The sequence below is a fragment of the Nonomuraea roseoviolacea subsp. carminata genome (assembly GCF_024172185.1).
Lineage (GTDB): Bacteria > Actinomycetota > Actinomycetes > Streptosporangiales > Streptosporangiaceae > Nonomuraea > Nonomuraea roseoviolacea.
In genome coordinates, this window is the sequence record NZ_JAMZEC010000001.1 from 8607393 (window position 1) to 8662712 (window position 55320).

At 71.6% G+C, this 55320-nt stretch carries 55 protein-coding genes and 3 pseudogenes (1 of these 58 cut by a window edge); 28 read left to right on the plus strand and 30 right to left on the minus strand.

The genetic code is table 11. From position 1 onward, the window contains the following. The 3 genes from HD595_RS39960 to HD595_RS39970 form a co-directional block, all read left to right on the plus strand. Positions 1 to 1130, plus strand: the 3' portion of a protein-coding gene (locus HD595_RS39960) for a COG4705 family protein (protein ID WP_253778591.1). The gene continues 100 nt to the left of window position 1, outside the view; only the last 1130 of its 1230 coding nucleotides appear in the window; its start codon lies off the left edge, out of view; it ends in the stop codon at positions 1128 to 1130. Between the two features lie 80 nt (positions 1131 to 1210). Next, entirely contained in the window at positions 1211 to 1702 is a 492-nt protein-coding gene (locus tag HD595_RS39965) for a BlaI/MecI/CopY family transcriptional regulator (RefSeq protein ID WP_253778594.1), read from the plus strand. Positions 1703 to 1705: 3 nt separating this feature from the next. After that, positions 1706 to 2704, plus strand: coding sequence for a M48 family metalloprotease (locus HD595_RS39970; RefSeq protein WP_253778597.1), 999 nt, complete (start codon positions 1706 to 1708; stop codon positions 2702 to 2704). Between the two features lie 290 nt (positions 2705 to 2994). Here the strand turns inward: HD595_RS39970 and HD595_RS39975 are convergent, their stop codons facing one another. Further along, on the minus strand, positions 2995 to 3300 hold the full coding sequence (locus HD595_RS39975) for a hypothetical protein (RefSeq protein WP_253778600.1): 306 nt from the start codon (positions 3298 to 3300) through the stop codon (positions 2995 to 2997). 141 nt (positions 3301 to 3441) lie between these two features. On the opposite strand from HD595_RS39975, the gene HD595_RS39980 reads away from it, so the two are divergent. Both HD595_RS39980 and HD595_RS39985 read left to right on the plus strand, forming a co-directional pair. Next, positions 3442 to 4122 carry a response regulator transcription factor gene (locus HD595_RS39980; protein WP_253778602.1) on the plus strand — a complete coding sequence of 227 codons (681 nt, stop codon included), beginning with the start codon at positions 3442 to 3444 and terminating at the stop codon, positions 4120 to 4122. A gap of 13 nt (positions 4123 to 4135) precedes the next feature. Beyond that, positions 4136 to 5491, plus strand: coding sequence for a sensor histidine kinase (locus HD595_RS39985; RefSeq protein ID WP_253778604.1), 1356 nt, complete (start codon positions 4136 to 4138; stop codon positions 5489 to 5491). Positions 5492 to 5757: 266 nt separating this feature from the next. Here the strand turns inward: HD595_RS39985 and HD595_RS39990 are convergent, their stop codons facing one another. Both HD595_RS39990 and HD595_RS39995 read right to left on the minus strand, forming a co-directional pair. Then, the gene (locus HD595_RS39990; protein ID WP_253778605.1) at positions 5758 to 6912 is read right to left on the minus strand and encodes a YncE family protein; all 1155 of its coding nucleotides are present in this window, start codon (positions 6910 to 6912) and stop codon (positions 5758 to 5760) included. 202 nt (positions 6913 to 7114) lie between these two features. Next, on the minus strand, positions 7115 to 8092 hold the full coding sequence (locus HD595_RS39995; protein ID WP_253778607.1) for a hypothetical protein: 978 nt from the start codon (positions 8090 to 8092) through the stop codon (positions 7115 to 7117). Positions 8093 to 9265: 1173 nt separating this feature from the next. Between HD595_RS39995 and HD595_RS40000 the strand changes: the two are divergent. Then, a pseudogene (locus HD595_RS40000) lies at positions 9266 to 9496 on the plus strand (transposase family protein); the annotation flags it as partial. Positions 9497 to 9905: 409 nt separating this feature from the next. Beyond that, the gene (locus HD595_RS40005; RefSeq protein ID WP_253778610.1) at positions 9906 to 11060 is read left to right on the plus strand and encodes a hypothetical protein; all 1155 of its coding nucleotides are present in this window, start codon (positions 9906 to 9908) and stop codon (positions 11058 to 11060) included. 66 nt (positions 11061 to 11126) lie between these two features. Here the strand turns inward: HD595_RS40005 and HD595_RS40010 are convergent. The 7 genes and pseudogenes from HD595_RS40010 to HD595_RS40040 form a co-directional block, all read right to left on the minus strand. Next, a pseudogene (locus tag HD595_RS40010) lies at positions 11127 to 12089 on the minus strand (DUF4158 domain-containing protein); the annotation flags it as partial. A gap of 143 nt (positions 12090 to 12232) precedes the next feature. Beyond that, positions 12233 to 13090 carry a hypothetical protein gene (locus HD595_RS40015; RefSeq protein ID WP_253778616.1) on the minus strand — a complete coding sequence of 286 codons (858 nt, stop codon included), beginning with the start codon at positions 13088 to 13090 and terminating at the stop codon, positions 12233 to 12235. 177 nt (positions 13091 to 13267) lie between these two features. Continuing rightward, positions 13268 to 13594 carry a helix-turn-helix domain-containing protein gene (locus HD595_RS40020; protein ID WP_253778619.1) on the minus strand — a complete coding sequence of 109 codons (327 nt, stop codon included), beginning with the start codon at positions 13592 to 13594 and terminating at the stop codon, positions 13268 to 13270. After that, complete coding sequence (locus tag HD595_RS40025) at positions 13591 to 14013, minus strand: hypothetical protein (protein WP_253778622.1); 423 nt, start codon at positions 14011 to 14013, stop codon at positions 13591 to 13593. Before HD595_RS40025 ends, HD595_RS40020 begins: the two co-directional genes overlap by 4 nt. Further along, complete coding sequence (locus HD595_RS40030) at positions 14010 to 14576, minus strand: site-specific integrase (protein WP_253778625.1); 567 nt, start codon at positions 14574 to 14576, stop codon at positions 14010 to 14012. Before HD595_RS40030 ends, HD595_RS40025 begins: the two co-directional genes overlap by 4 nt. Continuing rightward, positions 14576 to 14776, minus strand: coding sequence for a hypothetical protein (locus HD595_RS40035; protein WP_253778627.1), 201 nt, complete (start codon positions 14774 to 14776; stop codon positions 14576 to 14578). Before HD595_RS40035 ends, HD595_RS40030 begins: the two co-directional genes overlap by 1 nt. After that, positions 14758 to 14952, minus strand: a complete 195-nt coding sequence (locus HD595_RS40040; protein WP_253778630.1) for a hypothetical protein — start codon at positions 14950 to 14952, stop codon at positions 14758 to 14760. The genes HD595_RS40035 and HD595_RS40040 overlap by 19 nt, the downstream gene beginning before the upstream one ends. A gap of 528 nt (positions 14953 to 15480) precedes the next feature. On the opposite strand from HD595_RS40040, the gene HD595_RS40045 reads away from it, so the two are divergent. Further along, complete coding sequence (locus HD595_RS40045; protein ID WP_308211385.1) at positions 15481 to 16182, plus strand: alpha/beta fold hydrolase; 702 nt, start codon at positions 15481 to 15483, stop codon at positions 16180 to 16182. 210 nt (positions 16183 to 16392) lie between these two features. Here the strand turns inward: HD595_RS40045 and istB are convergent, their stop codons facing one another. Together istB and istA are read right to left on the minus strand one after the other, a co-directional pair. After that, positions 16393 to 17196, minus strand: coding sequence for an IS21-like element helper ATPase IstB (gene istB, locus HD595_RS40050; RefSeq protein ID WP_253778636.1), 804 nt, complete (start codon positions 17194 to 17196; stop codon positions 16393 to 16395). After that, positions 17193 to 18843, minus strand: a pseudogene (gene istA, locus HD595_RS40055) (IS21 family transposase). Before istA ends, istB begins: the two are co-directional and overlap by 4 nt. A 150-nt stretch (positions 18844 to 18993) precedes the next feature. On the opposite strand from istA, the gene HD595_RS40060 reads away from it, so the two are divergent. The 7 genes from HD595_RS40060 to HD595_RS40095 all read left to right on the plus strand — a co-directional run bounded on the left by HD595_RS40060 (position 18994) and on the right by HD595_RS40095 (position 25277). Then, the gene (locus tag HD595_RS40060) at positions 18994 to 19377 is read left to right on the plus strand and encodes an erythromycin esterase family protein (RefSeq protein WP_253778639.1); all 384 of its coding nucleotides are present in this window, start codon (positions 18994 to 18996) and stop codon (positions 19375 to 19377) included. A gap of 193 nt (positions 19378 to 19570) precedes the next feature. Further along, entirely contained in the window at positions 19571 to 20167 is a 597-nt protein-coding gene (locus HD595_RS40065; RefSeq protein WP_253778642.1) for a dihydrofolate reductase family protein, read from the plus strand. Between the two features lie 37 nt (positions 20168 to 20204). Continuing rightward, the gene (locus HD595_RS40070; RefSeq protein ID WP_253778646.1) at positions 20205 to 20528 is read left to right on the plus strand and encodes a YciI family protein; all 324 of its coding nucleotides are present in this window, start codon (positions 20205 to 20207) and stop codon (positions 20526 to 20528) included. Then, positions 20525 to 21760: an RNA polymerase sigma factor gene (locus tag HD595_RS40075; protein WP_253778649.1), complete on the plus strand. Its 1236-nt coding sequence runs from the start codon at positions 20525 to 20527 to the stop codon at positions 21758 to 21760. The genes HD595_RS40070 and HD595_RS40075 overlap by 4 nt, the downstream gene beginning before the upstream one ends. A gap of 454 nt (positions 21761 to 22214) precedes the next feature. Continuing rightward, a complete protein-coding gene (locus HD595_RS40080; RefSeq protein ID WP_253778652.1) occupies positions 22215 to 23564 on the plus strand; it encodes an MFS transporter in 1350 nt (449 codons plus the stop codon). A gap of 73 nt (positions 23565 to 23637) precedes the next feature. Continuing rightward, positions 23638 to 24486, plus strand: a complete 849-nt coding sequence (locus tag HD595_RS40085) for an SDR family oxidoreductase (RefSeq protein ID WP_253778655.1) — start codon at positions 23638 to 23640, stop codon at positions 24484 to 24486. Positions 24487 to 25115: 629 nt separating this feature from the next. Beyond that, a complete protein-coding gene (locus HD595_RS40095; RefSeq protein WP_253778658.1) occupies positions 25116 to 25277 on the plus strand; it encodes a hypothetical protein in 162 nt (53 codons plus the stop codon). Between the two features lie 2 nt (positions 25278 to 25279). On the opposite strand, the gene HD595_RS40100 is transcribed toward HD595_RS40095, so the two are convergent. Then, positions 25280 to 25855, minus strand: a complete 576-nt coding sequence (locus HD595_RS40100) for a TetR/AcrR family transcriptional regulator (protein ID WP_253778661.1) — start codon at positions 25853 to 25855, stop codon at positions 25280 to 25282. A gap of 119 nt (positions 25856 to 25974) precedes the next feature. Between HD595_RS40100 and HD595_RS40105 the strand changes: the two genes are divergently transcribed. Beyond that, a complete protein-coding gene (locus HD595_RS40105) occupies positions 25975 to 26415 on the plus strand; it encodes a DoxX family protein (protein WP_253778663.1) in 441 nt (146 codons plus the stop codon). A gap of 5 nt (positions 26416 to 26420) precedes the next feature. On the opposite strand, the gene HD595_RS40115 is transcribed toward HD595_RS40105, so the two are convergent. Next, on the minus strand, positions 26421 to 29234 hold the full coding sequence (locus tag HD595_RS40115) for an AfsR/SARP family transcriptional regulator (protein WP_301309723.1): 2814 nt from the start codon (positions 29232 to 29234) through the stop codon (positions 26421 to 26423). 136 nt (positions 29235 to 29370) lie between these two features. On the opposite strand from HD595_RS40115, the gene HD595_RS40120 reads away from it, so the two are divergent. The 4 genes from HD595_RS40120 to HD595_RS40135 are packed head-to-tail and all read left to right on the plus strand — an operon-like array spanning position 29371 to position 33078. Continuing rightward, the gene (locus HD595_RS40120) at positions 29371 to 29823 is read left to right on the plus strand and encodes a carboxymuconolactone decarboxylase family protein (protein ID WP_253778666.1); all 453 of its coding nucleotides are present in this window, start codon (positions 29371 to 29373) and stop codon (positions 29821 to 29823) included. After that, on the plus strand, positions 29817 to 30521 hold the full coding sequence (locus HD595_RS40125; protein ID WP_253778669.1) for an SDR family oxidoreductase: 705 nt from the start codon (positions 29817 to 29819) through the stop codon (positions 30519 to 30521). Before HD595_RS40120 ends, HD595_RS40125 begins: the two co-directional genes overlap by 7 nt. Positions 30522 to 30553: 32 nt before the next feature. Further along, entirely contained in the window at positions 30554 to 31858 is a 1305-nt protein-coding gene (locus tag HD595_RS40130) for an FAD-binding oxidoreductase (RefSeq protein WP_253778674.1), read from the plus strand. A gap of 14 nt (positions 31859 to 31872) precedes the next feature. After that, a complete protein-coding gene (locus HD595_RS40135; protein WP_253778677.1) occupies positions 31873 to 33078 on the plus strand; it encodes an SGNH/GDSL hydrolase family protein in 1206 nt (401 codons plus the stop codon). 10 nt (positions 33079 to 33088) lie between these two features. On the opposite strand, the gene HD595_RS40140 is transcribed toward HD595_RS40135, so the two are convergent. Next, complete coding sequence (locus HD595_RS40140; RefSeq protein ID WP_253778680.1) at positions 33089 to 34012, minus strand: RNA polymerase sigma-70 factor; 924 nt, start codon at positions 34010 to 34012, stop codon at positions 33089 to 33091. 182 nt (positions 34013 to 34194) lie between these two features. Between HD595_RS40140 and HD595_RS40145 the strand changes: the two genes are divergently transcribed. Beyond that, a complete protein-coding gene (locus HD595_RS40145) occupies positions 34195 to 34680 on the plus strand; it encodes a carboxymuconolactone decarboxylase family protein (protein WP_253778681.1) in 486 nt (161 codons plus the stop codon). A gap of 33 nt (positions 34681 to 34713) precedes the next feature. On the opposite strand, the gene sigJ is transcribed toward HD595_RS40145, so the two are convergent. Further along, on the minus strand, positions 34714 to 35649 hold the full coding sequence (sigJ, locus tag HD595_RS40150) for an RNA polymerase sigma factor SigJ (protein ID WP_253778683.1): 936 nt from the start codon (positions 35647 to 35649) through the stop codon (positions 34714 to 34716). A gap of 148 nt (positions 35650 to 35797) precedes the next feature. Here sigJ and HD595_RS40155 point away from each other — a divergent pair, with 148 nt between their 5' ends. After that, on the plus strand, positions 35798 to 36331 hold the full coding sequence (locus HD595_RS40155) for a YceI family protein (protein ID WP_253778685.1): 534 nt from the start codon (positions 35798 to 35800) through the stop codon (positions 36329 to 36331). 27 nt (positions 36332 to 36358) lie between these two features. Here HD595_RS40155 and HD595_RS40160 read toward each other — a convergent pair whose 3' ends face one another. The 7 genes from HD595_RS40160 to HD595_RS40190 form a co-directional block, all read right to left on the minus strand. Further along, positions 36359 to 37015 (minus strand): maleylpyruvate isomerase N-terminal domain-containing protein, encoded by a 657-nt coding sequence (locus HD595_RS40160; protein WP_253778687.1) that lies wholly within the window; start codon positions 37013 to 37015, stop codon positions 36359 to 36361. A 235-nt stretch (positions 37016 to 37250) separates the two neighbouring features. Then, on the minus strand, positions 37251 to 38465 hold the full coding sequence (locus HD595_RS40165) for a cytochrome P450 (RefSeq protein WP_253778689.1): 1215 nt from the start codon (positions 38463 to 38465) through the stop codon (positions 37251 to 37253). Positions 38466 to 38540: 75 nt separating this feature from the next. Then, positions 38541 to 39437: an RNA polymerase sigma-70 factor gene (locus tag HD595_RS40170; RefSeq protein ID WP_253778691.1), complete on the minus strand. Its 897-nt coding sequence runs from the start codon at positions 39435 to 39437 to the stop codon at positions 38541 to 38543. A gap of 171 nt (positions 39438 to 39608) precedes the next feature. Continuing rightward, complete coding sequence (locus tag HD595_RS40175; protein ID WP_253778693.1) at positions 39609 to 40361, minus strand: SDR family NAD(P)-dependent oxidoreductase; 753 nt, start codon at positions 40359 to 40361, stop codon at positions 39609 to 39611. Positions 40362 to 40447: 86 nt separating this feature from the next. Further along, positions 40448 to 41062 (minus strand): TetR/AcrR family transcriptional regulator, encoded by a 615-nt coding sequence (locus HD595_RS40180; protein ID WP_253778695.1) that lies wholly within the window; start codon positions 41060 to 41062, stop codon positions 40448 to 40450. Positions 41063 to 41196: 134 nt separating this feature from the next. Next, entirely contained in the window at positions 41197 to 42876 is a 1680-nt protein-coding gene (locus HD595_RS40185; protein ID WP_253778697.1) for a CDGSH iron-sulfur domain-containing protein, read from the minus strand. Beyond that, positions 42873 to 43172, minus strand: a complete 300-nt coding sequence (locus HD595_RS40190; protein WP_253778700.1) for an antibiotic biosynthesis monooxygenase family protein — start codon at positions 43170 to 43172, stop codon at positions 42873 to 42875. Before HD595_RS40190 ends, HD595_RS40185 begins: the two co-directional genes overlap by 4 nt. A gap of 76 nt (positions 43173 to 43248) precedes the next feature. Here HD595_RS40190 and HD595_RS40195 point away from each other — a divergent pair, with 76 nt between their 5' ends. Both HD595_RS40195 and HD595_RS40200 read left to right on the plus strand, forming a co-directional pair. Continuing rightward, a complete protein-coding gene (locus tag HD595_RS40195) occupies positions 43249 to 43821 on the plus strand; it encodes a TetR/AcrR family transcriptional regulator (RefSeq protein ID WP_253778702.1) in 573 nt (190 codons plus the stop codon). A 130-nt stretch (positions 43822 to 43951) separates the two neighbouring features. Beyond that, on the plus strand, positions 43952 to 45292 hold the full coding sequence (locus HD595_RS40200; RefSeq protein ID WP_253778704.1) for an FAD-binding oxidoreductase: 1341 nt from the start codon (positions 43952 to 43954) through the stop codon (positions 45290 to 45292). 30 nt (positions 45293 to 45322) lie between these two features. Here HD595_RS40200 and HD595_RS40205 read toward each other — a convergent pair whose 3' ends face one another. The 4 genes from HD595_RS40205 to HD595_RS40220 form a co-directional block, all read right to left on the minus strand. Next, the gene (locus HD595_RS40205; RefSeq protein ID WP_253778707.1) at positions 45323 to 46498 is read right to left on the minus strand and encodes a MalY/PatB family protein; all 1176 of its coding nucleotides are present in this window, start codon (positions 46496 to 46498) and stop codon (positions 45323 to 45325) included. Positions 46499 to 46574: 76 nt separating this feature from the next. After that, complete coding sequence (locus tag HD595_RS40210; protein WP_253778709.1) at positions 46575 to 47342, minus strand: alpha/beta fold hydrolase; 768 nt, start codon at positions 47340 to 47342, stop codon at positions 46575 to 46577. A 10-nt stretch (positions 47343 to 47352) separates the two neighbouring features. Then, positions 47353 to 48384 carry an alpha/beta fold hydrolase gene (locus HD595_RS40215; protein ID WP_253778711.1) on the minus strand — a complete coding sequence of 344 codons (1032 nt, stop codon included), beginning with the start codon at positions 48382 to 48384 and terminating at the stop codon, positions 47353 to 47355. Positions 48385 to 48464: 80 nt separating this feature from the next. Beyond that, positions 48465 to 49349: an SDR family oxidoreductase gene (locus HD595_RS40220; RefSeq protein ID WP_253778713.1), complete on the minus strand. Its 885-nt coding sequence runs from the start codon at positions 49347 to 49349 to the stop codon at positions 48465 to 48467. Positions 49350 to 49464: 115 nt separating this feature from the next. On the opposite strand from HD595_RS40220, the gene HD595_RS40225 reads away from it, so the two are divergent. Together HD595_RS40225 and HD595_RS40230 are read left to right on the plus strand one after the other, a co-directional pair. Continuing rightward, positions 49465 to 50400 (plus strand): LysR family transcriptional regulator, encoded by a 936-nt coding sequence (locus tag HD595_RS40225; protein ID WP_253778715.1) that lies wholly within the window; start codon positions 49465 to 49467, stop codon positions 50398 to 50400. Between the two features lie 78 nt (positions 50401 to 50478). Beyond that, entirely contained in the window at positions 50479 to 51375 is an 897-nt protein-coding gene (locus tag HD595_RS40230; RefSeq protein ID WP_253778718.1) for a LysR family transcriptional regulator, read from the plus strand. 51 nt (positions 51376 to 51426) lie between these two features. Here HD595_RS40230 and HD595_RS40235 read toward each other — a convergent pair whose 3' ends face one another. Beyond that, on the minus strand, positions 51427 to 51912 hold the full coding sequence (locus HD595_RS40235; protein ID WP_253778721.1) for a YybH family protein: 486 nt from the start codon (positions 51910 to 51912) through the stop codon (positions 51427 to 51429). A 208-nt stretch (positions 51913 to 52120) separates the two neighbouring features. Here HD595_RS40235 and HD595_RS40240 point away from each other — a divergent pair, with 208 nt between their 5' ends. Both HD595_RS40240 and HD595_RS40245 read left to right on the plus strand, forming a co-directional pair. Further along, complete coding sequence (locus tag HD595_RS40240; protein ID WP_253778723.1) at positions 52121 to 53389, plus strand: cytochrome ubiquinol oxidase subunit I; 1269 nt, start codon at positions 52121 to 52123, stop codon at positions 53387 to 53389. Positions 53390 to 53434: 45 nt separating this feature from the next. Further along, positions 53435 to 54409 (plus strand): cytochrome d ubiquinol oxidase subunit II, encoded by a 975-nt coding sequence (locus tag HD595_RS40245; protein ID WP_253778725.1) that lies wholly within the window; start codon positions 53435 to 53437, stop codon positions 54407 to 54409. A gap of 9 nt (positions 54410 to 54418) precedes the next feature. On the opposite strand, the gene HD595_RS40250 is transcribed toward HD595_RS40245, so the two are convergent. Both HD595_RS40250 and HD595_RS40255 read right to left on the minus strand, forming a co-directional pair. Next, on the minus strand, positions 54419 to 54859 hold the full coding sequence (locus tag HD595_RS40250; protein WP_253778727.1) for a cupin domain-containing protein: 441 nt from the start codon (positions 54857 to 54859) through the stop codon (positions 54419 to 54421). A gap of 175 nt (positions 54860 to 55034) precedes the next feature. Next, on the minus strand, positions 55035 to 55220 hold the full coding sequence (locus HD595_RS40255) for a hypothetical protein (RefSeq protein WP_253778729.1): 186 nt from the start codon (positions 55218 to 55220) through the stop codon (positions 55035 to 55037). Positions 55221 to 55320 lie beyond the last annotated feature (100 nt).

The following is a 55320-nucleotide window of genomic DNA, read 5'->3' on the forward strand; positions in this document are numbered from 1 at the left end:
CGGTGGTCACCGATGGTCTGGTGTTCGTCGTGCTGGCAGCGGCCCTGGCGCTGCAGCTGTCCTCCCGCCGCTACACCCCGTGGATCTACTGGCTGAGCGTGGTCCTGGTGAGCATCTCGGGGACGCAGATCACCGACTTCCTCACCGACACCCTCGGGATCAGCCTGTACGTCAGTACGACGCTGTTCGCGGTGCTGCTGGCCGTGGTGTTCGCCATCTGGTACCGGCAGGAGATGACCCTGTCGATCACCGCGATCAACACGCCCCGGCGAGAGGCGTTCTACTGGGGCGCCATCCTGACCACCTTCGCTCTGGGCACCGCGGCCGGCGATCTGGCCACCGAGGCGTTGAGCATCGGGTTCCGCAACGGCGCACTGCTGTTCGGCGGCGCCTTCCTCCTCACGCTGCTGCTGTGGCGGGTCGAGGCCTGGCAGGTGCCGGCGTTCTGGGCCGCCTACATCCTGACCCGCCCGCTGGGCGCCGCCGTCGGTGACCTGCTGACCCAGGACGACGGGCTCGGCGGTCTCGGCTTGGGCGCGACCCGGACCAGCGTGCTGTTCTTCGCCACCATCGTCGTGCTCGCCGCCCGCGAGCAGGTGGTCGCGACCAGAGCCCGCCGTACGGACGCGCACGCCGAAGGCAAGTCGGGCCGGGCGAGCCTTGGCCGCCCGGCGGACCTGATGTGGGCGGCCGCCGGCATCGCCGCCGTCGTCGGGATCGGCGGCTGGATGTCGGCCGGCGCCGCCGACCAGCCTCCCGCCTCAACGGCGTCCGCCGACTCGCCGGGGACGGCGGCGAAGGGCCGGACGTCGGCGAAGACTCCGCAGGCACGGCATGTGGTGTCGGCCAAGCTCGGGGACCTGTCCTCCTTCGCGGTCATCGTCGACGACGTCAACGCGCTGACCGCCAAGGGTGATCTCGCCGGTGCGAAGACTCGGATCAAGGATCTCGAGGTGGCCTGGGACTCCGCGGAGGCCGGCCTCAAGCCCCGCTCCCCCAGTGAGTGGCACGCCCTGGACGACGCGATCGACGGAGCGCTGACCGCGCTGCGAGCTGACCACCCGGCCCAGGCACAATGCACCACAGCGCTGCAAACCCTCGAGAAGACCCTGAATCACCAGCAGGGCTGACCCGCTCATGGCTCGACGTCACCCGCGCGGGTGAGGCATCCTACGATTGAGGCCTGTAGTAGATGCCTGGGGTGATGGACATGACCACGTCGCAACCGCGGCAGCCGGGGGAAGAACCTCGGCGACGGATGTCGGGGCGGCGTCCGCCTGGCGTCCTCGAGCAGGCGATCCTCGACTGCCTGACCGCGGCCGATAGGCCGCTGACCCCCGGTGAGGTTCTGACCCGGCTGGGCACAGAACTCGCCTACACCACGGTCATGACGACTCTCGCGCGGCTGCACAAGAGAGGGCTGGCCGAGCGAGAGCCCGCCGGCCGCGCGTACGCCTACCGAGTGGCGTCCGATGCCGGGATGGCGCAAACGATCGCCGTGGCCGCGCAGATGCGCCGGGTTTTCAGCACGGGTGACGACCGTGCCGGCGTCTTGGCCCATTTCATCGCCGATCTCGGTTCCGAGGATGAGCAGTTGCTCACCGAGCTGCTGCGCGATCTCGAAGCCAGCCGCCACGGGAAGCCTGCCCGCTCCGATGACAGCGGTGGGCCGGACGACAACCCGACGTCGGCCGGCGAGTAAGCGATGGCGTGGCTGGTGTGGTCACCGCTGGTGGCGAATCTCGTGCTCGGCCTTCTCGGCCCATGGATGGCCCGAACCCTGCCACCGGGGGCCACCGTCCGGTTGGTACCGGCCGTGATGGTGGTCGTGGCCCTGGGCGCCGGGATCGTGCTGACCACGCTGGGTTTCTGGTCGTTCGCGCAGGTCCCGCAGGTGGCGCTGCTCGGGAGCTGGTCGGCGGGACGGCTCGGCCACGAGCAGCCGTGGCCCGTGGAAGCCGAGGCGGCGGCCGGAATCTGCGCCGCGTCCCTGCTCGCCGCAGCTGTGACCACGACCGTGCGTATCGTTCGTGACCTGTTCAGAGCAGCGCGGGCGTCCCGGCGACTGATGCCGGGGCCCGACGGGGTCGTCGTCGTGCCTGACAGCCTGCCGGAGGCATATAGCGTGCCGGCGCTGCCCAGAGCCCCCGCACGCGTCGTCGTGACAACCGCTCTGCTGCGCGCTCTGGACGATGACGAACGCCGCGTCGTGTTCGCCCACGAGGCGGCTCACGTGTCCGGTCGGCACCACGTCCACATCCAGCTGGCGCAACTCGCCTGCGCGGCCAACCCCCTCCTGCGCCCCACTGCTCGCGCTGTGCGATTCGCGGTCGAGCGTGCCGCCGACGAGGCCGCAGCACGTCAGGTCGGCAGCCGTCACCTGGTTGCCCAGGCGCTGGCCCGCGCCGCCCTCGCCAAGGCGGCCGCGCTGCGAGCCGCGGGCGATGCCGGCGGCCGTGGCCTCGGGTCCACCGGCATGTCACCCGTCAGCCTGTCGGCCACCGACGGGCAGGTCGCCAAGCGCGCGACCGCCCTGCTGACTCCGGCGCCGCGCCCGCGCCGCGCTGTCGCCGTCGGGTTGCTCCTGCTCACCACGGTCACGCTCGTGGGTGCCTTGGCGGCCATGGACCAGCTGGACGATCGGCTTGACCAAGCCGCGATGCCGTTGGCGTGTCCGGCGGCGAAATTTGCGCACGGTTGCTGACAGGCCTGCCCGTCGCCTTTGCCGCTCCGTCAGGTGTTCTGCAGGAGAGCGGCGGTGTGGCCGTGGCGCAGGAGGCGGCCGCGCACCCGCCTGGTGCCGGACGCCGGCCGGGCGAAACCGCTGTGCTCCTGCGGTCTCGCCCGGCCTGTCCAGGGCGGCACGAACGTGCCGGTGCCGGTGGTGGCGGCGCCCCATGAGCGCCCGAATGCCCCGGCTGGAGCTTGCACACGTAGACCGGCTGGCGCGCATGAGCGCCCTCCTGCAACGGCGCCCACTCGGCGTCGCAGTGATCAGGGCGTTTCTCCGTGCGCGGTGTCACAGTTTGGCGGGCACTGGTGCTCGACGCCCTGCCCCTTGGCATCCTCGTGGGTGTCGCCTTCGGCCTTGGCGTTGTTGCCCTCGTGCTCGCCCGACTTCTCGTCGGGGTCGGGCGGCTGTGTGGTGGCCGTCAGCGGGGTCGGGTGGACCTGTGTGATGGACGCGGTGCCCGCGATGTCCGAGCGCACCGTGGCGGAGGACGCGGCATTCGAGCCGAGTCCCAGCATGGTGATCGTGGCGACGGCAAGCGCGGCCAGGGTCATCAGAAATGTTCGCATCGTCCAGTCATCTCCTTTCGACATCGTGTCGACGAGTTACGACCGTAGCTCCGCGTTGATGTAAGGACGGTGAAGCGTCACGGCCGGGCTGACGCAGGGGCGTACACGGGCTCTACATGTGCGGGGCCTAGCATCGGTTATATGCGGGTGCTGGTGGTCGAGGACGACATCCGGATGGGTGTCCTGCTCCGGCGTGGCCTGGCGGAGGAGGGCTACGCCGTCGATCTCGCCACGGATGGCCAGAACGCCATCTGGCAGGTGTCCGAATGCGCCTACGACGTCATCGTGCTGGATGTGATGATTCCGGGCTATGACGGATTCGAGGTCTGCCGCCGGATGCGTGCCGCCGGGCGCTGGGCACCGGTGCTGATGCTGACCGCCCGTGACGCCGTGGCCGACCGGGTCCGAGGTTTGGACGCCGGCGCCGATGACTACCTGGTGAAACCGTTCTCCTTCAGCGAGTTGACGGCGCGGCTGCGGGCGGTGGTGCGGCGTGGCGCGCATGAGCGTCCCGCCGTGCTGCAGGTGGGCGATCTGCGGCTGGATCCGGCGTCTCGGCAGGCGTGGCGCGCCTTTGCGGAAATCGAGCTCACCGCGAAGGAGTTCGCGGTGCTGGAGCTGTTCCTGCGGCATCCCGGCGAGGTGCTGACCCGGACGCAGATCCTTGACCATGTGTGGGACTTCGCCTACGACGGCGTGTCCAATGTGGTTGACCAGTACGTCGGGCTGCTGCGCAGGAAGATCGACCAGCCTTTCGGGCGGAGCGATCTGCAGACCGTGCGCGGCTTCGGCTACCGGTTGCGAGAACCGCGCGGAGGCTGACATGCCGATAAGGGTGCGGCTGCTCGTCGTGTACCTCGTCGCCTCGACGGTGTTGGCCGTGTCCGGGGGGATCGTGTTCGAGCGGCAGCTGCGCGATGGTCTGATCACGTCGATGGACACTGCGCTGCAGGCGCGCGCGGGGGAGATCGCGCAGGTGGTGCCCGAGGCCGGCACCGAGTTGAACTTCCAGGACGAACCGGAACGTCTTACCTCCTCAAGGGCGACCTTCGCCCAGATCTTCGCCCCTTCTGGAGAGCTGGTTGAGGCATCGGAGGCGACCGGCCGGCGACCGCTGCTGAACGCCGCCGAGTTGGCCACCGCACGGCGCTCGGCCGGCTATCTCACCCGCCGTCTGAACGGCGAAGTGTTGCGGCTGCGGGCTGAGCCCGTGGCCCGCCCTACGGGAAAGTGGACCATTGTCGTCGGCGGGTCGCTGGAACCGTCGCAGAGCGCCATCGCCCGGGTACGCCGGGACTTGCTGGCGGCCGTCGCTGGCCTCGTCCTGCTCGGCACTGCCGGGGTGTGGCTACTGGCCGGCACGGCTCTGCGACCGGTGGAACGGATGCGGCTGGCGGCGGAGGACATGCATGTCCGAGACCCCGCGTCCCGTCTGGAAGTGCCGGCTACGCGTGATGAGATCGCTCGGCTGGGCCATACGTTCAACGATCTCCTTGCCCGCCTGCAGGAGGCCATGCGACGACAACGCCGGTTCGTCGCCGAGGCCGGGCATGAGCTGCGCAGCCCCTTGGCCGTCCTGCAGGCGGAGCTGGAACTCGCCGCCAAGCCGGGCCGTAGCCGGGCCGAGCTGGCCGCGGCGGTGGACAACGCCGCGGAGGAAAGCCGGCGCCTCAGCCGGCTCGCCGACAATCTGCTGTTCCTGGCGCAGAGCGATGAGGGTGTCCCGCTCGCCCGGCCGCAGCGGCTGCCGCTCGCTCCCATCCTGAGCAGGGCGGTGGACGCCGTCACCAAGCGCGCATGCCGGCGCGCTGTCGGCCTGCGAGTCGACGCCCCAGCCGGTATCACCGCCGACATCGACCCGGACCGGCTACGCCAGGCCCTGGACAATCTCCTGGACAACGCGCTCCGCGCCACGCCGCCGGGTGGTGACATCATCGTCCGCGCGCGTCGCCAGGACGGCCGGATCCTTATCGAGGTGATCGATTCCGGGCCCGGTTTCCTTGAGGGCTTCCTTCCTTCCGCGTTCGAACGGTTTCGCCGTGCCGATAACACCCGCACCCGCGACGGCGAGGGCGCGGGGCTGGGCCTGGCGATCGTGCAAGCCGTGGCCGAAGCTCACGAAGGGAGCGCCGAGGCGGCGAATCAGCCGGCGAGCGCAGGGGCCGTGGTTCGCATCATCCTGCCGCGGTGACCGGCAGAGGCAACCATCGCCTTCCCAGAGCGCAAGACCCGCGTCTGACGCTCAGCCTTCGACCATGGGTGCGGTCCGGTACGCGCGCCATCCGCGCCGCCACGATCAACCGCCCGCTTCGCCCCTTTTCGACTGGGCACGCGACCTGCATGTTCGTTCGGCACGCGGCATCATCGCGCGCCCGGCTCTGTGGCCACGCGACGAACTCCTAAAAGATCTTCCTGTGCGTCCAGGTTTCCGCAGAGCCGGTGAGCCTCGGCGGCCGGTCATCGGAACACGCCGGTGTGGCCGAGGGAGTAGCGTCCGGGCTGGGGGTAGAAGCAGAGGCCGTGCGGCCCCTGGCCGACTTTGATCTTGTGGAGGAGTTTGCCGGTTTCGGTGGAGAAGACGTAGACGACTCCGTGGTACCTCCCGGAGAGCCAGAGCTGCTTGCCGTCCGCCGACACCCCGCCCATGTCGGGTGAGCCGCCGCCTGGGATCCGCCATCGTTCGACCACCTTGCGACGGGTGAACGAGACGACGGAGACCGTCCCCTCGCCCCGGTTGGAGACGTAGAGCAGCCGCGAGTCCCTGCTGACGTACAGGCCGTGCGCGCCCTTGCCGGTGCGCAGGAAGCCCACCTGCCGGAAGGTGGTGGCGTTGATGATCCACACGCCGCCCGCCATCATGTCGGCGACGTAGAAGCGGCGGCCGTCGGGCGAGAGCTTGACGTCCTGCGGCATGTTCCCCGCCCGCACGCTGATCACCTTCTTCACGCGGTGGCGCCGCCAGTCGATCGCCACGAGCTGGCCGGAGAACTCGCAGCTGGCCAGGAAGACGGATCCGTCGGCGGTGAAGTCGCCGTGGTTGACGCCCCTGCACGGCAGGTCGAGGGAGCGGATCAGGCGCATCGTGTGCGGGTCGCGGAAGTCGAGGCGGTTGTTGCGTTCGGCCATGACCAGGGCGTACGAGCCGTCGGGGGTGAAGTACAGGTTGTACGGATCGCCCACGGGCACCGGCTTGCCAGGGCGGCCCGTGACCGGGTTGATGGGGGTGAGCCGGTTGCCCTTGTTCTCGTTGACCCACAGCGTCTTCAGGTCCCAGGAGGGCACGACGTGCTGGGGCAGGGCGCCGACCCGGTAGCGGTGCACAACGCGGAAGGTTCGCGGGTTGATGACGTCCACCGTGTTCGACTCGCTGTTGGGGACGTACACGCGAGGGGTCAGGTTCTTGACCCGCGGGCTGAGCATTCCTGGCCTGTCATGGGCGTAGACGTCAGTGGGTGTTTCGCGCGCGGGTGCCTGGACGTGCTGCTGCCGCGGTGGCGACCGCAGCGGCGACGCGGACTCGGGGACCGCCCCCATGGGGGCGGGCGGCGCACCGCAGGAGGCCGCGGCGATGGCGGTCGCAACCACCATGCTCGTCATCCACCGCAGTCGCATGCCCCTCAGCCTAGAAAGGCGCGCGGCAACGCTGGCCGATACTGAGGTCAACGTCACGATCGCACAAGGCCAACGTATGGCATCTCTCTTTTGCTGCGGCTAAAACCTTGGCCGAAGGAGGACTGCAGCGCATGGCCGCGCGCACCCTGGTCGTGAGTCGCGATCTCGACACTGATGCCGCCACCCGTCCGTACAACGAGGTCTACGCCATCGTCGGTGCTCTGGTGCAGGGTGCGAAGCGGGCCTTCCAGCGGCCGGGCAGGTCGGTCTGCCTCCAGGCTCTGGCATACGGCGGCAGGGGCACGCTGGTGTGGACCATGACCAGCCGGTTTCCGCGTTCCATGGCCTGGCGGATGCCGGCCGGAAGGCGGTCGGGGAACCGCTGGGCGATGGCCAGCGCGTCGCAGCCGAGCAGGTATCCCATCTGCGCGCCAGCCTGGCCGTAGATCACGCAGGGCGGGCGCACCCCCAGGCGGCGCAGCTCCTCCACAGCCAGGCCCATCCGCGCCCTGTCCCGGAGGGTGTGGGCCGCTATCCGATGCGCGTACGTGCCTTGGAGCGTCAGGTGGGCGAGCACCCCGACGGCCAGCAGCACGATGACCGGAACCCACCACCGGCCGCGCGGTCGCAGCGCCGTTACGGCCCCCGCGACCGGCAGCGACAGCAGGGCATATGCCGGCATCAGGAAGCGCGGAGCGACGTAACCGACATAAAACAGGTACGGTAGAGCGATCGTGACACCGGTGATCGTGGCCAGCAAGACGGGGCCGAGACGGTGAGCACGCCGGGCCAACCACAGGCCGAGGACGGTCATCGCGGGGATGGCCAGCGCCCATGCCAGCGCGACCGGCGAGACGTCACCGCATTTCACGCCGAACCGGCACAAAGACGGGCCGTCCAACGCCCGCGCATGCTCCACAAGGGACACGGTCAGGCCGGTCACGTTGGCCTTGCTCGCCTCGCGCAGCCGGGCGGCGATGCCACCGTAACTCAGTTCCGCCTCCACCAGCCACTGCCCCCAGCCGACGGCCAGTCCCACCACGATGGCGGCGAGCGGTACGAGCGCGCGCCGCCCGAGCACAACGAGTGCCGCGCAGGCGAGCGGCAGCGACAGGAACAGCGCATCCGAGGGCCGCATCAACGACACGACGGCCAGCGATCCGGCCAGCCCGGCCGGCACCCCCCCAGGAACGGGTGACCGGCTCGGCGGGGCCGATCACCGCGTGTCCAGAGCGGCCGATGGTGATCCCGGCGACCGAGCGGGAGCGGACGGCCAGCACGACCAAGCCGGTGACCGCGACCCCGCCAAGCGCGACGTACAAATTCGGCATGGCCTCGTTACCATAGAACAGCGACAACCAGCACCCGCCGAACAGCAGCGCCGCGAGCGGAACGGACCGCTCAGCGCGCACGCGCACCCAGACGAGGAACGCGCCGAACAGGGCAAGGGAGGACACCGCGGTCAGAAAAAGGCGCAACGCGAACACCGAGTCGGTCACCGCCACCACCGGGGCGACCAGCAGCGGAACCTCCCGCGCGCGGGGCGCGCTGAAGGGCGCAGGCGGCGCGTGGGCCGCGTACTGGCTCGCGTAGATGGCCTCGTCCCAGCCGATGCCCATCCGAGGTGAGACCACCACGAGCTGCGCCACACCGTACAGGACGCTGACCAACGCGAGGAGCACGGTCGGATGTCGCCACGGAACGCCACATCAAGGCGACGGCCGCTGGCGCACGCGGGCGAGTGGCCGTCATGCTGAACTCCGAGCTAGGCAGACGAACGTCGCCTACCCGAGCCCACCTACCGCGACACAGCGGGGACCGTTGCGCCTGTCCACCTTTGTTCGGATATGACGGGTGCGCTGACCAGGTATTTCGCCATCTTTTACCCCCGAGTGGCCATCCCTGCCAATCGGCGCCGATGGTGCGCCTTCCGTATGTCCGGTCTGTGGTCTGGGGAGCCGGCCAGCATCAAGCTGTCGGACCTGAACATCATCTGCGTCGTGCTCGCTGCGGCGTCGAGGAACTCTTCATCCCCGACTCCGGCAAGGTCCAGCGTCCCACCGAGGAAACACCCGACCAGCCCGCTGCAGCGTCATCGTCGTCCGGTGGGCCGGCGGTGACGCCCAAACGCCGAGATGGCAGGCCGCTCCCACCGCCGTGACCGAAGCCCGGATCAAACCAGGTAAGCCGGGCGTCCTCGATACATCACCCGGATCGCTTCAGCCACCTGCGGCGACAGCTCCGGCCACGGACGCGGCTGCACAGACACCGAAACACTCCAACCGCAGCCGGGATGAGGGGAAACGGCCGCCCTTCATGATCCACGCCAGCTACCGCCAAGTCACGGACCACACCCCACGCGCGCCACGAGTTAGCCAGCAGGGTCAAGGGCAAGGACAAGCCCGAGTCCCAGAAGCAGGCCAACCGCGCCCACGCCAAACTCCGAGGACCCGGTGAGCGCGCGAACGCCCAGCTGAAGAGCTGGAAGATCCTCCGAAAGCTCCGCTGCAGCCCGTCCAAGGCTGGTCACCTGTGCAAGGCCATCGCCGTCCTTCAAAACCACCGCATCGCCCAAGCGGCGTGAGGATGAAATGAGTTCACTGATCGAGATCTGTCGGTAAGCCGATTTCCGGATCCGCTTGTTTTAAACCGACGCGACCCATTTTTCCGAGAATTGGCATTCAAGCCTATTAGTGAATACTGCCGCAGTCAGACCGCCAGCCTCGAACCCTGGCGCCCTCTTGCATGTCCGAACTACCGCAAAAGCGAGACACAGCCCCTTCTCGCCTGACCGATCCGGCAGGATAGGCGGCCAGATCAAATACTGACAGCCGTTGGTATGGACTTACAAATGTCGCACGCGGCCACAAAGAGTTACACCCGAAACGCATGGTACGCCTGACAGGGCCCCTGGAGCCCACGGTTTCGTCTCCCACGAAACCGTGGGCCCCCTTGGAACCGAACAGGAAAGGAAACGTATGAAAATGCGTCTCATGCTCGCTGGAACAGCTGCGGCGGCGAGCCTCAGCCTGTGGTGCGCCACGCCAGCCATGGCCGACCAAGCAGCTTTGAAGGTGTCCGTAGACTGCGGCGACGTCATTGGGCTCATCAACGCCATCGTTCTGGTGAACGCGAACCCCCAGGGCGGCACGGTCACGCTGGCCGAGGACTGCGCCTATCGCTTCGAAGACGACTTCGCGGACTCGGGCAACGCTCTACCGGCCATTACCGGAAAAGTCAGCATCATCGGCGACGACTCGACCCTGATCCGCTCGTCGCGAGCCGGAGTGAACCTGTTCCGTATCCTCGCGGTCAACGAGAACGCCGAGCTGACTCTTAAGGACGTCACCGTGACCGGTGGCGACACCGAGGGAGACGGCGGCGGCATCGCCAACGAGGGCAAGCTGTGGCTCTTCTACAGCACCGTCGCCGGAAACCAGGCCGGCGGCGACGGCGGGGGCATCTCCAATGAAGGCGGCACCGTCACCCTTTATGGCAGTCGCGTGCTGACCAATGTGGTCACAACCCCGGTCCTGGGCGAGGCCGGGGACGGCGGCGGCCTCAGCAACAACGCGGCCGGCATCCTGATCCTCAAAAAGACGAAGGTCACGGGCAACACGGCGGACGAGGACGGCGGCGGCATCCAGAATCAGGGCACGCTCTTCCTGGAGCGGACCGACGTCGAGAACAACGAGGCTCGCGACGACGACGGCGGCGGCCTCAACAATCTCGGCACCGCGACGATCAAGGACAGTGAGTTCGAGCAGAACTGGGCCGGCCTCGAGGGTGGCGGCATCAACAACAGCGAGGACGGGACGCTGTCCATCAGCGGTACGTCCTTCGAGGAGAACGTCTCCGGCCAGGATGGCGGCGGCATCAACAACGAAGGCACCGCGACCCTGAACAAGAGCGTGGTCGAGGAGAACCAGGCCGGCCGCGACGGCGGCGGCATCAACAACGAGCAGGACCCGCAAGCCGACCAGACCCTGCTGACTCTCGCAGACAGCAAGGTCACGGAGAACCGGGCGGCCAGAATCGGCGGCGGCATCAACAACTGGCTCGGTGCCAAGGTTACGCTCCTGTACACCAAGATCTTCAAGAACAGGCCCACCAACTGCGCGGGGATCGTGCCCGGCTGTAAGGGATGACACAGTCGCCGGGTAAGTGACGGCCGCATGAGCAGGCCCCAAGGAAAATCTCCTTGGGGCCTGTTGTCATTGGGCCATACGGCTCGCGCGGGAGGCGGTGCCCGAGCGGCAGGCCTCACGCTGATCGAGCTGCCGCGCACCGCCGACCTCCCACACCCCGATGCCGCTGCCGCGCCAGATCCAGGAGGCGTACGCGACCCGCATCGCCCAGCTGCCGGACGGAGCCCAGCTGATGATCCTGGTCGCCGCCGTTGAGGGCACCGGCGACGTGGGTACCGTGCTGCGGGGGTAGCGGCCCAGGTGCTCCAGGACGGCGCCGAGGTTGTGGTGGGCGACGGCGGCCTCCCGATGCTTGCCGGCCTGCTCGGCGGCGGTGGCGGCCAGGGTGTGCAGCTCAGCGGTGTCGGTCAGGCAGTGGCGCAGTCGCAGCGGCTGGGTGAGCGCCGCGGGCAGCCGCCAGGCAGCGTCCATGCCATGCTCCGCGGCGTGGCGGGTGGCTGCCATCATGTTCTCGTGCTCGTCCTGCAGAAACGCGCGTCTGGCGGCCCGAGCGGCCTGCTCCTCGCCCTCGCTCTCAGTGGCGCCCTCGCCCCCGGTGTCAGTGTCGGTGTCACTGTCCGGGGTGAGGTCATCGGGGACGATCAGCTCCTGCAGTTTGCCGACCGAGGTGGCCGACAAACGTGCCACAGTCGTCTCGGTGAACTGCCGCTCGAACATCGATTCCGCCGCGCCCAGGACCCGCTCGATCCGGGTCGTCTTTGGCGGCTCGATCCGGTCCTCACGGCAGCGCGTCAGCAGTGCGCTCCGCAGCCGGTCCCGCGACATCTCCACCGGACAGATCTTGTCCGCCAGCCAGTCCGCGAGCTTGTCTTCATCGCCCATCGTCGGCTCTCGGAAGCTGTGTAAGTTCCGGATCTGCGCCCGATGATTCTTGATCGTCCGGCCTGACCAGTCATAGGAGGCGAACAAGGCCGCGTCGACCTTGACCTGCCCAGCCATGAACTCCACCGCCGGCCGCGGGATGTCCTCCCGGGCGAGGAAACCGCGCCTCCAACTCGAAGAACTTGAGCATCAGCCCGAAGCCCAAGCGCGTGGCCCCGGACTTGTTCGCCAACAAGGCGAGCTCCTCCTCATCCAGCGTCCAGCACTCGATCAGGTCTTCCAGCTCCCACTCACGTCTCACGTCCGCAGGCGCGGGACTTCTTGCAATGGCGAAACAGGGACCGCAGGACGCTGAGCGTGTGATGTCGCTCGTGACCAGTGAGAGCGTCGACTGCGAGGATGTCGTCGCGAGTCACCTCCCGCAGGTGGTCATAGCGGTCGGACCAGGTCAGCAGCGCGGGGCGCACGGCGCGCAGGTAGGCCCACACGGTTTCAGGGCTGCGAGGCCGTGATCGGGGACCACCTTCCCGCAGGGTTCGGAGCCAGTGCTCGACCTCGGCGTGAATGGCTGGGGTCAGATCGGCGAGGCTGCGCTCCAGCCAGGACTCGAAAGCTGGGATGCGATCGTCTTCCACCAGGCCGATCTGGTCGAGGATCTCAACGGTGCGTTCGACACTCAATCCATAGGCGCGCCGTACCGGGAACAGCTCGGAGTGGCGGATCTTGTCACCGTCGGCGGTGCTGAGCAGGATGACCAAGCCGCGGTCGACATCGCTGAGCACTCGGCCGGTCCAGCCGCGTGCCTCACCGATGGTCTTGGCGGCATGGCGTGCGCGGACCAGCCAGGGGTTGGTCGGGTCGGCGTGTCGGCGCCGGTCGAAGCGGCCGAAGTCTCTGCGGACCTCGATCGGCAACTTGAGCTGGAGCCAGCCAGCCAGCCGGCGGGCGGTGCGGGTTGCGGCGACTGTGGCGGAGGACGCCGACTCCTGCGGCGCCCACGGCGCCCGACCGGCGAGCTCCTCGAACGCGGACGCTGCAAGTCGGCCAGGAAGAGCTGCTGATGGCGGATCTTGCGCAGGAACGGCTCCAAAACGGTGCCCCGCGCCTGAGGTGAAGTACTGGCCTCCAGACTGGCTTGAATCCAGCACAGCCGGCAGTATCCCTTCTTCAGCGCAACGATCCGGTGGCAGGCCGCGCACTCACCGGGCTCGTGATTCACGCCGAAGGACTGACACGCTCCGCAGAACAATCGCAGCGGCAATGATCCCCAGGCCAGGCAGCCGGTGCAGGTCGAGGGCGGTCGGGGACATCCGCGACGGGTCATGTCACACCGGCGGCAGGGAGCGTCCGTCCCGCCGCCTGGGGGTCACCGACGGACCTCCGGACGAGACTACTGAGGGCTGCTGACCGGACTGTTCGTCGGTGCGCTTGACCTTGTCGGGTTCGGGGATGAGCAGCTCGTCGACACCGCAGCCCAGGACGGCGCAGATGACGTCGAGGTCGTCGAGTTTGATGCTGGCCGGCTCGCCCGACCATAGCCCGGACATCTTCCCGGCGCTGATCGTCAAGCCTCGGTCGGCGAGCATGCGCTGCAGCTCGCTGGCCTTCCAGATACCGCGGTTGGCGGCGGCCAGCCGCAGGTTCCACCTCATGTGCTCTCCGTATGCAGGGTGGGTAGCCCGGCCGAGTGCCGGACTGCGGTCGCCGCGAGGGCGCGGGTGACCGGGTCCAGGCCGGTGAGCGCGTCGCGCAAGTCGACCGGGATGCCGCCGCTCATGCTCGCGGCGATCCGCAGGACGGCGCGTTCGCCACTACTGCAGGGCAGCCGTCCGGAGTCCAAGGCGGTGATCGCCTCCTCCCAGTCGACGAACGCCAGCGTGCTGGCCACGCTGTTATCGGTGGTGATGAACTGCTCGACGAAATCGGGCCGATGCAGCCAGATATCGGAGTCGATGAGCAGTTCGACACCGGCGCGGACGCAGGTGAGTCCGGTGGCGCCGAGTGTGAGCGCGCAGGCCAGATCCCGCTGAGCCCAGTAGCCGCCCGTCGGTTCGGCGGGGTGCGCGGTCACGATGTCCGTCCCTTCCCGAGTCCCGTCAGGCGGGCGGCGGCACGCTGCTGGCCTGCGATCCAGGCGTCCTCGATGTGGGTTCCGGGTTCATGGACGTACTTCATCGTGGTGGCCACCCAGGCATGCCCGAGGACGGCTTGGACCGCCAGCAAGTCCATCCCGCCCAGATAGAGCTGGGAGGCGCAAAAGTGCCGCAGGACATGCGGCGTGAGAACCTCGGACCAGTCTGGCAGATGGCGTTCGGCGCTCCCCGAGAGCGCCGTGCGGAGTGTCTCGTCGCCGACCCGGGCGGCGCTGCCGTCGATGTTCTTGCGTTCGGAGGGCAGCAGCGGGACACCTGGTCGGGTGTGGTCATCGCCGAACTGCCCCCAGACATCCTCCACGAACCAGCGCAGGGTGAACGCCGCGTTGTTGATCAGCGGGACCATCCGTTCGCGCGGTCTGGACCCGCGGGCGCCCTTGCCGTGCCGGACATGCAGCTTCCCGAAGCGGCCCAGGTCCCACTTGATGTCGGCCAGGTCGAGCTTGCAGGCCTCGTTGACCCGGAGCCCGACCTCGCTCATCAGCTTGGCGGCGGTGTAGTTACGCGCGGCCGGGCGAACTTGCGGCAGGTGGCCAGGTCCTCGCGCCAGCCGGCGAATAGCCGGTCGACCTGCTCGGCGCTGAGCGGAATGCGCAGCCGGGCCTCCTGACGGCCGCGGGGCCGGTTCATCTCATCGATGGGGCACTCGACCACGCGGCCGGTCATCTGGTGGATCTCCACCAGATGACCGGCCGCAACTCCAGGAACACGAAGAACGTCTTCAGCGCCTGCGCGCGCGACAGCCGGGTGCCCTTGGCCGTGGTGCGCAACACCTTGCCGAAGTACACATCGGCGTCGGCAGGCTCCATCTCCCACAGCGGACGGCCGAACCAGGCGCGCACCTGTTCCAAGTGCATCACGTCAGAGGAGATCGTCCCGTCCTACAACCCCGCCGCCGCTCGCGCCAGTACGAACCCGGCCAGCACGTCGGTCTCCAGCGCCTCCAGGTCCTCGGGCGTGGCTGGAGCACGCGCCACCCGAAGATCCCTCACCACCGCCAGGCCCAACTTCGGCCTCCTCGCCTTTACCCAGTCAGCAAGAAGCTCGGACACACCGACAGAGATTCACAAAGAGTGAAGCTACTTCAACCCAACGTGATCGAACTGGAGAAGGTGGAAAGTCCCAGCTCCCAGGCCACAACAGCGGCAACCGGGGCGGTAGAGACGGTCGGGAACTCAGGGGTTATTTCTTAAACGGGCGACCGCCGCGCCGTACCCGAACTCCGGCTTGTCGTCGCTCAGGGTCAATACCGTAAGCGAATCGCGACCTTAGCCATAGGTGTCCTTATCAATCCTGGTCAGAGGCAACTTCGTTGGAAATTTCTTCATTGCTACCGGGACCCCTTCAAGATTTCCTACGAGGTCTCCGGCGATGGCCCTGCGGTGGTGCTTCATCCGGGCATGTTCCAGGACGGAGCACATTGGGCGCACAGCGGGTACACGTCCGCCCTCACGTCCACCTATACCGTGATCGCCATTGACCCGCTCGGCCTGGGTGGGAGCGACGCTCCGCATCGGGCCGAGGACTATTCGCTGGAACGGCGGGTGGACTCGGTCACGGCGGTGCTGGACGAGGTAGGCGTCGAAAGGGGCGCGTTCTGGGGATACTCGCTCGGCGCCATGACCGGTTACGCGGTCGCCGCGCATGCGCCCGACCGGCTGACCTGCCTGGTGGTCGGCGGTTTTGATCCCATCGATGGTTTCCGCTCTGCGGTCGGCCCTACGCTGCGTCTGCTCGACCTGCCCGCCGACACCGACGCGTACCAGCTGATGAAGCAAGGCGCCGCTGCCGATCCCTATCAGGCTGCCCTGATCGAGGCAGGTGATCCTGCTGGTTTCCGCGCCAATTATGAGGCGTTCTCTCGCGAGCCTGGACTCCATCGGGAACTTGCCGACTCCGGCGTGCCGATGCTGCTGTACGCGGTCACAGCCGACCCTTGGCACGAGCCGATGCAGGCCTTCGCCGAGCGCTCAGGCGTCCACTTCTTGTCCATCTCCGACGCAGATCACAAGGGCTGCTGGGACAGATCGACCGACGTTCTGCCAACGGTGCTGCCGTTCCTGGCCGCTAACGCTGGCATGCCGTGAGCAGGGCCACGCCTGTGGCGACGCTCAGCTGATCTGTGGCCGGGCTCGCTTGTCTACGTGCTGCTGTTCTTTCTCGGCGCGAGGACGATGACCACTGCTCGTCCCGCGTCAAGATCGTTCGTCCTCGGCTTCGCCTGCGGGCGCTGCATCTTGACCCGCTCCTCCCAGCGGCGGACCAGGCGCGTTGCCGAGGAAGAACAAAGAAAATGGTCAGCCGACGGCCTTGCCGGCGACGGCATCGGCCTGAGCGCGGGTCTGGGCGAGCCGGTAGGACTTGGTGCCGGTCTCGATGATGTTGCCGCCGTAGGTGAGCCGGTCCACGATGGCGGCGCAGAGCCGAGGTTCGGTGAATGTCTTAGTCCATCCCGAAAACGACTCATTTGAGGCAATTGCGACGCTGTTGGTCTCTTCTCTTTCGGTGAGAACCTGAAACAGCAGTTCGGCTCCATGCCGATCAAGCTCCATATAGCCGAGCTCATCAATACATAGGAGATCCACGCGGCCGTAGCGGGCGATGGTCTTGGTCAGAACCTTCTCGTCAGCGGCCTCGACCAGCTCGTTGACCAGCTTGGCGGCCAGGGTGTACTTGACCTTGAACCCGGCCATCGCGGCCTCGGTGCCCAGCGCGATGAGCAGATGTGACTTACCCGTCCCCGAATCGCCGATCAGACACAGCGGCTGATGCTTGCGCACCCAGTCGCAGTTGGCCAGCGTGTGGATGACGGCTGGGTCGACGTGGGGGTTGGCGTCGAAGTAGAACTCGCGCAGTGACTTCTGCCGCGGGAAGCTCGCCATCTTGATCCGCCGGTCCGCGGCCTTGCGGGCGCGGTAATCGCACTCGGCCATCAACAGCTCGGCCAGGAAGCCGAGATAGCTCATCTGGTCACGCGGGGCGGCGGCGGCCAGCTCGACGAACTGGCTGCGGATGGTCGGCAGCCGCAACCGCTGGCAGGCCTGGTAGATCGAGGCTTCGGCCGCTTCGTCAGTCAGGGCGCGGCGGTGAAAGGTGGTCATGGCGGCTCTCCCTCGGATGCGGGCCGGCCGCCGGGGCGGCGGCGCAGCAACTGGTCATAGACCGCCACCGACGGCAGCGGCCGGGTGTCGGGCGGCAGCTGGGCCAGCCGCCGGGTGGTCAGCGACACCACCGCGGGCTCATCCAGCCAGGCCAGCCGTTCCGGCCGGGGCGGGGCCGGCTCCGGACTGTCGTCGGCCTGAGCGATCTTGCGAGCCTCCAGCGCGACGGCATCGGCGGTCAACGCGCCCACCTTCAACGCGGCCTCCATCCCCGCCACCACGTGCCGATGCTCCATGTGCCGGTGCAGCAGCAGCACCTCGATCAGCGCCCGGGTCCCCGTCCGCGTCCCCATGCTTGCGGCGGGCCGCGGCCCACCAGGCCTCGTGCGTGGCGGTGAAGGTGCCCGCGGCCCGGGCCTGTTCCAGCGCGGTGGCGCCGGGCAGCGCGCCGGGCTTGTGTGCCAGGGCCTCCAGGTAGTGGTCCAGCTCCAACCGGGCCCCGCCCTTGGCGATCAGCCGCTCGTGCCGGGCCACTTCTGCGCCCTTGTGATAGACGACCAGATGGGAGGCGAACAGCATGACCCGCACCTGGTGCCCGGCCAGGTGGATCGGCACCGAGTAGCGGTTGGTGCGCACGGTGATCTGTCCGTGCATGTTGACGCGCGGTGTCGGCAGCCGGCCGATCTCGAACGGCTCGACCGGCAGCGGCGCCAGCAGGGCCCGCTCGTGCGCGAAGCGTTCGCCGATGGTCTGGGTGCGCATCCGGATCCGGCGCTGCTCGTCTTTGATGTCCCACTGGTCGATCAGCGCGTTGAGCTCGCTGATCGAGGCGACCTCGGGGACGGGCACCAGGTGGTTGCGGCGGAACCAGCCGATCTGGCCCTCCACTCCGCCCTTCTCGTGCGCGCCGACCAGCCCCGGCCGGCAGTAGAACGCGTCGATCCCGGCCCAGCTGCGGAAGGCCACCCACCGCTCCGACTCCACCCGGGCCCGGGAGAAGCCCAGCACCCGGGCCACCGCGGGCTTGAGGTTGTCGTAGCGCACCTTGCCCGTGGGCACGCCGCCCAATACGGACATCGCATGCACGTGCCCCTCGAAGAAGGCCTCCTGCGAGCACGTGAGGAACATCCGGTGCACGGCCTTGCCCGACCACGACAGCCGGAACGAGAACAGATCACACCTGGTCAGCTCGCCCGCCAGGTGGATCCACACATCCCCGAAGTCCACCTCGGCCTCGGCCCCGGGCTGGTGGCTCTGCTCGATGAAGACCTCCGCCGGCGCCCGGCCCGCCTCCAATCGGATCTGCGGGCGGCGCTTTGCGACGTAGTCGCGGACCATCCCGTACGACACCTGCACCGCGCCGTGTTCCTCCAGCAGCCGGTCGAAGATGCGCTTGGCGGTGTGCCGCTGCTTAGGCGGCGCGTCAAGATCCACCCGCAGCATCTGGTCGATCAGCGGCTTGAACGCATCCAGCCGCGACGGGCGGGGCGGCAACGGCTTACGCGGCTCGGGCCAGACCGAGGCCAGCGCCTTCTCCACCGTGCGGAAGCCCACGTTGTACTTGCTCTGGATGGCTCGGATGGACAGCCCCGCTCGAGAATCGCGGCGGATCGCCGCATACAACTCGACCTTGGACTTGGGCTGCACCAGCGCCACCTCATCCCGCGAAGCACATCAATGCTCCCACCGCAAGCCCTCGGGCGCTGTTACTTCTCAGCGACATCACCTTGCAGCGGAAACGATCGCTGTCGCAGCAGACCGTCAAACGCTGTCACTTGTCATCGACAGAACCACCCGGTGGCCTACGACGGCCACCTCACCACCCTGCCGATGGGCCGGCACCTGCATCACGCGCTCGGTGAGGACTACGTCGCGCTGGCGCTCACCAGCGCCGCCGAGCACACCGTCGAGATGTATCCCGATGCCGACGCGCCCCTCGGCTTCACCATCGCCGACACCGCCCTCGCACCGCCAGAGCCCGGCAGCGTCGAGGCCGCCGCTCTGGACGCCGGAATCGGCCTGGCCCTGGTGGACCTGCGCCAGGCCCGCCACCGCGACCGGCTCCTCGACCTCACCCGCATCCGCGCCCAGAGCGGCACCATGACCATGCCCGTCGCCGACGCCTTCGACGGCGTCCTGATCAGTCCCACCGCCACGATGCAGGACGGCCTCGGCGCCTGACCCGTCACCCCCGCACGCCCTGTGGGGGTGACCGAAGAGCGTCCGCGTCATGCCGGGCCGGACCGATGACGACCGGCGTTCCGGAGAATTGCACGCGGAAGCCCGGGAGGAGGTGTCGGATCGGGGCGGTGCTGTTCGTAGCGAGGGTGAGGCCGCCCGCAAGGGGCGGCGCCGAGGCGGAGGAACCGCGATCATGAAGCTGACGACCATGACCCAGATCACCGTCGACGGAGTGACACAGGGAAACGGCGGCGCGTCGGACGAGGACCGCAGGAACGGATTCGAGCGCGGCGGATGGGCCCTGGGCGCGGGTGACGACGAGACCAGGACGTTCATCACGCGGACCTACCAGCGCGCCGACGCTTTCCTGTTCGGCCGGCGCACCTACGAGCTGTTCACCTCCTGGGAGTCCAGCGCGCATCCCATCGGCGTGGCCCTGACCGAGACCCCCAAGTACGTCGCCTCGACCACGCTCACCGCGCCACGCTGGAAGGGCACGACCGTTCTGCGCGGTGACCTGGCGGCGGCCGTCAGTGAGCTGAAGGCCAGGCCGGGAGGTGAGCTGCAGGTGCACGGCAGTGGCACCCTCGTCCGGTGGCTGCTGGAGAACGACCTGGTCGACGAGATGATTCTGATCGTGGTCCCGGTGATCCTCGGCCAGGGCGCGAGACTGTTCCCGGAGAACGGCCCGGATCTCGCGCTCGACCTGGCCGAGTCGCGGGTCGACACGAAGGGCGTGACGATCCAGGTCCACCGGCCGGCCGGGCGCCCGCGGTACGCGACGGCCTGAACGTCCCTGACCGGCACACATGGGAGATGATCTCCACATGCGCTACCTGATTTCCGTCATCGACGACAAGAACGATCCCGGCAGCACCGACAGGCGCCCTGCCATCAGCGCGTTCAACGAACGACTGATCGCCGAGGGCCACTGGGTCTTCGCGGGCGGACTCGCGGACACCGACACGGCCACGGTCATCGACAACCGGGGCGAGCAGGCGGTGTTCAGCGACGGGCCGTTCGTGGAGTCGAAGGAGTACCTCGCCGGCATCTGGGTGTGGGAGGTCCCCGATCTGGACGTGGCGCTCAAGCTCGCCGCCGAGGCGTCCAAGGTCTGCGACCGGAAGATCGAGGTGCGGCCGTTCCGATGAGCGACGTCGAGGAGGCGATCACCCGGGCCCACCACGACGAGTGGGCGCGGGTGGTGGCCGCGCTGACCAGGCGCTTCGGCGACCTCGGCATCGCCGAGGAGGCCGCGGCCGAGGCGTTCGCGACCGCCGTCGAGCGCTGGCGGGCCGACGGCGTACCGCCCAACCCGGGCGCGTGGCTGACCACCACCGCCAACCGCAAGGCCATCGACCGGATCCGGCGCGAGAACAAGCGCGACGACAAGCACAAGGAGGCTCAGATGCTGCTCGACGACACCCCGCCCGAGCCGCTGGGCGCCATCGACGACGACCGGCTCCGGCTGATCTTCACCTGCTGTCACCCGGCGCTGGCGGTGGAAGCGCGCGTGGCGCTGACGCTGCGCATGGTCGGCGGCCTGACCGTGCCCGAGATCGCCCGTGCCTTCCTCGTGCAGGCGACCACCATGGAGCAGCGCATCACCCGCGCCAAGGCCAAGATCAAGGCGGCTCGCATCCCCTATCGGATGCCCTCCGCCGACGATCTGCCGGCCCGCGTCTCCGGCGTCCTGGCCGTCCTGTACCTCATCTTCAACGAGGGCTACCTGGCCAGCGGCCCCGGCACCGATCCCGTACGACACGACCTGACCGCCGAGGCGATCCGGCTCACCCGCCTGATCCGCGCGCTCCTGCCGCGGAGCGGCGAGGTGGCCGGCCTGCTGGCGCTGATGCTGCTCATCGAGGCCCGCCGCCCCGCCCGCGTCTCGACCGGCGGCGAACTGGTCCCGCTGGCCGAGCAGGACCGCGGCGCCTGGGACGCGGAGCTGATCGCCGAAGGCCACCGGCTGGTGCGCGAACGCCTGGCCGCTGCCGCCGCCGGGGTGGCTCCGGGCCGCTACCAGATCCTCGCCGCGATCAACGCGGTGCACACCTCCGCCCGCGACATCCGCGACACCGACTGGTCGCAGATCCTCGCCCTGTACGACCGGCTCGCCCGCCTCGACCCCTCGCCGATCATCGCCCTCAACCGGGCCATCGCCGTGGCCGAGCTCGACGGGCCGGAGGTGGCGCTGGCCATCGTCGACCGCCTGGCCGAGGCGTTGGCCGGCTATCACGCCTACCACGCCACCCGCGCCGACCTGCTGCGCCGGCTGGGCCGCGGTCATGAGGCGCGCGCGGCCTACGACCGGGCCATCGAGCTGGCCGGCAACACCGGCGAGATCGCCTACCTCACCCGCCGCCGCGCCCAGCTGCGGTAGCGTCCGCGTCGTGGCCGCCCAGGAGGGGCGCCCTCGGCAGCCGCCGTGAGCGGTGAGGTGGCCGACCGGAGCGGTGAGCTCACCGCCGTCGCGGCCGAGGCGCCTCATCCGTACACGCCGAGGATCGCAATCCCCGGGACATTCACCGGTCGCCCCGGAGTGGCGCCGCCCTGGCATGGGGTGTTAGCGTCGCCGGCGTCCGGTTGATCACCTCCCGGACTGTCCGCGTCCTAGCGATTCATCGGGAGCCTCGAGAACAAACGAACACCATGAAGAACCTTGATCGATGACCCGCGACCGGGTGGATCAGGGTTGAGAGGGCCGCGTAGGCCGGTTTCGCGTCAGGTTCATGCCTGACCAATCCATCTCCATCGCCCGTTCCGGGCCGATGTTCTTCGTCCGTTCGTTTGCGGGCCCCCTCCCGGGGCCTGCCTCCCTGATCGCAAGGATCTTCGTGACCTCCCGTTCCTCCATGCGCGCCGAAGCCGTTCCGGCCGGCGCGACCAGCGTCGTAGCCCTCCTGATGGCAGTGGTCTTCCTGTCCCTGCTCGACTCGCAGATCGTCGCCACCGCGCTGCCCCGCATCGTCGCCGACCTCGGCGGCCTGAACCAGTTCGCCTGGGTCACCACCGGCTACCTCATCGCCGGCAGCGCCGCCGTCCCCGTCTACGGCAAACTCGGCGACCTGTACGGCCGCAAGCGCGTCTTCCTCGTCTCGATCCTGGTCTTCCTGGCCGGCTCGGCCGCCTGCGGCCTGGCTCACACCATGACCCAGCTGATCGCCTTCCGGGTCGTCCAGGGCATCGGCAGCGGCGGCCTGTTCATCTCGGTCCTGTCCATCCTCGGCGAGATGTTCACCCCCCAGCAGGGCGCCCGCTACTACGGCTGGTTCTCCCTGACCTTCGGCGCCGCGTCCCTGACCGGACCCACCCTCGGCGGCCTGCTCACCGACCTGGCCGGCTGGCGCTCGATCTTCCTGGTCAACCTGCCCCTCGGCGCACTCGTCGTGGCCGTCATCTCGATCCGGCTGCACCTGCCCGCCCAGCGCAGGCGGGCCCGCATCGACCACCTCGGCGTCATCCTCCTGGTCGCCGCGATCGTCGCGGTGAACCTGCTCACCACCTGGGCCGGCAGCGCCTATCCCTGGACCTCCCCGGTCATCCTCGGCCTGGCCGCCGCCTGCCTGCTCCTGCCGGTGCTGTTCGTCCTCGCCCAGCGCCGCGCCGCCGACCCGATCATCCCCTTGCGCCTGTTCGGCAACCGGACGTTCTCCATCGTCGTGGCGGTCGGCTTCGTCGCCGGGTTCCTCGGCCTGGGCATCGTCAACTACCTGGTGCTCTGGCTGCAGGCCGTCCTGTCCCTCGGCGTCCAGGCCTCCGGCTACCTGCTCACCGCGATGATGCTCGGCGTCGTGCTCACCTCCTACGCCTCCACCAAGCTGATCGCCCGCACCGGCTCCTACCGCCGCCATCCCAGCGCCAGCATGGTCCTGTTCGCGCTGACCGGACTGCTGTGCGCGGTCGTCGACGCCGGGCCGGTGCTCGCGACCGTCTTCCTGCTGCTGTTCGGCATCGCCGGCGGGCTCAACTCCCAGGCCCTGAGCCTGGCCGCCCGCAACGCCGCCGGCCGTGACGACATCGGCGCCGTCCAGGGCACCGCCACCATGGCCCGGCAGATGGGCACCGCGCTGGGCACCTCCTTCTTCGCCGCGCTCGTGACCGGCAAGCTCCCGGCCCGGCCTGGCCCGCCGCCTACGCCGACGCGCTGCACCTGGTCTTCGTCGCCGTCATCCCGATCGCGCTGATCGGGCTGGCCCTGTCCCTGTTCCTCCCCGACACCAAGCTCTCCCGTTCCTGAACCCCGAGAAGGGACCTCTCATGTTCCTCATCACCGGTGCCACCGGCACTGTCGGCTCCGAACTCCTCGCCCTGCTCGCCGACCGGAACGTCCCCGTCCGGGCCATGACCCGCCATCCCGCCAAGGCCGAGTTCCCCGCCGGCGTCGAGGTCGCCACCGGCGACTTCGACCGACCGGACAGTCTCGCCGCCGCCCTCGACGGTGTCGACAAGGTCTTCGTCCTGCCGCCCGGTTACGGCCCCGAGGGCCCCGTCCAGGAACGCAACCTGGTCGCCGCGGCGGTCAGGGCCGGGGTCTCCCATCTGGTCAAGCTGTCCACCAGCGGCGTCACCTTCGACGCCACCGACCCCATCAGCACCGGCCACCGGCTCGGCGAACAGGTCATCAAGGACTCCGGCCTGACGTGGACGATGCTGCGCCCCGGCACCTTCATGGCCTACCTGTACGGCTACGCCCGGACCATCGCCGGCGAGCACGCCATGTATGTCACCGAAGGCGACCCCGTGTCCGCGATGATCCATCCCCGCGACATCGCCGCCGTCGCCGCGCACGTCCTCACCACGCCCGGCCACGACGGTCAGGCCTACACCCTCACCGGTGGCCAGGCCTACTCACCGCGTGACCAGGCCGACATCATCGGCCAGGTCCTCGGCCGGCCGATCAGGCTCATCGAACGCACGCCGGCCGAGACCCAGGCGGAATTCGACCGCCTCGGCTGGTCGGGCCCTCGTCTGGAGGCGCTGCTGGAGCTCAAGCGCCAATCGACCGACTGGGACCGGAAGATCTTCGACACCGTCGAAAGGCTCACCGGCAAGCCACCGCTGACCCTCCACGACTGGGTCCGCGAGAACATCCACATCTTCCAGTGACGGACGCGGCCCGGACGCGGGCCGTGCTGCCGGCGATCCTCCGCGCCCTTCGGAGCTGGTCCGTGCGCGCGTCCAACTCGATGAGCAGGCATCTCGTCCAGCCGGACCGCACCGGCGTCGCCCGGCGCACCGCCGGCGAGAGAGGGTGGCGTGGCCGCTGGGGACAGCGCCTTGGTCCTGCGCGGCCCTCCGGCCGGCCACGCGCGGTGACGCGCCGGCCGGGAGGAGCCGCCGGCCGGCCGCGCCCGCGTCGTCCAGCGCTCCCGGCCCGGCGAACAACAGGGCGACACGTGATCGGCTGAGGAGCCGGCTCTGGACGCGGAGGGTGCTCGGGGACGGTTCGCCAAGGGAGGGGGCGCGCGACGGATCATGGTCGGCCGGGCGGGGGAGCTGCCGCCGGTTGTTGCGCACCGACGGCCCGTACATGCTCCGTGACGTCTTCCCCGAGGCGTTGCGCGGCGCGCCGGCCCCCCGGGATCCGGCCGTGTGGGAGGCCAGCCGCCTGGCCACCGGCCGCCCCTGGTCGCGCGCCGCGGGGACGGGGCTCGGATCCCTGGCCCGCGCGCTGGTCCGGGAGGTGCTGGGCTGGGTCGACCGGCACGGTGACACGGTGGTCGCGTTCTCCACGCGTGGACCTGGAGCGCGGCCTGAACGCCATGGGCGTGGCCACCCGGCGCTTCGGCGACGGCGGGGCGACGCGGCTGGGCGGGCTGGTGTGCTCCGCGTACGCCATGCCGGCTGCGGCCTTCTCGCGCGACGCTCACCCTGGACGGCAGTACGTGGGGGAGTGACCTCAGCTCGGCGAGGACGTGCCGGGGAAGAGCCGGATCACCGAACGGGCCAGGGCCTCGGGGTCCTCGCGGGCGGCCTCGGGGAGGGAGCCGCTCAGCCACAGGCAGGCGAAGCCGTGGACCAGCGACCAGGCGGCGATCGTGGTGAGGCGCTCCTGCGCCGGGGCGGGAGACAGCCTGCCGGAACTGGTGAGGAGCACCCGGGCCGCGCGCTCGCGCGCCGTCGTCAGGCCGGGATCGTCCATGCGGTACAGCTCCGGCCGGAACATCACCTCGAAGTAGGGCCGGTGGCCGACGGCGAAGCGGACGTAGGCGACCCCGACCTCCAGGGCGTCGTCACCCGCCCGCTCAAGGGCGTCGGCGAACATCCCGAAGCCCTCGGCGGCCACGGCGGTCAGCAGCCCCGTCTTGTCGCCGAAGTGGTGGGCGGGGGCGGCGTGCGAGACACCCGCCCGCCGGGCCAGCTCGCGCAGGCTCCAGCCGGCGGGGCCCGACTCGGCGATGGCCTCCAGGGCGGCGTCGAGGACGGCGCGCCGCAGGTTGCCGTGGTGGTAGCCGTTCTGCTTGATCGGTCTCACCTCCGCGCTCTCATGATCACGACCACCCTATCTTGACATTGACAAAATCGCGAGTGTGCCGCAATCTTTCCAGTGACTAGATTTTTCCCCTGGCAAGACCGGCAAGATTGGAGAAGGGGATGGCTCCGCTCATCGCCCTCATCGGTGGCTTCGTCGTCCTGCGCGTGCTCGGCGTGGCCGGCATCGAGGTCCTCGACGGCTGGCAGCCCGCACTGCGGGGCGCCCTCGCGCTGATGTTCGTCACCACCGGCGTCCCGCACTTCCTGCCCTCGTGGCGCCGCGACTTCATCGCGATGATCCCCCCGGCGTTCCCGCATCCCGCGTTGCTGGTCACCCTGACCGGGGTGCTGGAACTGGCCGGCGCCGCCGGGCTGCTCATCCCGCCCCTGGCGCCGCTGGCCGCGGGCGGGCTCGCGCTGCTCATGGCCGCCATGTTCCCGGCCAACGTCTCAGCCGCCCGCCGTGGCCTCACCCTGGGCGGCAAGCCCGTGACCCCGCTGCCCGTCCGCACCGCCCTGCAGGTGCTGTTCATCGCCGCCGCCGTCGCCGCGGCAGTCTAGGCCGGTCACCCGCCGGGAGAGTGACCGGGCTGGAGCCTGGCGAGGGCCGTGCGGGCGCGCTTCTCCTCGCCCCGGTTGTTCAGCTCCACGGCCAGGTCGAGGGCGGCGGTGTGCAACCGCGCGGCCCAGCCGGCCTCGCCCAGGCTCGCCGCGACCTCGGCCAGGTTGTTGAGCGCCCTGGCCTCGCCCCGCCGGTAGCCGAAGCGCCGGTACAGCTCCAGCGCCTGCTCGTGATGGTCGTGGGCCTCGGCGAGCCGGCCCAGCCGGGCGCGGGCCACGCCGAGGTTGTCCAGGGCGTCGGCCTCGCCGCCCCGGCTGCCGATCTCCCTGGACAGCTCCACCGCCTGGTGGTGCAGGTCGGCCGCGCGCGCGTACTGGCCCAGCCGCTCGTGGACGACGCCGAGGTGGTCCAGCGTCACGGCCTCGCCGAACCGGTCGCCGATCTCCCGGAACAGGTCGAGGGCGCGCAGGTCGGCCTCCCTGGCGCGTTCGTGCTCGCCCTCGTCGGTGCGCACCCGGCCCAGGCCGATCAGCGCCCGGGCCTGGCCGCGCGGGTCCTCCGCCGTGCGGCAGGCGGCCAGAGCGCTCTCGAAGTGTTCACGGGCGACGTCACGGCTGCCCTGCACCTGGTGCACCCAGCCCAGGTCGGTCAGTGCCCGCCCTTCGCCGGTCGCGTCCCCGCGGCTCCGGGCGGCCCGCAGGGCCTTGCCGTGGAGGGTGAGCGCGTCGTCGTGGTGGGCGTGGTCGTACAGATAGCGGTACAGCGTGGTGGCCAGCAGGCCGGTGTGCGCCGGATCGCGGTCGGCGGCCAGGACGAGGTTGGCGCGTTCGGCGTCCAGCCACGCCAGCGCCTGCGCGGCGTCATGGAGGGGGACCGGCGGGGGCGCGGATCGCTCGACGCGCGGCCGCCGGTGGGCGCTGTCGGGGTAGAGCACGTCCATGGCGGCCGACGCCGTAGACAACTGGTGGCCCAGCAGCCGGGTCAACGCCTCCTGCCCGACCCGCGGCGGGTCCTGCTCGGCCGCGAGCTGCGCGGCGTACCGGCTGAGCAGGTCATGCAGGATGTAGCGGCCGAGGGCGCGCTGCTGGAGCATGTGCGCGTCCAGGAGGTCCTCCAGCACGTCCTCGGCGTGCTCGACGGGCAGGTCGGCGAGCGCGGCGGCCGCGTGGGGCCCGATGTCGCGGCCGGGATGCAGCCCGAGCAGGCGGAAGAGCCGCTGCTGGTCGTCGGTGAGCTGCCGGTACGACAGCGTGAACGCGGCCGCCACGCCGCGTTCGGACCGGGCCAGCTCGGTGAGCCTGCGGCGCTCCTCGCGCAGGCGTCCGGCGAGGTGGGCGACGCTCCAGTGGGGGCGGTGCCGCAGGCGGGTGGCGGCGATGCGCACGGCCAGCGGCAGGAACCCGCACAGCAGCAGGACCTCCGCGACCGCCGCGGGCTCGGCGGCGGCGCGCTCGCCCACGATGCCGGTGAAGAGCGCGACGGCGTCGGGCAGGGGCAGCACGTCCATGGACAGGGTTCGCGCGCCGTCGAGGCCGGTGAGCCGCTGGCGGCTGGTGATGAGCACCAGGCTGTTCGAGGCGCCCGGCAGCAGGGGAAGGACCTGGGCGGTGTCGGCTGCGTTGTCCAGCACCAGCAGCACGTGGCGGCCGGCCAGCTCGGCCCGCCACAGGGCGGCCCGCTCCGTCATCGACGCGGGGATGCGCTCGGTCGGCACGCCGAGCTGGCGCAGCAGCGCCTCCAGCGCCTCGGCGGGTTCGAGCGGCCGCTGGCCCTCCGTGTGGGCGTGCAGGTCGATGAAGAGCCGGCCGTCGGGGTAGCGCTCGGCCAGCCGGTGCGCGGCGTGGACGGCCAGCGCGGTCTTGCCGATGCCCGCCATGCCGTCGATGGCGGAGATCGTCACCCCCTGGGAGGCGCCCTCGCACAGCTCCGCGAGCTGGGCGGAGCGGCCGGCGAAGTCGGCGATGTCGTACGGCAGGAACGCCGCCACGGGCCTGGCAGCGGCGGCGGGCGGCTCAGCCTCGGCGGGCAGGGTCCCGGCCACCGCCCCGAGGGACACGGCCGGCGGGCCGGCCGCCTGGGGGGACACGGCCGGCTCGCCGCGCAGCACGCTCTCCTCCACGGCCAGGAAGGCGTGGCCCGGATCCAGACCCTGCTCGTCGGCCAGCCTGCGGCGGTAGTCGCGGCCGACGGCCAGCGCGTCCGCCTGGCGCCCGGCGCGGTGCAGGGCCAGCATGAGCTGCCCTGCCAGCCGTTCCCGCAGGGGATGCACGGCCAGCTCGCCGGACAGCAGGTCGATGAGCTCGGCGTGCCCTCCGGCGGCGAGCTCCAGCTCCACCAGCCGCTCGACCGCGGCCAGCCGCTGGTCCTCCAGGCGGCCCCTGGCACCGTCGGCGTAGAAGGCCTGGACGTCGGCGAGGGCGGGCCCGCGCCACAGGGCGAGCGCTTCGCGCAGCGCCTTGACGGCCGTGGCCGGCTCGGACTCCGCCCCGGCCACGAGCCCGGCGAACTCCCGCGAGTCGAGCTGCCCGGGCTCCGGAACGATCACGTATCCCGCCGGGCGGGTCTGCACGAGGTGGGCCGCGTCCGCGGCGCGCAGCGTGCGCCGGATCGCGGTCAACGCGGCGTGCACCTGGGCGCGGGCCGTGTCCGGCGGCGTCGGCCCCCACATCGCGTCGATCAGCCGCTCGACGCTCAGCACCACACCGGCGTGCAGCAGGAGGTAGCCCAGGAACGCGCGGTGACGCGGGGCCAGGGCGGGAAGCGATCGGTCACCGGCGGACACCTCGACCGGGCCCAGGATCCGTAACCGCAGGTCCATCCGCGCATCCTACATTCGCCCCTTCTGCCGTAGAGGCCGGCCCCATCGGCGGTGCATCGACATCGCATAGCGAACGTATCGACGGCCCTCCCCATGCTGGTCACATCAGCCGATCACCCCTGATGAGGAGGCTCCCATGCAGGCACGCATGAAGAACCCCGCCGTCGTCCTTCCCGGCGCCATGAAGGCGCTCATGGACCTCACCAAGGCCGCCGACCAGGCCGGGCTGCCCAAGGTCACCGTGGACCTGGTGCTGCTGCGGGCCAGCCAGATCAACGGCTGCAGCGTCTGCGTCGACATGCACGCCAAGGACCTGCGCAAGGCGGGCGAGAGCGACGAGCGGCTGTTCGCCGTGGCGGCCTGGCGCGAGGCGCCGTACTTCACCGACGCCGAGCGCGCCGCTCTGGCCCTGGCCGAGCAGGTCACCCGGCTCGCCGACGGCGGCCAGGTCAGCGACGAGCTGTGGGACGAGGTCGCCGACCTCTACTCCGAGACCGAGCTCGCCGCGCTGATCATGACGATCTCCACCGTCAACCTCTGGAATCGCCTCAACGCCTCCACGCGGCAGATCGCCGGTGCGGCGTGGTAGCGGTCGCGCTGGTCACCGGCGCGAACAAGGGCATCGGCTTCGAGGTCGCGCGCCTGCTGGCCGAATCCGGTGTCACCGCGATCGTCGGCGCCCGTGACGAGGAGCGGGGCCGCGCCGCGGCCGAGCGGCTCGGCCTGCCGTTCGTGCGGCTCGACGTCACCGACGCGGCCTGCGTCCGCGCCGCGGCGGCGTGGGTCGAGCAGGAGTACGGCCGGCTCGACATCCTGGTCAACAACGCCGGGATCACCTTCGACGACGGACCGCCCAGCCAGGCCACCACCGCCGAGGCCCGCCAGGTCTACGAGACGAACGTGTTCGGCGTCATCGAGGTCACCAACGCGATGCTGCCGCTGCTGCGCCGCTCACCGGCGGGCCGCATCGTGAACGTCTCCAGCGAGCGCGGCTCGTTCGGGCGCACCCTGGACCAGGAGCATCCGCTGTGGCCGATGTTCAACCTCGTCTACTGCTCCTCCAAGGCCGCCCTGAACATGATCACCGTGTCCTACGCCAAGGAGCTCTGGGACACCCCGATCAAGGTCAACGCGGTCGACCCGGGCTGGGTCAAGACCGACATCAACCACAACAGCGGCATCAAGACCCCCGAAGAGGGCGCCACGCCGATCGTCGCCATGGCGCTGCTGGACACCGACGGCCCGACCGCCGGCTTCGTCCAGCACGAAGGCCCTCTTCCCTGGTGACCCGCGACAACCCCGTGAAGGAGACGACAGCTATGGATCTACGTCATGCGGTCCGGGGGCGTGTGCTGCTCCCCGGCGAGGACGGGTTCGACGAGGCGGCCGGCCCGTGGGCGGTGGGCGTCCGCCAGCCGGTGTCCGCCGTCGTGGAGGCCGAGGACGCGGCGGACGTGGCGGCGCTGGTGCGCTACGCCCGCGAAGCCGGGCTGACGGTCACCGCCCAGCCGTCGGGCCACGGCGCATCGGGCGACGTGCAGGGCGTGATCCTGCTGCGCACCGCCCGCCTGGACGAGGTGGAGGTCGATGCCCCGGCGCGCCTGGCCCGCGTCGGCGCCGGAGTGCGGTGGGGCCGGGTGCTGGCCGAGACCGGCAGACACGGCCTGACCGGGCCGGTCGGGAGCAGCCCGGCCGTGACGGTCGCCGGGTTCCTCGCCGGCGGGGGCGTCTCGTGGTTCGGCCGCGCGTACGGGTGGGCCGCCGACTCGGTGCGCGCCTTCGAGATCGTCGACGCCGACGGCGAGCAGGTGCGCGTCACCGCCGAATCCGACGGGGAGCTGTTCTGGGCGCTGCGCGGCGGCGGCGGGGACTACGCGCTCATCACCTCCATCGAGCTGGCGCTGTACCCGGCGCCCAGCGTGTACGGCGGCCGGATCACCTGGCCGGCCACCCACGCCGGCGCGGTCTTCGACGCCTTCCGCCGCGTCACCGCGGACGCCCCCCGTGAGCTGTCGGTGTGGGTCAACCGGATGGCCCCGCCGCCGCCCGCGCCGGCGATGGTCGGAGTCGACGTGACCTACCTCGGCGACGACGCCGAGGCCAAGGCGCTGCTGACCGCCTTCGACGAGATCGGCGGCAGCAGCTCCGACACGCGCGGCCTCATGGACATCGCAGACCTGGGGACCATCGCGGCCGAGCCGACCGACCCAAGCCCGATGCTCGCCCGCACCGAGCTGCTGACCGGCCTGGACGAGGCGACGCTGGACACGCTCGCCGGCGCCGACCTCGCACCGCTGCTGAACCTGCAGGTCCGGCACCTGGGCGGGGCGCTGTCCGAGGCCGACCCCGCCGGTGGCGCGGGCGGCCCGCTGGCCGAGCCGTACCTGCTCTACCTGCTCGGCCTGCGGCTGCCCCACCTGGCCGACGCGGTGCGGGGCAAGCAGGCTGCCCTGGTCGAGGCGCTGGGCCAGGCCGTCAGCGGCCGCAAGCCGTACACCTTCCTCGCCCCGGGGGACCACGCCGCCCAGGCCTTCCCCGCCGGCACCCTGGCCCGGTTGCGCGAGGTCAAGCGCGACCGCGACCCCTATGGCGTGTTCCGCGCCAACTTCCCGGTCCTGGACTGAAAAGAGCAACCACCATGTTGAAGATCGCAGCCGCAGCCGCGCTGGTCGCCGCCCTGACAGCGGCGCCGGCACCCGCCGAAGCGGCGGGCGGCAGGTGGACGGCGGCCTGGGCGGCCGGCGTCCAGCGACCCTCGCCCGACGTCTGGTATCCCACCTGGGCGGAGAAGGGCTTCACGAACCACTCCGTACGGCAGACGGTCCGGGTCACCGCCGCCGGCTCGGCGGTGCGGATCAGGCTCTCCAACGCCTACGGCGTCACCCCGCTCCGGCTCACCGGCGCCAGCGTGGGCAAGGCCGGCGCGGGCGCCGCCGTCCAGCCGGGCACGCTGCGCCCGCTGACCTTCGCCCGCGCCGCCTCCCTCGACATCCCCGCCGGCGGGCAGGCCGCGAGCGATCCCGTGCGGCTGGCGGTCGAGCCGGGCGACCGGCTGACGGTGACCCTGTACGTCGAGGGCGCGACCGGCCCGGCCACCTACCACAACCTCGCCCAGGCCACCTCCTACCGGGCCTCCGGCGACCACACCCGCGACCTCGGTGCGGCCGCCTTCGCCGAGACCAACACCTCGTGGTTCTACCTGTCGGGAGTGGACGTCCAGGGCGGGGCGCCCGCGGTGGCGGCCTTCGGCGACTCCATCACCGACGGGTACGCCGCGACCCTGGACGCCGACGACCGTTACCCGGACGCGCTGGCCCGCAGGCTGAACGGCAGGCGGCCGGTGCTCAACCTCGGCATCGCCGGCAACCGCCTGCTCAACGATTCGGCGTGCCTGGGCGAGCGAGGGGTGACGCGCTTCCGCCGGGACGTGCTCGACCAGCCCCGCATCAGGAGCGTGATCGTGCTGGAGGGCATCAACGACATCGTCCTGGCCGCGCAGGACCCCACCCCCTGCACCACGCCCGTGGTCGAGGTCAGCGCCGGCGACCTGATCGGCGGCTACCGGAAGCTCATCCGCGCCGCCCACGCGCGCGGGGTGCGGATCATCGGCGGCACCCTGCTGCCGGCGCGCCTGACCGGCGACGCCGAGGCCGTCCGTGACGCGGTCAACGCGTGGATCCGGACCGGCGGCGAGTTCGACGCGGTCGCCGACTTCGAACGCGCCGTCGCCGACCCCGCCGACCCCGACCGGATCCGGCCGGCCTTCGACAGCGGCGACCACCTGCACCCCAACCCCGCGGGGTACCAGGCGATGGCCGACGCCGTCGATCCGCGCGCCCTGTGACAGGCGGGGCTCAGCGGCGCAGGGCGGTCTCCCGCTCGACCCGCGACAGCTTCGCGGGGTTGCGCACCGCGTAGAGGCCGGTGATGAGGCCGTCCTCGACGCGGATCGCCATGACGGTGTCGACCTCGCCGTCGACCCGGACGATCAGGGCCGGGTGGCCGTTGACCTGCGCCGGGTGCAGCGTCGCCACGGCGTTGATCCGGCCCAGCAGCTCGGCCACCGTGCCGGCCCCCACGACGGGGGCCAGGGCGGCCCGCACGACCCCGCCGCCGTCGGTCAGCAGCACGACGTCCGGCGCGAGGACGTCGAGCAGCCGTTGCAGGTCGCCGGTGACGACCGCCCGCCGGAAGGCCTCCAGGGCGTCGCGGGTCTCGTCCGGGGAGACGAGCCCGCGTGGCCGGCGGGCGGCGACGTGCGCCCGGGCCCGGTGGGCGATCTGGCGGACCGCGGCCGGATTCTTGCCGACGGCCTCGGCGATCTCGTCGTAGGACAGGTCGAACACCTCGCGCAGCACGAACACCGCCCGCTCGGTCGGCCCCAGCGTCTCCATCACCAGCAGCATCGCCATCGACACGCTGTCGGCCAGCTCGACGTCCTCGGCCACGTCCGGCGCGGTCAGCAGCGGCTCGGGCAGCCACGGCCCGACGTAGGACTCCTTGCGCCGGCCCAGCGAACGCAGCCGGCCCAGCGCCTGGCGCGTGGCGATCCGCACCAGGTAGGCGCGCTGGTCCTGCACGGTGCCGAGGTCGACGCCCGCCCACTTCAGCCAGGTCTCCTGCAGGACGTCCTCGGCGTCGGCGGCCGAGCCGAGCAGCTCGTAGGCGACGGTGAACAGCAGGTTGCGGTGGGTGACGAACGCCTCGGTGGCGGTGTCCTGGCCGCCGCCGGCGCGCGGCTCCGGGGTGTCCGCCGTCGGCTCGCCGCGCTCGTTCATGGCTGGCTCCTGTCTGTTGGCTGTCGGCCGTGCCGCACACAGGACGCCGGCGCCGGCCCGTTTGTGACACCCGCCGGCGGTGGCGTACGTCACACAGCAGAGCTGTCACAAGCGTCGGGCCGTCGGCATCTTGTGGTCGTTCAGTGCGGCAGCACACGACACCACGAATGAGGACGAACATCATGGCACCCCGTATGGACCTGAACAGCACCGAGTTCGGCGCCAAGATCGCCAAGCGGTTCTTCAACGTCAGCCTGGCGATCGAGCAGTCCACGCTGCCCAGGGCCACCCAGAACCTGGTGATGCTGCGCGCCAGCCAGATCAACGGCTGCGGCTTCTGCGTCGACTACCACTTCAAGGACGCCGTGGCCGCCGGCGAGAGCGTCGTCCGGCTCAACCTGGTCTCCGCCTGGCGCGAGTCCACCGTGTTCACCGACGCCGAGCGGGCCGCGCTGGCGCTCGCCGAGGAGGGCACCCGGCTCGCCGACGCCCACCACGGCGTGTCCGACGCGACCTGGGCCCGGGCGCGCGAGCACTACGACGACGAGCAGATCACCGCGCTGGTCTACCTGATCGCCATGATCAACGCCGCCAACCGGCTCGGCGTGATCGTGCGCACCCAGGGCGGCGCCTACGAGCACGGTCAGTTCGCCGCCCTGGCGAACTGACCGGCAGGCCGATCCGCGGCCGTGGGCGGCGGGTCAGCCCGCCGTCCACGGCCGCAGCTTGTCCGGGTTGCGCACGGCCCAGATACGGGTGATCCGCTCGCCCGCGACCTCGAAGGCGAACACCGCCTCGATGACGCCGTCGCGCTGCGCCACCAGGCCGGGCTGGCCGTTGACGGTCCGCTCCAGGATCGTCATGCCGGGCGCCCTGCCGGTGACCTCGATCAGGTACCGCGCGATCCGCTCGCCGCCCTCGACGGGGTCGAGCACGGCGCTGACGACGCCGCCGCCGTCGCCGACCGCCGTGGCCCGGGGATCGAGCAGGCCGATGAGGGCGTCGATGTCCTTGGCCTCCCACGCCTGCTTGAAGTCCCTGACGACGCCGGCCCGCCGGGCCGTGGAGGTCGCCGGGGTCCGCGCGTCGCGGATGCGGCGGCGGGCCGAGGAGGCGAGCTGGCGGCAGGCCGCCGGGCTGCGGCCGACGATCTCGGCCACCTCGCCGAAGGAGTAGCGGAAGACGTCGTGCAGGATGAACGCCACCCGCTCGGCCGGGGTCATCGACTCCAGCACGACGAGGAACGCCATGTTGACCGACTCGTCCAGCGTGACCCGGTCGGCCGGGTCGGCCGTGGTGTCGCCCGGCCGCTCCTCGATCCACTCCGTACGGTCGGGCAGCGGCTCGGGGATCCACTCGCCCACGTAGCTCTCGCGCCGGGCGCGGGCCGAGCCGAGCACGTCGAGGCAGATGCGGCTGGCGACCGTCGTCAGCCAGCCGCCGGGGGACGCGACGGCCTGCTGCCGCTCCCGGGACATGGCGTACCAGCGGGCGTAGGTCTCCTGCACGACGTCCTCGGCGTCGGCCAGGGAGCCCAGCAGCCGGTAGGCGAGATTGATCAGCTGGCGCCGCTCGTTCACGATCGCGCTCAGGCCCGGGTCGAGCCGGCCGTCCGCCGGCTCGGAAGGGGTGGTCATGGTGTCGCCGGCTCTCCTTCGTCGCGGGTGCTTCCACCCGTACGACGAGACAGCGCCCCGGAATGTGAGGTCAGGCGCCCGGCCTCACATTCCGGGGGCCTTCCTCGTCGTACGGGTGATGAACGACTCCTCCCTGAAGCGAGCAGGTATGACCACCATGACCACCCTCAGCGCGCTGACCGGCGACTACGTCCTCGACCCCGCCCGCACCCGGATCGGCTTCGTCGCCAAGCACACGTTGGCCACCCGGGTGCGCGGGCGTTTCGAGGAGTTCGAGGGCGGCGCGCACCTGGACGGCGACGACCCGTCGAGGTCCGGCGTCCGGCTCACGATCCGGGCCGCCAGCATCGATACCGGCAACCGGCGGCGCGACGACCAGCTGCGCGACATGTTCCTGCACGTGGCGGACCACCCGACCCTCACCTTCACCTCCACCGGGGTGCGCCACCTCGGCGGGACGGGCTTCGCGGTCACCGGCGCCCTGACCATCCGCGGCGTGACCAAGCCGGTCACCGTGAACCTTGAGCTGACCGGCACGCGGGGCGAGTCCGAGGTGTCGTTCACGGGCGGCGTCACGCTCGACCGCAACGACTGGGGCGTGAACGCGAACGCCGCGACCCGCGTCATGGTCAGCCCGAAGGTGGCGCTGGAGCTCGACGTCGCCGCGATCCGGCGGGCCTGACGCCGGCCAGGACCTGACGGTCGCCGCTCAGCCGAGGACGAACGGGATGCGCGCCGCCAGCTCGCCCAGCGCGGCCCGCTCCTCGCCGGTCGGGGCGCGCCGTCCGGTGCCGACCAGCAGCGCGTCGGTGTCGGAGAACGACGCAGGGAAGGCGGTCCCGGCGATCCGCTCCAGCGTCTCGCGGCAGTGGGCGAGCCCCTCCGCGGGCGGCCCCGCGACGCCCGGCAGGTGCGCGACCAGGTCGAGGTGGTGCAGCGTCCACTCCATCACGTACGCGCAGAGGTAGTCGCCCGCCGTGATGACCTGGTCGCGGGTGCCGACCCGCAGGCCCGGGTCGGCCAGCTCGGCGGCGCGGCCGGCGGCGGAGCCGACGTCGTCGAGGTGGAACTTCAGCAGCCGGGGCTCGCCGTAGGCGGCGGCCAGCCGGACGGTCAGCGCGTCGAGCGGGTCGTCGCCGGTCGGCGGCGTCCGGGAGACCTCCCAGTAGGTCACCGCGTCGCGGGTGGGCTCGCTCGCGGCGGGGGTGACGAGGGTGATCAGCACGTCCTGGGCGTCGATGACCAGGTGGCACACCAGGTCCCGGACGAGCCAGCCGGCGCAGCCGGACGGCCGGGCGAAGGCGTCGTCGGCGAGTTCGGCGACCGTGGTGCGCAACGCCGTCCAGGAGCGTGAGAAGAGATCCACATCGGCACGGTAGTTCGGCGCCGCGCGCGCCGACAAGCGCACCGGCCGCGAGGACCACACCGACCCCCATGCCCTTCTTGCCGGCCCTCCGCCCGAGCTTGTGCTCCTTGACCTTGCCTCGCCCGAACCCGCGGGTTCCGGCAGGCGGCCACATTCACCGGGGCACCGCTTCCAGGAGCCGCGCCCTGTGACCGGAGCTCCTCGACGAACGCGGCGGCGAGTCGAGCGCCCCTGTTCACCAGGTGACGGGGAGCTCGTGGAGGCCGTAGATCACGGCGTCGCTCTTGAACGGCAGCTCCTCGACCGGCGCGGCCAGCCGCAGGGTGGGGACGCGGCGGAACAGCGTGTCGAAGACGATCTGCAGTTCGAGACGGGCCAGGTTCTGGCCGAGGCACTGGTGCGGGCCGAACCCGAACGCCAGGTGGTGGCGCGCCCCGCGTTCGACGTCCAGGCGGGCCGGATCGGCGAACGCCGCCGGGTCCCGGTCGGCCGACAGGCCCGAGACGACGACGCCCTCCCCGGCCCTGATGACGGCCTCACCGATCCGCACGTCCTCGGTGGCCACCCGCGAGGTGACCAGGTCGGCGATGGAGAAGAAGCGCAGCAGCTCCTCCACGGCCAGGGGCGTCTTGCCCGGGTCAGTGGTGATCAGGTCGAGCTGCTGGGGGTGGGTGAGCAGCGCGACGACGCCGAGCGAGATCATGTTCGCGGTGGTCTCGTGCCCGGCGGTCAGCAGCAGGAAAGCCAGGCTCACCAGGCCGGCGTGGTCCAGGGCGCCGTCCTGGCGCTGCCGGGCGATCTGCCGGCTGAGCAGGTCGTCGCCGGGCTCGGACTCCTTGCGGGTGACCAGCTCGTCCATGAAGGCGCGCAGCTCGGCGAGCGCGCCCAGGCGCTCCTGCGACGACGAGGTCCGGCTCACCGCCACGGCCGTGCGGCTCTGGAAGAAGTCGTGGTCGGTGTACGGCACGCCGAGCAGTTCGCAGATCACCAGCGAGGGCACCGGCAGGGACAGCGCCCGCACCAGGTCCACCGGGCGCCGGTCGGCGGCGAGCAGGTCGTCGACGAAGTGGTCGACGATGTCCTGGATGCGCGGGCGCAGCGCGGCCAGCCGCTTCACGGTGAACTCGCCGACCACCGGCCGGCGGGCCGCGGCGTGTTCGGCGCCGTCCATGCCGACCATGAGCGGCGGCTGGGCGCGCAACTGCCGCTGGGTCTGCGGGTCGGCCAGGACGAACGGGAAGCCGTCCTTGCGCCGGTCGGAGGAGAAGCGGCGGTCGGCGAGGACGGCACGGGCTTCCTCATGCCCGGACACGAGCCATCCCTCGGCGCCGTCCATCAGGCGGACCCTGCTGATCGGCGCTTGCTCGCGCAGCCGATCGTGCCCGGCGGGCGTGGCGAACGGGCAGCCCCGCTCGACCGGCAGCTGCGGAACGGTGACGCTCTTGGTCATCGATGACCTCCCGGTAAGAGATCCGGCTGGATGGGGTGGGGACAGCTCCGGCGGCGAGGTGACGGCCGCCGGTGCTCACCGCACGGTGAGCGGGGTCGCGGAGGCGATGCGGGTCAGCTTCGCGGGGTTGCGGACGTAGTACAGGCCGGTGATGCGGGCGTCCTCGACGCGGACCGCCATGACGCCGTCCACCTCGCCGTCGACGCGGAAGAGCAGCGCCGGGCCGCCGTTGACGACGACGGGCTCGGTGGTGAGCGTGACATGGGCCTTGCCGATGCCGCCGGCGATGTAGCGGGCCACCTTGTCGGAGGTGCTGATGGGCCGCAGCGCGGCCTGCTTGACGCCGCCGCCGTCGCTCACCAGGACGACCTCGGGGGCCAGCACGTCGAGCAGGCGCTGCGGGTCGCCGGTTTCGAGGGCGCTTCGGAACGACTCCAGCGCCGCCCGGCTCTGGCGCGCGGAGACGGGCTTGCGGGGGCGGCGGGCCTCGACGTGCCGGCGGGCGCGGTGCGCGATCTGGCGGACGGCGTCGGGGCTCTTGCCGACGGCGGCCGCGATCTCGTCGTAGCCGACGTCGAAGACCTCGCGCAGCACGAAGACGGCGCGCTCGGTCGGCGCCAGCGTCTCCAGGACGAGCATGAGCGCCATCGACACGCTCTCGGCGAGCACGACGTCCTCGGCCGCGTCCGGCGCGGTGAGCAGCGGCTCGGGCAGCCACGAGCCGACGTACGCCTCCTTGCGCAGCTTCAGGCTGCGCAGCCGGTTGAGCGACTGCCGGGTGGTGATCCGGATCAGGTAGGCGCGCTGGTCCTGCACCTGGTCCAGGTCGGTCTTGACCCATCGCAGCCACGTCTCCTGGAGGACGTCCTCGGCGTCGGCCGCCGAGCCGAGCATCTCGTAGGCGACGGTGAACAGCAGGTTGCGGTGGGCGAGGAAGGCCTCGGTCGCCGCGTCGGTGGCGTGGTCGCTCATGTCTCGTTCCTTGTCGCGGGCGGGCCGTCCGTCGTGGCCCGCCCCTGAGGTCGGCGTCGGCCGCGGGTCACCGCTTCGCCGGGGCGAGGGCGCCCTGGGCCTCCGCCGACAGATCCTGCCAGCCGGCCCAGGTCCTGAGCCGGTCGGCGTACCCCTGCCGGGCGCCCGGGGTCACCAGGCGGCGGGGCCGAGGCGGTCCACGAAGATCCCGCTCGGCCCGTCGGCGTCGATCATCGCGAGCCGGACGATCGAGTCGGTGCCCTCGGTGACCGTGAGCTGGCCGGTGTGGCGGTTCATGTCGGTGGCCGCGAACTTGCGGTTGGCGATCTCGCCGGGGGTGGCGACGTTGAACTTGATGTGCGGCAGCGCCTGGGCGTACCGGACGGTGATCATGTTCAGCGCCGCCTTGGAGGAGCTGTAGGCCAGCTCGTGCATCGCCGAGACCGGCTGGTTCGGGTCGGTCACGACCGCGAAGGAGCCGCCGCCGCTGGACACCATGACCACGCGCGGGTTCTGCGCCGCCTCAAGCAGGGGCAGGAACGCGTGGGTGACCCTGATCGGGCCGTAGACGTTGGTGTCGTAGACGGAGTGGACCTCCTCGACCGTCGCGTCCGCCGGCGGGACGGCCCTTCCGGGGGCGCCGGCGTTGTTGATCAGCACGTCCAGCCGGTCGGTGTGCTCGCGCACGAGCCGTACGGCGGCGGCGACGGACTCGTCGGAGGTCACGTCCAGGGGGACGAGGACCACGTCGGCGCCGTCGGCGGCCAGCTTGTCGGCGGCCTCCCGGCCCCGGCCCTCGTCACGCGAGCCGAGGAAGATCTTCCACCCGTGTCCGGCGAGCCGCCGGGCCGCCTCGAGACCGAGCCCCTTGTTGGCCCCGGTGATCAGCGCCGACGTCTGCTCCGTGTGCGCCATGCCGTTCATGTCTGGCCTTCCCTTCGTGGTGGGTCGGCATCAAGACACGGCGCCGGCGACGCTTGTGACAGGTTGTGAGGCAGATCACCCTGATGTCAGGGGGAGGTCCGCTCGTCGGGCGGCTCATGGACGACGTCGGCCAGGACGGTGGTCACGACCTTGCGGACGGCCTCGGGCGAGGGCGGGCCGGCATCACGGTCGGCGAACAGCAGGTGCCCGGCCCCGATGAGGGCGGGGGCGAGGGCGTCCACGTCGGCCCGGGGCGCGATGCGGCCGCGCTCGCGCTCGGCGGCGAGGTAGGAGGCGATGACCGCCGCCGCCTCGGTCAGGAGGGGCAGGCCGGACGGGGTGGTCGCGCGCAGCCGCGCGCGCAGCTCGTCGCGCACGATGACGAGCCCGACGATCGCCGTGGCGACCGGCCCGAACAGGTCGGTCAGCATGCCGGCGAGGTGGCCGGTGACGGTGCCGGTGCCGGCGGCGGCGAGCAGGGCGGCGCCCTGGCTCTGGAGGCGGGCGATGCGGTCGCGCACCAGCTCGGCCAGGAAGTCGTCGAAGTCGTCGAAGTGCCGGTGCAGGACGCCCTTGGCGCAGCCCGCCTCGGTGGTGACCGCTCTGCTGGTCAGCGCGCTCGGCCCCTCGCGTCGCAGGACGCGCTCGGCGGCGTCGAACAACTGCTCGCGCGCGTCGCGCATGGCTATCCCTGTCGGCACCGTGGATCCTTCCCGGCCGGCGTGCCCCGGCGAGGGGGCGCGTCGTGTTCGTGGGCGGGCGCTCACCGTTGATGGGCGCCCGCCCACTCTATCGTCGCGCCCTGGGCAGGTGCTTCGTCACCATCGCGGGGGTCTCACGGCTGGGTGCCTTCGGCGATCCACCGGGCGAAGAGCTCGACGCGCTCGGCGGGCCAGGCGCCGTCGCACGGCATGCCGCCCTGGCGCAGCCGCTGCAGGATGGCCTCGGCGTGCCGGGTGACGTCCTCGTGCGACCACAGGTCGAAGGCGAAGCTCATCGACTTGCGGTCCATCTCGCGAAACAGCGGCCTGATGTGGTCGGCGAAGCCGACCGGCTCGTCCGGCGCCGGCAGCCGTACGTCCACGGGCTGCTCGGGCGGCGCGAGGGCGGAGGCGCGGGAGCCGGGCCTGGCCTCGCAGACCCACCACCATCGGGGCACGGGCATGTGCGGCGGGGGAGTCGCGCCCGGCTGGGAGTTCTCCAGCGCGATCCGGGAGCCCCATTCGACGTAGCCGGCGAACGCGGCCCGGAACTCCGGGTCGGCGGGCAGTCCGGCGTCGTCGGCGGCCTGGCTCATGAGCTGCGCCCAGCGGGCCCGCCACTGCTCGGTCAGGGCCTTGCCGGCGTGCTCGCCGACCATGCGGTCGTAGCCGCCGTAGCGCTCGGTGTAGAGGCTCGGCCCGCCGAACGTCTCGGCGAGCCACGTGGCGACGCGTTCGGGATGGTCGGGTGACATCCGGGCGAACAGCGGGCCGAGCAGGTCGTCCTGCGGGACGTACTTCTCGTAGAAGATGTGCGTCATGCGGCGCAGCGCGGGCAGGCCGCCGGCCCACTCGAACAGGGTCGGGTCCTGCGAGAGCGGCGGGTCGGCGAAGCCCACGTAGTAGTGCATGCCGCTGCACAGCGGCTTGTTGCGGGAATGGCCGCACCGGCACAGGCTGTAGTGCTCGCGGGAGGCGTCGCCGTCGAGCGGGACGCCGCCGGTGACGCGGTAGGGGCCGTCCTTGGACACCTCGATGGCGGGCGGGCGCCGCGGGTCGGGGACCTGGTGACCGTCGATCACGGCGCCGAGCGCGCCGGACGGGCACGCGCGCACGGCCCGGACGATCTCGTCGGCCCGGCCGCCGCTGGGCGCCACGAACGGCTCCTGGTCCACCCGGAACACCTTCGGCAGCCGGTCGGTGCAGAACCCGGAGTGGGCGCACCTGCCGCGGTTGTCGGTGACGGTGACCTGCACGCCTTCGTGGGTGTCGAGCCGGTCGGGCACCCGGGCCGGGTCCTTGGCGCCGCTGAAGCCGGCGCGGGCGTGGCTGCCGTCGCACAGGGGCTTGGTGGCGGACTGTCCGCACCGGCACAGCGCCATCTGCGGGAACGTCTGGACGGGCTCGCCCAGCCAGTTCGTGACGTCGGTGACGTTGGTGACCAGGTACGGCCCGTCGGTGGCGACCTCGACCCCCGCCTCCAGCTCGCCCTGGAGGGCGGCGAGCTCCTCGATCCGCCGGCGCAGGGCGTCGGCGTCCTCGGCGGCCAGGCAGGCCAGGTGCTGCAACGCGGCGGTGGCCTCGATCAGGCCCTCGTGAGCGCCGGGCCGGGCGCGCAGCCGCGTGGCGTCCTTGGCCAGCTCCCACAGGCGTTCGGCGGGGGCGCCGTCCTCGCCGGCCTCGGTTTCCGCCTGCGCCCCTGTCGCGGCGACGGCCGCGCTCAGGGGCCGCAGCACGGTGTCGGCGAGGGGGTCGCCGGGCGCCAGGTCCCGGTTGAGCAGGCGGGCGCGGGCCAGCAGCTCGGCGGTGTTCATCGGCTGCCGAATCTGGCGTCGTAGTGCTTCATCTCCTGGATGGCGCCGAAGAAGGGCTTGACGGCGGCGAAGAACTCGGCGAACCGGGGGCTGCGGCGAAAGCCCTGCTCGTGACCCTCGACAGAGTCCCACTCGATGCGCACGGTGTAGTGCTCGGGCTCCTCGACGCCTCGGGCGACCTCGTAGCTCAGGCAGTGCGGGTCGTCGTCGAGCACGCCGGAGGCGCTCTTGTACGCCTGCTCGAACTCCTCGGCCCGCTCGGCGGGCACGGTGTAGCGGATGTATTCGATGACCACGAGGGGACTCCTTTGTAGAGTGAACTCGGGGAAGACTTTCGTTACATTACAGCATTGTAATGAAACAGGCGGGATCATGACACGGAAGACCGGGCGGACGCGCGACGCCACCATCGACGACCGGATCCTGGCGGTCGCCCGCAGGCACCTGGCCGCGTACGGCTACGAGCGCATGTCGCTGGCCGCCGTCGCGCAGGAGGCGGGCACCACCCGCCCGGCCCTGTACCGCAGATGGCCCGGCAAGGCAGAGCTGGCCGCCGCCGCGGTGGCGAGCATGGGCGAGGAACAGCAGGCGAGCCCACCGGCCGACCCCTACGCCGCGCTGGTCGCCGAGCTGGAGGACTTCCAGCGGGGCGTGTCCCGGCCGGGCCGGCTCTCGCTCGTCGGCACCATGCTCCAGGAGACCACCGAGCCCGAGGTGCTCGCCCGTTACCGCGCCCGGGTGATCGCCCCGCGCCGCCGCCGCATCCTCGCCATCCTGCGCTCGGCGCAGGAGACGGGCCTCATCGACGCCGACGCCGATCTGGAGATCGCCGTCACCATGTGCACGGGCAGCTGGTACGGCCGGGCGCTGGCCGAGCCCGTTCCCCCGCCGCGCTGGCCGGAACGGACCGCGGCCCTGGTCTGGCGCGCCCTCGGCGGCCGCTGACCCCACCGCTGACCCCACTGCGGCGCGGCGGTCGTGTGGCGCAGGTCACCCGGGCGCGCTGTCACAACGACCGGGCCGTCGGCATCTTGTGTTCGTCCACTGCGATACGCGACAAACACGAGGAAACGCCATGAACACCGCGCTTGACACCCTTCGCCGTGACTTCGGCGGCGACATCATCGAACCGGGCGCGCCGGAGTACGAGCCGGCCAGCCGCTCGGTGCTGGCGTCGGGCAGCCCGGCCTTCGTGCTGCGGCCCAGGAGCACCGGGGACGTGCGGGCGGCCGTCCGGTTCGCCGCCGGGGCGGGGCTGGAGCTGTCGGTGCGCGGCGGCGGCCACGCCTTCGCGGGGTTCGGCACCAACGACGGCGGCGTCGTGATCGACCTGGGGCTGCTGGCGAGCGTGGAGGTCACCGACAAGGAACGCCACCTGGTGCGGATCGGCGGCGGCGCCACCTGGGGTCAGGTCGCCGACGCCCTGGCCCCGCACGGCCTGGCGATCTCCTCGGGCGACACCAGGAGCGTCGGGGTCGGCGGGCTGACGCTGAGCGGCGGCATCGGCTGGAAGGTGCGCAAGTACGGCCTGGCGCTGGACAACGTGGTCGCCGCGGAGGTGGTCACCGCCGCCGGCGAGGTCGTGCCGGTGAGCGCGCAGGAGAACCCGGAGCTGTTCTGGGCGATCCGCGGCGGCGGCGGCAACCTCGGCGTCGTGACCTCCTTCGTCTTCGCCGCCCACCCGACGACCGACGTCTTCTACGGCCGGATCGCCTTCCCGGCCTCCCAGGCGGGCGCCGTGCTCCAGGGCTGGGCGCGGCACCTGCGCACCGCGCCCGAGGAGCTCACCTCCATCGTGAGCTTCGCCAACCCCTTCGCCGGCGGCCCCGAGGCGCCGGTCGAGATCCAGGTCGCCTTCGACGGCGACGATCCCGGGCTCGCGGCCCGGGCCATCGACCCGATCCGCCGGCTCGGCACGGTGATCGACGACGACGTGGCGCCGCGCCCGTACGCGGACACGCTCGTGGAGGGCGCGACCCCGCCGCCCGGCATCCGGCTGGTGACCCGCAGCGGCTTCGTCGGCGAGCAGGCGGTGCCCGAGGCGCTGCGGATCCTCGCCGAGGCGGGGGCGTCGCAGGGGTCGCCGTTCATCGCCGTGCGCAGCCTCGGCGGCGCGGTGTCGCGGGTCGCGGCCGACGCTACCGCCTACGCGCACCGCGCGGCGGAGCTGATGGTGGTGACCACCACCCTGGGCCCGGCGCCGGTCGTCGAGGCGGCCCGGCCCGCGCTGGACGCGCTGTGGGCCAGGCTCGCGCCCCACGTGGACGGCGCCTACGCCAACTTCCTCGCCTCGGCCACGCAGGAGGACGTCGCCGCGGTGTATCCGGCGCCGACGTACGAGCGGCTCGCCGCGGTCAAGCGCCACTACGACCCGGGCAACCTGTTCGCCGGCAACCACAACGTCCGGCCCCGCTAGAGCCGCGCCACCCCCTCGGCCGCGCCGTCGCTACGCCCCCGCGCCGGCCTGCTCGCGGGCGGCGGCCATGCGCCGGACGGCCTCGCTCACCCGTTCCGGCGCGGTGGCGAAGTTGAGCCGGACGAACCCGCGCCCGTCCGCCCCGAACCTCGGCCCCGACGACAGGCCGATCCCGCCATGACGCAGGAACACCCGCGCCGGGTCGTCGCCCCAGCCGAGCGCGCGGCAGTCGAGCCAGGCGACGTAGCCGGCCTGCGGCGGGTGGTGGCCGACGCCGGGCAGATCCTCGGCGAGCCGGGCGGCCAGCAGGCGGCGGTTGCCGTCCAGGGCCGTGACGAGCTGCCCCAGCCAGGGGCCGCCGTGGGTGAAGGCGGCTTCGGAGGCCAGCACGCCGAACAGGCCGGCGCCCTCGCTGACCTCCTCGTGGATGGCCGCCACGTCGGCGCGGGCCTGCGCCCCGGGCACCGCGAGGGCGGCCTTGAGCCCGGCGATGTTCCATGCCTTGGAGGCCGAGACGAGGGCGACGGAGCGGGCCGCGGCGGGGCTGTCCAGGGACGGGAACGGGATGTGCCGGTGGCCGGGGTAGGTGAGGGGCGCGAGGATCTCGTCGGTGACGACCCGCACGTCGTGGCGGTCGGCAAGCGCGGCCACCTGTTCCAGCTCCTCGCGGGTGAGGACCAGGCCGGTGGGGTTGTGCGGGTTGCACAGCAGGTACGCCCGCGCGCCGGCGGCGAAGTCGCGTTCCAGCCGGTCCAGGTCGAGCCGGTGCCCGTCCGGCCCGGCGGCCAGCGGGCTCGGGACCACCTGGCGGCCGATCCGCTCGATCCAGTAGAAGAACGGCGGGTATCCGGGGGTGTTGACGACGACGCGGTCGCCGGGCTCGGAGATGATCCGCAGGATCTCCACGATGCCGGTCATGACGTCGGGGACCAGGCGGGCGGCGGTGGCGTCGGGGTGCCAGCCGTACTGCCGGGCGGCGAAGCCGGCGAACGCCTCCGGCAGCGTGCCGGCCATCGCGTAGCCGGTGTCGCCGCGGCCGACGGCGGCGATCAGCGCTTCGGCGACGGGCTCGGCGAGCGGGGTGTCCATCTCGGCGATGCGCATGGGCAGGACGTCCGGCGGGAACTCGCGCCACTTGACGCTGCGGCGTCGACGCAGCTCCTCGGTGGTGCGGGCGGTGAGGAGGTCGTGCGGGTCAGTGGTCATCGATACTCCTTTGATACTGGGGTGGGGTATGTTCCAATGGCCGGTACCATACCCTCTCCCCGTCCGCGAAGGGCCGCTACGTCGCCGTCTTCAGGAAGGCCGTGATCTCGCGCGCGACGACGTCGGGCCGCTCGAGACCGCACAGGTGTCCGAGGTCGCTCAGCAGGACCGCACGGCCGCCGGGGATGCGCCGCACGTCGTCGAGCTGCTTGGCCTGATCGACGACGACGTCCTTCCCGCCGATGATGTAGCAGGTCGGCACGCGCATCCCGGGCAGCTCGCCGGCCTGGCTCGTCAGGGCGCCGCCGGCCAGCCAGCCGTGCCACATCTGTTCGGTGACGGCCAGCATGCTGCTCGTCAGGCCCGACGTCCTCGACGGGTCCACGGAGATCGCCGCCACCGCGTGCGTGAGGGTCTCCACGTCGCCGTACGCGGCGTCGAAGCCGGCGATCACCTGGTCCCCGGCGCTCGTCCCCGCGGCGTTCCACGGGACGACGCCGACCAGAGCGCGCACCTCGTCGGGGTGGTCGAGCGCGATGCGCACCGCGATGGCGCCGCCGAGGGAATAGCCGACCAGGCAGTAGGCGCCGGCGCCCGTGTCGGTGATCACCTCGGTGATCGCGTCGTGCAGGGTCGCGGCCAGCGCGGGCAGCCTGCCGTCCGCCGGCGCGCGCACGGATCGGCCGTGTCCGGGCAGGTCGAGGACCAGGACGCGGAACCCGCTCAGGTGCCGCGCGATCGCGGTCATCAGATCGGTCGAGGCGCCGAATCCCGGCAGCATGACCAGGGTCAGCGGGCCCTGGCCGTTTTCCTCCCAGTAGATGCCTGAACTGGTGTGGGGCATGACGGCCTCCCTAGTGCGCCGTGGTGGTGGGGCCCGCGGTGAAGGCCAGGACAAGGGCGGCGGTCCGCGGCGGGTCCTCCATGATGGGCGAGTGCCCGACGCCGGGCAGCACCTCGACCTTCGCGCCGGGAACGGCGCGGTACTCGGCGGCGGAGGAGGATCGCCATCGCCGGTCGTCCTGCCCGAAGATCACCAGCAGGGGCTTGCCGAGGGGCGCCAGCCGGTCGGGCAGCGCGCGCTGGTTCACATAGTCGTCGCCGGTCTGCGTGGTGGCGACGAGGGCGTGGTAGGTCATGCCGCGCGCGTCGTCCACGACCGTCTGCGGGATCGCGAAGCCGGGGCGGCTGAACGCGCTGCTCGCGGCGTTGCGGATCAGGCTGTCGGTGCGAAGCCGCCACAGCAGTTGCCCGACGACAGGTGTGTACAGGAGCCCGCCGACGCCGCCGCCGCTGGAGACCGCGGCGGCCAGCCGGGGCGCGGTGTCGATGAGCACGAGCGAGGTCACCAGCTCGGGGCGTTGCTCGGCCAGCGCAGTGGCGACCGCGCCGCCGGTGGAATGGCCGATCACCGCGGCGTGCTCGATCCCGAGCCGGTCCATGACCGCACCGACCCGGCGCCCCTGCTCCGGCATCCCGTAGCCGTCGCCGGCCGGTTTGGCCGAGCGGCCGTGCCCGAGCAGGTCGATCCGGATGACGCGATGGGAGGGGGTCAGCAGCGGGACGAGCGCGTCCCACGCGCGGCTCGACGAGGCGAGCCCGTGGATCAGGACGAGTGGCGGGGCGCCAGCGGGGCCGTCCTGGCGCACGTAGATGTCGCCGCCGGAGAGGGGCAGGGTCGAGCTCGCGCCGGCCGGGGCGCTCTGCCGCGCCACCACCTGCGCGTTCACCACAAGCAGCCCGGCGACGAGCAGGAGGGCGGCCGAGGCGATCAGCAGGCGCCGCCGGCGCCGTGTCGCGCCGCTCACCTCGGCCTGCCGGCGCGGCGACCGCGGGTCGGTGTCGTGGGAGACGACGGGGCCGTCCGGCCCCGGGGAAAGAGTCATGGCGCTTACTGTCGCCGCCGGTGGCCGCCGGTTTCTTGGACGAATGTTCCAGCCGGCCCCCCACGATGCCGCCCCCGGGCTCAGCTCGTGAAGTAGTGCCCCGCGTCCAGGTCGGCGATGAAACCGGGCCGGCCGGGACGCCAGTCCAGCAGCTTGCGGGTCAGCACGGAGGAGGCCGGCACGTCCAGCGAGACGAAGGAGGCCAGCCAGCCGAAGTGCTCGCCCGCCTCCGCTGCGGTGATCGCGGTCACCGGCACGCCGAGCCGGCGCCCGATGACGCCGGCGACGTCGCGGAAGGGCACGCCCTCCTCGGCGACGGCGTGCAGCCTGGCGCCCGCGGGAGCCTCCTCCAGGGCCAGCCGGTACAGGCGGGCGGCGTCCAGCCGGTGCACGCTCGGCCAGCGCTGGCCGCCGTCGCCCACGTACGCCGAGACACCCTTGGCGCGGGCGATGGCGATCGCGACCGCGACGAACCCCGCGTCGCCCTCCCCGTGCACCAGCGGCAGCCGCACCACCGAGACCCGCACCCCGCGCTCCGCGAACGACAGCGCGACCTGCTCGGCGGCCCCCCGGGGCGAATGCGTCCCCGGCTCGTCGTCCTCGGTGTTGACGCGGCCGGGCGGGAGCAGGCCGGTGCCCGAGGTGACCAGGAAGGGCCGGTCGGAGCCCGCCAGCGCCTCGCCGAGCGCCGCGATGGCCCGCCGGTCGGTCCGGTTGGCCGCCTCGAAGTTCGCGAAGTCGTGCACGAAGGCCAGATGGATGACGCCGTCCGCGGCGGCGGCCCCGTCGCGCAGGACGGCGAGGTCGTCGAGCGAGCCGGGGCGGGGCTCGGCGCCCGCGGCCCTCAGCGCGGCGGCGGCCTGCTCCGTGCGGGCCAGGCCGGCCACCTGGTGCCCGGCCTCGACGAGTTCGCGGACGACGGCGGAGCCCACGAACCCCGTGGCGCCGGTGACGAAGACACGCATGATGATCTCCTTGTTGAGCGGTGTCCCCATCGTCGGAGCCGGCGCCGCGCGGCGTCCAAAGCCTGTTCCTCATCGGGCCATACGCTTCGGGCATCACCGCAGTAGGCTGCGGGGAATGCCCGACTCTCCCGACCTCGATCTGCGGCTGGTGCGCTACTTCACGGCCGTCGCCGAGCACCGGCACTTCGGCCGCGCCGCCGAGGCGCTGCACATCACCCAGCCGTCGCTGAGCCGGCAGATCCGCGGCCTGGAGCGGCGCCTGGGCGTCCGCCTGCTCGACCGCACCCCGCAGGGCACCCGGCTCACCGAGGCGGGCGAGGTCTTCCTGCCCCGCGCGAAGGCGCTGCTGCGCTCGGCCGCCCGGGCGGCGGCGCAGGCCCGCGCCGCCGCCCGGCCCAGCCGGATCACGATCGGCTACACCTACGGCCTCATCGTCACGCCGGCCGTGCGCGAGCTGCGCCGCCTGCACCCGGACGCCGAGGTGCGCACCTCGCACGTGGCCTGGAGCGAGCCGCGTCCCGCCCTGCTGGACCACCGGGTGGACGCGGTGGTGACGCGGCTGCCGCTGGTGACCGACGGGCTGGAGGTGACGATCCTGTACGAGGAGCCGCGCGTGCTGCTGCTCTCGCGCGAGCACCGCCTGGCGGGCAGGGCGTCGGTGACGCTGGAGGACATCGCCGACGAGCCGCTGCCCCGGCTGGCCGACCCGGACCCGGCCTGGGAGGCGTACTGGCGCATCGATCCCCGGCCGGGCGGCCGCCCTGCCCCCGACGGCCCCCTCATCGCCGACATCCAGGACAAGTTCGAGCTGATCGCGGCCGGGGAGGCGGTGGCCGTCGCGGCCGGCCCCGTCTTCGCCAACCTCCGCCCGGACCTCGTCTCGGTCCCCCTGGAGGGCGTCGAGCCGAGTCGCGTCGTGCTGGCGACCCGGGCCGGCGACCGCAACCGCCTGGTGCCGGCGTTCCGCGCGTGCGCCGGCGCGCTGCTCACCGGTCCAGGGGCGGCCCTGGGGGAGAGCGTGCCGTCCGGCGGGGTCGCCCACTCTCCGTAGACCAGCATCACGGCCATGGCTCACGCGTTATGTCTTCTACGATGGGCATCGCCGTGGTGTTATGCGTCGGGAGGCGTGATGGAGCTCAACTCGCTCAGGCAGTTCCTGGTGGTGGCGCGGCTGGAGCACCTCAGCGGCGCCGCCGAGGAGCTTCGCGTCGCCCAGCCGTCGCTGAGCCGCACCATCGCCCGCCTGGAGAGCGAGCTGGGCACGCCGCTGTTCGACCGGAGCGGCCGGCTGCGGCTGAACGAGGCGGGCAAGCTCTTTCGCGACTACGTCGAACGCTCCCTGGGCGAGCTGGACGCCGGGCGGCGCGCCCTGGCCGAGGCCGTCAGCGAGGGGGTGGGCACCGTGCGGCTGGCGTCGGAGACCTTCCTCACGCTGACCGGGCCGCTGGCGGCCTTCAAACGGGCGCACCCCACCATCGAGGTCGAGCTGCGGTGGATGGCGGCCGAGGACATGGGCCGTCACCTGCGGGCCCAGGACGTCGACCTGTGCGTCGCCTCCCAGCCGATCTCCGCCGAGGGCCTGGAGGCGGTCGAGCTGCTCGATGACGTGGTCGGCGTGGGCACGCCGCCGGAGCATCCGCTGGCGGGCCGCGCGTCGGTGAGCATCGAGGAGCTCGTGGACCAGCCCTTCGTCAGCGCCCGCAAGGGGCACTGGCAGCGGCGCCTGCTGGAGCGGCTGTTCGCCGCGCGCGGCCACACCCCGAGGATCGTGTGCGAGGTGGACGAGCCCAGCGCCATCGCGGCGCTGATCAGCGCGGGGCTCGGCATCGGCCTGGTGCCGGCCTTCGCCTGGACGAGCTCCATGCGGGTCCCGGGCGCCTGGGTCCCCGTCGACAGCCCCGACTGCCGGCGCGCGGTCACCCTGTACTGGGGCGCCGGCAGTCACCTGTCGACCGCCGCCCGGCTGATGCGCACCATGATCGCCGACTGGGACTGGGTCACCGGCGAGCCGCAGGACAAGCGCTGAGGTGCGGCGGTGGGTGGGGCCGTAGTGGGTGGGGGTCACGTGGTGGCGGGATCAGGGCTGGAGGTCGACGACGCCCTTGCCACTGGCGATGTCGAGCGGCACCGAGACCTGGTCGTGCGCGATCAGCCACGTGCCGTCGATCTTGCGGAGGCAGTACGTGACCCTGACCCACATGCCGCTCGTGGTCGTCCCGTTCGTCAGCGTGCCGCCGAGACGGGCGAAGGCGTGCCCGAACGCCAGGTCCTCGCCCACGGTGAGCGTCAGGTCGCGGACCTCGTACGTCACCCGCTCGAAGAAGGTGAACACGGGCGCCCAGTTCCTGAGCTTCGCCTCGACGCCCACGTGCTGGAGCGGCGGCTCGATGTCGAAGGACACGATGTCCGGCGCGTACAGCCGCCTCAGCGTGTCGAGGTCCTTGCCTTCGAGCCCTTCGACGATCCTGCCGATCAGCCGGCGGATCTCGGCTTCGTCGACCTCGCGCTGCGTGGGCATCGTCATCCCGGCCTTTCCCTCTGCGGTGGAACCTTGGTTGCTCATGTCTCCGACGTTATGGCTTTGAAGTTATTCCGTCTAAGATGAATATCGCTATACCGTTATAACGGAGCGGGCATGACCTCCGTCGGCGAGGAGTTATGCCCTGCGGGTTATCCGCTCATGGCAGAACCGGTCTTTGAAGACATAAGCTCCTTTCCCCTACGGTCGCAGTGGGCCCCCCACCACACCACCGCACCAGGAAGGCCGCACCATGAGCGCTGCGGATCTGGCCCGGCTCCAGTTCGCGGCCACCACCGGCATCCACTGGCTGTTCGTGATCCTCACCATGGGCCTCGTCCCCATCGTGGCGATCATGCACACCACGGCCGCGTACACCCGAGACCCCGCCCGAGCGGCCACCCGTGAGCGCATGACGCGCTTCTGGGGCCGGCTCTACCTCATCAACTACGCCGTCGGCATCGCCACCGGCATCGTCATGGAGTTCCAGTTCGGGCTCAGCTGGAGCGGGCTGAGCGCGTTCGCCGGCAACGTCTTCGGCGCCCCGCTGGCCCTGGAGACGCTCATCGCGTTCTTCGCCGAATCCACCTTCCTCGGCATGTGGATCTTCGGGTGGGGGCGGCTGCCGCGCGGCGTGCACGTCACACTGATCTGGCTGGTGGCCCTGACCGCCTACGCCTCCGGCTACTGGATCCTCGTCGCCAACGGCTTCCTGCAACACCCGGTCGGCTACCAGGTACGCGACGGGGCCGCCCACCTCACCGACTTCGCCGCGCTGCTGACCAACCCCAGCGCGCTGATCGCGCTGGCCCACGTCACCCTCGCCGCGCTGACCACCGGCGGGGTGTTCGTCGCCGGCGTCAGCGCCTACCACTTCGCCCGCGGCACCACCGAGACCGGCCTGTTCCGCGGCTCGCTCCGCCTGGGGACATGGGTGGCCATGGTGGCCTCCTTCTTCGTCATCATCGTCGGCGACCTGCAGATCCCCCTGCTGCGCCGCACCCAGCCGATGAAGATCGCCGTCATGGACGACAGCGGCGTCGCCCAGGTGCAGGCCCAGCTCGTCCAGCAGTACGGGCCGGGCGACTACACGCTGCCGGGCGCGGCATGGCTGCGGATCTCGATGGACGCCATGACGATCATCGGCAACACCGTCTCCACCATCACCTTCATCGCCGTCATCCTGCTGTGGAAGGACTGGCTGGTGCGCCGGCGCCCCCTGGCGTGGCTGATGACCGCGATGATCCCCTTCCCGTTCGTCGCCTCGGTGGGCGGCTGGGTCTTCCGCGAGGTGGGCCGCCAGCCGTGGCTCGTCTACGGCGAGCTGAAGGTCGCCGACGCCCTGTCGCCCGTCGGCACGACCGCCCTGGCCGTCTCGTGCGCGACCTTCATCGCCGTGTTCGTGGCGCTGGCGCTCACGAACTGGACGCTGCTCATCCGCCTGGCCCGGCGCGGCCCGGACGCCACCCAGCTCGGCGCGCCCGGGCCCGCCACCGAGGACCGGCCCGTCCTGGCCTTCTGACCTCACGACCTTGTGACCTTGTGACCTTCCGAGAGCGAGACGACCATGCAGACGTTCTGGCTGGCCCTGCTCGGGCTGCTGCTGTCCGGGTACTTCGCGCTGGGCGGCTACGACCTCGGCGTGCAGATGCTGCACCCGTTCCTGAAGGACCGCGACGCGACGCTGGCCGCGATGGCGCCGTTCTTCCTGGGCAACGAGGTGTGGCTGGTGGCCTTCGCCGGCGTGCTGTTCGGCGCCTTCCCGCACCTGGAGGGCAGCCTGCTGCCCGGGCTGTACCCGCTGGTGGCGGCGATCGTGACCGGGCTGGTGGCGGGCGGCACCGCGGTGCAGCTGCGCCGCCGTACCCGCCGCGGCCGCCGGTGGTGGCAGGCGCTCATCGTGGCGGGCGGCGCGCTGCCGGCCGTGTGCTGGGGGCTGGTGGTCGGAGTGCTGCTGCAGGGGGTGCCGCGCCGCGCCGACGGCGGCTTCCATCTCGGGGCCGCCCAGGTGCTCACGCCGTTCGTGCTGGCCTGCGGGGCGGGCATCGCGCTGCTGTTCGCCGCGCACGGGGCGGCCTTCCTGGCGCTGCGCTCGGCCCCCGATCTGGCCGCCAGGGCCCGCCGGACGGGCGCCGCCCTGGTGGGCGCCGCGGGCGCCGCCGCCGTGCCGGCGCTGGTGGCGACGCTGCTGGGCGCGGGCGCCTCGATGACCAACCCGCGCGTCGCGGCGCTGCTGACGGGGCTGCTGGCGACGGCGCTGGCGGCCGCCCGGTGGGCGCTGACGCGCGGGCACCGCGTCCGCGCCTTCGCCGCCACCTGCGCGGCGACGCTCGCGCCGGTGCTGCTGGTGGGGGCGGGGCAGTACCCGTACGTGCTGGCCACCGGCGCCGGCGCGGGCCTGAGCGTGGCCGAGGCGGCGGCCGACGGCGCCACGCTGCGGATCCTGACCGTGTTCGGGGTGGTGCTGGTCCCGGTGATCCTCGCCTACCAGGCATGGAGCTGGTGGGCCTTGCGCGTCCGCACCGCCGGCGGCTTCTTCTGAACGACACCCTCACGACGTGGCCGGCCCCGGCCGGGCCCCCGCGCGGGCGGCGAGGTCGTGGCCGGGGCCGGCGCGCTCTTCCAGGTGGCCGCCGCGCGGCAGGGTGAGGGCCATGATGGCGCAGGGGGTGTCCAGCTGGATGCGGTGCCAGCGGCCGCGCGGGACGACGGCCGCGGTCCCGGCCGTCAGCGTGATCTCCTCCTCACGCCGGCCCGGCCGCTGCGGCCGCAGGTACAGGCGCATCTTGCCGATGAGGCAGGACACCACCTTCTCGGCCTCGGGGTGGACCTCCCAGCGGCCGGCGTGGACGTCGGCGTCGGTCCTGGCGTAGAAGGTCGCCAGCCGCCAGCCGCCGTCGGCGGGGTCGCCCGCCTGTCCGCCGGTGCGGATCGTGCCGTCCTGGTCGAGGTGGATGAACGAGGCGAACAGATCGATCGGGGTGACCGTCATGCCGGGACGACCTTTCCTGTGGCGATCTTCCATGGGGAGGGGGCCGGGACCGGTCAGTCCCGGGCCAGGAGCGCGTCGCGTTCGCCGCCGTGCCGGGCCGGTGCGGGCCAAGCGCTGTGGGGCAGGACGACGAGGGCGATGAGGACGGCGGCGGCCAGGAGCGCGGCGCCGAGCGTCAGGCCGAGCGCGTACCCGTCGGTGAGGGCCCGGGGGTGAGGGCGGCGCCGGTGCGCTCGTGCGCGGCGGTGCCGAGGGCGGCCAGCCCGAGCGAGGCGCCGATCTGACGTGAGCTGTTAAGCAGGCTCGACGCGGCGAGGGTGGCTCCCGGCCGGGCGCCGGGCACGAGGGCTGGGGCTGTCATGACGGCCATCGTCGTGCGGCCGCGGCCCTGTGGGCGTCCTGCGAGCGGAGTCATCTGCCACTACCGCCGCGGGATCAGCGCCCCATCCGGCTACGACGCC

What these genes read in the sequence shown, in the direction of transcription:
- HD595_RS39965 (WP_253778594.1), top strand. Translation starts at nt 1,211, where the DNA reads ATGACCACGTCGCAACCGCGGCAGCCGGGGGAAGAACCTCGGCGACGG.
- HD595_RS39970 (WP_253778597.1), top strand. Translation starts at nt 1,706, where the DNA reads ATGGCGTGGCTGGTGTGGTCACCGCTGGTGGCGAATCTCGTGCTCGGC.
- HD595_RS39975 (WP_253778600.1), bottom strand. Translation starts at nt 3,300, where the DNA reads ATGCGAACATTTCTGATGACCCTGGCCGCGCTTGCCGTCGCCACGATC.
- HD595_RS39980 (WP_253778602.1), top strand. Translation starts at nt 3,442, where the DNA reads ATGCGGGTGCTGGTGGTCGAGGACGACATCCGGATGGGTGTCCTGCTC.
- HD595_RS39990 (WP_253778605.1), bottom strand. Translation starts at nt 6,912, where the DNA reads ATGCGACTGCGGTGGATGACGAGCATGGTGGTTGCGACCGCCATCGCC.
- HD595_RS40005 (WP_253778610.1), top strand. Translation starts at nt 9,906, where the DNA reads ATGCTCGCTGGAACAGCTGCGGCGGCGAGCCTCAGCCTGTGGTGCGCC.
- HD595_RS40020 (WP_253778619.1), bottom strand. Translation starts at nt 13,594, where the DNA reads ATGAGGTGGAACCTGCGGCTGGCCGCCGCCAACCGCGGTATCTGGAAG.
- HD595_RS40030 (WP_253778625.1), bottom strand. Translation starts at nt 14,576, where the DNA reads ATGAGCGAGGTCGGGCTCCGGGTCAACGAGGCCTGCAAGCTCGACCTG.
- HD595_RS40040 (WP_253778630.1), bottom strand. Translation starts at nt 14,952, where the DNA reads ATGCACTTGGAACAGGTGCGCGCCTGGTTCGGCCGTCCGCTGTGGGAG.
- istB (WP_253778636.1), bottom strand. Translation starts at nt 17,196, where the DNA reads ATGACCACCTTTCACCGCCGCGCCCTGACTGACGAAGCGGCCGAAGCC.
- HD595_RS40065 (WP_253778642.1), top strand. Translation starts at nt 19,571, where the DNA reads ATGAAGCTGACGACCATGACCCAGATCACCGTCGACGGAGTGACACAG.
- HD595_RS40070 (WP_253778646.1), top strand. Translation starts at nt 20,205, where the DNA reads ATGCGCTACCTGATTTCCGTCATCGACGACAAGAACGATCCCGGCAGC.
- HD595_RS40075 (WP_253778649.1), top strand. Translation starts at nt 20,525, where the DNA reads ATGAGCGACGTCGAGGAGGCGATCACCCGGGCCCACCACGACGAGTGG.
- HD595_RS40085 (WP_253778655.1), top strand. Translation starts at nt 23,638, where the DNA reads ATGTTCCTCATCACCGGTGCCACCGGCACTGTCGGCTCCGAACTCCTC.
- HD595_RS40105 (WP_253778663.1), top strand. Translation starts at nt 25,975, where the DNA reads ATGGCTCCGCTCATCGCCCTCATCGGTGGCTTCGTCGTCCTGCGCGTG.
- HD595_RS40115 (WP_301309723.1), bottom strand. Translation starts at nt 29,234, where the DNA reads ATGGACCTGCGGTTACGGATCCTGGGCCCGGTCGAGGTGTCCGCCGGT.
- HD595_RS40120 (WP_253778666.1), top strand. Translation starts at nt 29,371, where the DNA reads ATGCAGGCACGCATGAAGAACCCCGCCGTCGTCCTTCCCGGCGCCATG.
- HD595_RS40130 (WP_253778674.1), top strand. Translation starts at nt 30,554, where the DNA reads ATGGATCTACGTCATGCGGTCCGGGGGCGTGTGCTGCTCCCCGGCGAG.
- HD595_RS40135 (WP_253778677.1), top strand. Translation starts at nt 31,873, where the DNA reads ATGTTGAAGATCGCAGCCGCAGCCGCGCTGGTCGCCGCCCTGACAGCG.
- HD595_RS40140 (WP_253778680.1), bottom strand. Translation starts at nt 34,012, where the DNA reads ATGAACGAGCGCGGCGAGCCGACGGCGGACACCCCGGAGCCGCGCGCC.
- HD595_RS40145 (WP_253778681.1), top strand. Translation starts at nt 34,195, where the DNA reads ATGGCACCCCGTATGGACCTGAACAGCACCGAGTTCGGCGCCAAGATC.
- sigJ (WP_253778683.1), bottom strand. Translation starts at nt 35,649, where the DNA reads ATGACCACCCCTTCCGAGCCGGCGGACGGCCGGCTCGACCCGGGCCTG.
- HD595_RS40155 (WP_253778685.1), top strand. Translation starts at nt 35,798, where the DNA reads ATGACCACCATGACCACCCTCAGCGCGCTGACCGGCGACTACGTCCTC.
- HD595_RS40165 (WP_253778689.1), bottom strand. Translation starts at nt 38,465, where the DNA reads ATGACCAAGAGCGTCACCGTTCCGCAGCTGCCGGTCGAGCGGGGCTGC.
- HD595_RS40170 (WP_253778691.1), bottom strand. Translation starts at nt 39,437, where the DNA reads ATGAGCGACCACGCCACCGACGCGGCGACCGAGGCCTTCCTCGCCCAC.
- HD595_RS40175 (WP_253778693.1), bottom strand. Translation starts at nt 40,361, where the DNA reads ATGAACGGCATGGCGCACACGGAGCAGACGTCGGCGCTGATCACCGGG.
- HD595_RS40185 (WP_253778697.1), bottom strand. Translation starts at nt 42,876, where the DNA reads ATGAACACCGCCGAGCTGCTGGCCCGCGCCCGCCTGCTCAACCGGGAC.
- HD595_RS40195 (WP_253778702.1), top strand. Translation starts at nt 43,249, where the DNA reads ATGACACGGAAGACCGGGCGGACGCGCGACGCCACCATCGACGACCGG.
- HD595_RS40200 (WP_253778704.1), top strand. Translation starts at nt 43,952, where the DNA reads ATGAACACCGCGCTTGACACCCTTCGCCGTGACTTCGGCGGCGACATC.
- HD595_RS40205 (WP_253778707.1), bottom strand. Translation starts at nt 46,498, where the DNA reads ATGACCACTGACCCGCACGACCTCCTCACCGCCCGCACCACCGAGGAG.
- HD595_RS40210 (WP_253778709.1), bottom strand. Translation starts at nt 47,342, where the DNA reads ATGCCCCACACCAGTTCAGGCATCTACTGGGAGGAAAACGGCCAGGGC.
- HD595_RS40215 (WP_253778711.1), bottom strand. Translation starts at nt 48,384, where the DNA reads ATGACTCTTTCCCCGGGGCCGGACGGCCCCGTCGTCTCCCACGACACC.
- HD595_RS40220 (WP_253778713.1), bottom strand. Translation starts at nt 49,349, where the DNA reads ATGCGTGTCTTCGTCACCGGCGCCACGGGGTTCGTGGGCTCCGCCGTC.
- HD595_RS40225 (WP_253778715.1), top strand. Translation starts at nt 49,465, where the DNA reads ATGCCCGACTCTCCCGACCTCGATCTGCGGCTGGTGCGCTACTTCACG.
- HD595_RS40230 (WP_253778718.1), top strand. Translation starts at nt 50,479, where the DNA reads ATGGAGCTCAACTCGCTCAGGCAGTTCCTGGTGGTGGCGCGGCTGGAG.
- HD595_RS40235 (WP_253778721.1), bottom strand. Translation starts at nt 51,912, where the DNA reads ATGAGCAACCAAGGTTCCACCGCAGAGGGAAAGGCCGGGATGACGATG.
- HD595_RS40240 (WP_253778723.1), top strand. Translation starts at nt 52,121, where the DNA reads ATGAGCGCTGCGGATCTGGCCCGGCTCCAGTTCGCGGCCACCACCGGC.
- HD595_RS40245 (WP_253778725.1), top strand. Translation starts at nt 53,435, where the DNA reads ATGCAGACGTTCTGGCTGGCCCTGCTCGGGCTGCTGCTGTCCGGGTAC.
- HD595_RS40250 (WP_253778727.1), bottom strand. Translation starts at nt 54,859, where the DNA reads ATGACGGTCACCCCGATCGATCTGTTCGCCTCGTTCATCCACCTCGAC.
- HD595_RS40255 (WP_253778729.1), bottom strand. Translation starts at nt 55,220, where the DNA reads ATGACAGCCCCAGCCCTCGTGCCCGGCGCCCGGCCGGGAGCCACCCTC.